Source organism: Sphaerisporangium fuscum (assembly GCF_018531465.1).
Classification (GTDB): Bacteria; Actinomycetota; Actinomycetes; order Streptosporangiales; family Streptosporangiaceae; genus Sphaerisporangium; species Sphaerisporangium fuscum.
The window spans coordinates 57,672-110,270 of the sequence record NZ_JAHDTF010000039.1 but is presented as its reverse complement, the minus strand read 5'-3'; the positions used below and the strand labels follow the sequence as shown (position 1 = coordinate 110,270).

Below are 52,599 nucleotides of genomic sequence, written 5' to 3'. Positions count from 1 at the left end.
CGTCCCCGGCTGCGCGGATCCGGTCGGTGGGTGTCCTTCGCGTCCCCGGCTGCGCGGATCCGGTCGGTGGGTGTCCTTCGCGTCCCCGGCTGCGCGGATCCGGTCGGTAGGTGTCCTTACCGGGCCGGCTGCGCGGATGGCGGTGGCGGGCCGCCCCCCTGGTTGCGGGACACCGTCGGCGGGTGCCCTTCCCGGCCCCACTGGGGTGCTGATCCCAGCGGCGCCGGGGCGGCGGGAGGTTGTACGGCGAAGCCGGCGCCGTCGTGCGGCGAGCGGCCCGGTAGGCCCCCGCTGGGCGTGGCCCGGTGGGCCCCGATGAGTGGGACGGTGGACCGGGGTGGGTCAGCCCTTGCGGGGTTCGCCGCGGTAGGTGCCGAAGGACCAGAGGTTGCCTTCGGGGTCGCGGACGGCGAATTCGCGGGAGCCGTAGTCGGTTTCGCGCGGTGCGTACACGACCTGTGCCCCCGCGGACGTGGCGCGGGCGAACAGGGCGTCGGGCTCGTCGGTGACCACATAGGCCCCCGCGCCACCCGGCTCACGGGCACAGGGGTCGTCGCGGCCGGGTTCCGGACGGGAGCCCAGCATGATGCCGCCGCCCAGCGGCCAGTCGAGCTGCGCGTGGTCGACCCGGTCTCCCTCGCCGTACACGGCGGTCTCCTCGAAGCCGAACGCGTCGACCAGGAAGGAGATGAGCGCGCGGGCGTCGTGGGCTCGCAGGGTCGGCCAGACCTGAGGTGCTGGTGTCATCGTCATGCCGTCGAGTCTCCCCGCGACGCGGGCGCGGCGGCTTGGACGAATCGGAACTCCTCCGCCAGCCACCGGCTGGGCGCGCACCCCGCGAGGTCCCGGAACTCCCGGGCCAGATGCGCCTGGTCGTAGTACCCGCACTCGGCGGCGAGATCGGCCAGCGCGGGGACGGCGGGTCGTCCGGCGTGCTCCTGCCGGGACGTGGCCGGGGGAGCGCCGCTCGTCACCCGTGGCGGCGAGTGGCGCACGCCGCCGGAGCCGGCCGAGGCGGTGAGACTCTGCAGGCGGCGGCGCGCCCGGTCGAACCTGATGACCCGCGCGGCGGCCTTCGGGGTGAGACCGATCTCGGCGGTGAAACGCGCGCGCAGGTGGCGGCTGCTCCAGCCCACGTCGCGGGCGAGTTCGGAGACCGTGAGCCCTCCGCCGGAGGATGTCAGGAGCCGCCATGCCCGCACCACCTCGGCGGGCACGGCACGTTCGAGATCGGCGTGACGAAGCAGCGACTCGTCGAGGACGGCGAAGCGCTCGGCCCAGCCGGAGGCCGAGTTGAGGCGGCCGTGCAGCTCCCGCGCGGCCGGGCCGAGGAGGTCGCCGGCGTCCACGTCGAGGTTGCGCAGCTCACCGGCGGGCACCCCGAGCAGCGCCCGCGCGCCGAGCGGGCTCAGCGCGAGCTGCACCCCCGCCTGCCGGCCCTCGTGCGTGATCAGGGCGGGCGCGGTGTGCAGGCCGCCGACCAACGCGTCGTACCGCCCCGGTGACTGGCCCGGGTCGGGATGGGCAGTGACCGTGAGGGGCTCCTCGAGGGTCACGATCAGCGTGAGGTACGGCGAGGGCAGCCCGCGGTGACGGCCCGGCGGCGCGCCGCGCTCGTGGTACCCGTGGTAGTGCGCGATCAGCGGACGCAGCCCGGGAGCCGGCGCCGCCCGCACCATCTCCATGACCGGCTCCCTTCCCCGAACCCCCGATGGCCGCACTCTAGACCAGCGGTACGACGTTCTCGGTGCCCCCGGGCCGGTCAGCCCGGGGTCTGCGCGGTTTCGAGGCGGCGGATGATCGGGTTGAGGAGGTCGTTGAGCTCGCGTACCAGGACGCTCACCGCCAGGTGGGCGGTGTCGGCCAGGCTGTCGGACGGCCCCTCAGGGGCCGGTGGGAGGCCGCCGAGCGGGATCGGGGCGTCGATCAGCAGCGTGGTGCGCAGGAACGGGGTGCGGCTCAGGTCCTGGTCGGTCGGCTCGAGGTACTGGCCGAAGGTCTGCGGCCAGTCGCGCCAGCCGCGGTCGCGCCACCACTCGCGTGAGGTGGTCAGCTGGGCGGGCAGCGGCGACACGAGCATGACGTGGGCGGTCAGCGTGCCGTCCCAGGGGTTGCGGTCGCAGGCGGCCGACAGGACGCGCCGGTGCCGGCGGACGTAGGACGGCGAGGGCGTGGTGGCCAGACGCCAGGCGGCGCAGGCGAAGGTGACCGGCGCGATGTCCCCCCACGAGCCCTCGAACGCCGCGACGTGGCGCCGTACGTATTCGGCATAGTGGCTCGTGCCGTCGGAGGCGAGCTCCCGGTCGTGGCCGTGGTCGATCCAGAAGGCGTCGTGCTCGCCCATATGCCCCTCTCGGTGGTGCGGTTCCGCCACCAGTCAACCCGACGCCACATGAGCACGTGCCTGCTGTTCTCCCAGAGCCGAGAGACACCTCCCGTGAGAAACGATCCGTGATGGTCGCCGATCGAGCCGGCCTGACGTCGATCCAGGTACACGAGGTCCGCCTGGCCCGTCCCGCCCCCGGCCCTCACCAGGAGCGGGACGCCGCCCACCACAGGGGGCGAGGATCAGCCATCACCCGCGTGTTCGCTGGGGGCCGGGCTCACGGCCTCCGGCGTCGCACCCCTACGCCGGGTTCGAGGTGCTCCCGGTCCCCGAGCTGAGCGCGGGGGCGGTGGCGCGTACGAAGTCGGTCAGCGATAGGGGTGTGACCTGCGGGTACCTGGCGTTGTCCAGGCTGTCGAACTTGGCCTTGCCGCTCACCATGCACCACTGGTACTGCAGCGCCACGTAGTCGAACGGGTTGTGGGTGAGCGCCGCCTGACGGGTGATCTCCGCGCGCAGGTCGTCGGCGGTGCCGAGGTGGCGCAGCCGCAGGGTACGGCCGGAGCCGCGCTGGACCGCGTCATGGAACCGGCGCATCGACATGACCTCACCGGCGAAGCGCAGCGTGCCGGTGGCGGCCGGGTCGAGGGCGACGGCGGCGGTGTAGGCGGCGGTGTCGGCCACCGAGGTCAGGTCGAGAGGCTGGTCGGGGTCTCCCCAATGGGACAGGGTGCCCTGTTCCCAGTCGATGAGCCCCATGAAGCCGGTCATCACCTCGTAGAAGGCCCCGTTGAGCACGGAGAGCACCTCGAGGCGGGTGCCGGCCCGCGCGGTAGCGGCCTGCCGACGCCAGTCGATCATGAAGTTGTCGCCGTCGTCCAGCTTGGTCACATCGACGGCGAAGTCGGATGGGATGAACCGCTGGGCGCCGGCCTTCTCTGCGGCGCGCACGAGGTTGGCCTGCCCGTCCACGATCACTTCGGGGCCGCCCTGGACGGCCGAGATCACGGTCGTGGCGTCACCGATGGCTTCGGCCAGTCGCTCGGCCGGATCGGTGATGTCGCCCTCGACCAGCTCCAAGCCGCCGGCCCGCAGGGCGGTCAGCGAACTCTTCTTCTCCTCGCTGGTGCCGGGCCGCACCAAGGCCCGCACGGGGGCGCCCTGGTCGAGAAGGGATCGGACGATCCGGCCGCCGAGCAGTCCGGTGGCACCGGCCACGAAGATCGTGGGGAAAGAGGACATGGTGTGTGGACTCCTTGCCAGAAACTAACTTGGACGTTCACCCGTGGGTCCCGGTGACGGGACCGGAGGGCGTTTCGGGATTCGGTCAGGGGATGAGCAGGGTCTTGCCGACGGTGCGGCGCGCCTCGATGGCGGCATGCGCGTCGGCCGCGCGCTCCAGCGGGAGGCGTTGGCCGATCACCGGCGTGAGCTGTCCGGCCGCGGCCAGTTCCAGGACCTCGGTCACCAGGTCGCGGGCGAGGGCGGGCCTGCTCCAGATGAGACCCGCGCTGAACCCGGTCAGGGTCAGGCCCCGGCCGACCAGTTCCATGGGCCCGACCCGCAGCGGCGTGCCGCTGGAGAAGCCGAACGCGATCTGGCGTCCGGTGCCCGGTGTGAGCAGCTCGAACGATTCGCGTCCGAGCGCCCCGCCGACATGGTCGAAGACCACGTCCACCGAGCCGCCCACGGCGTCACGAACCCGGTCCGTCCAGCGGGGCAGCGTGTAGTCCACCACGTGGTCGGCGCGCAGCTTGCCGAGCAGGGCGAGCTTGTGCTCCCCGCGCGCCGCCGCGACGACCGTCGCCCCGGCCCGCTTGAGCAACTGCACCAGGATCGTGCCGACGGCACCCGCGGCCGCCAGCACGAGCACCCGGTCACCGGCGGTCACGCGGGCCGCCCTGATCAGGCCCTGGGCCGTGACGCCGTACCGGTACAGGGCGACGGCCTCGGGCAGGCCGATGCCCTCGTCGACCGGGATGAGGGTGCCGGCGGGGACGACGGCGGTCTCGGCGTACCCGCCCAAGCCCGTGGTGCCGGCCAGGACCCGCGCGCCGACCAGGGCGGTGTCGACGCCGGGACCGACCTCGGCGACCAGTCCGGCGATCTCCTTGCCGAGGATCACCGGCAGAGGCGCGCCGCCGAGCGCGCCGCGCATCGTTCCCGCGCGGACCTGCGTCTCCAGGAACTGGACGCCGACCACGGCCACTTGCACCGCGACCTCGCCCTCCGCCGGCCTCGGTGTGGGCACGTCCGCGACGCGCAGTTGGGCCGGTGGCCCGAATTCGTGCAGCAGAACGGCACGCATGTGACATCACTTCCTTGGTGGAAAGCAGTGTTGGGTGCGCGCGACGACGGAAACGCGGACGGCCGCGTCTGTCCGGGCGCGCGAGAACCGGGGCCGGCGGGGACTACGGCAGCCCTGGCCCAGGTGGATGGAAGTCAGCCGCCGCGGATGGAAGTGCGGCGACATCGCGAGGACGGCAGGCGGCGTGCGGCAGCACGATGCCACGCGAGAGGGTGTGGAGCGGCGGCGGCGCCGGACTTCTACGTGGCCGCGGTCACCCGTCCCGGTACGGACGGCTACAGAACCGCGATGGGCTCATTGTCCTTTCTTGATGGCTTCGCTGAGCGCGCCGAGGCTCGCGGCGAGTCGCTCGACGTCAGCCGCCTCCCAGTCCGCCAGCAGGGCGGCGACGGCGGCCGCGCGCGCCTTCCAGAGTTCGCTGATGGCGAGCTTCCCGGCCCGTGTGACGCTCACCAGTTGTGCCCGGGCGTCGGCCGGATCGGGCCGGCGTTCGATGAATCCGCGGGACTCCAGGCGTTTGGCCGGAGGTGACAGGGTGGACTTGTCCACCTCCATCTGCTCCGCCAATACCGACAGCCGCACCGGCGCGTGCAGCGACACCTGGGCCAGCAGGGTGTAGTCCCCCAATGACAGCTCCAGGCCGGAGGAGGCCATGATCTTACGCCGCGTGGCCGGAGAGAACATCCAGTTGCCCACCGTGGCCAGCGCTGCCGCCACTCCGTCGACGGCCTCACGCCGCGGGCGAGACGGGCCGTCGTTGCCGGCCGACGCTTGTTCCATCCTCACACCGTCCCAGAATGGTTGGTTTGATAAAACCAACTATGTCGCATGACGGGGCTGGACGCAAGCGCATGCGGACCTCACAACGGCGAGATCCGGCATCTCCTTCTACGGCTGCCGACCGCCACGGTGCGGAAACCGTGGCGGTCGAGCACCTAATCGGTTGCGCTTCGGCTCCGGAGCGCGCGGCTGCTCGCCGGTGGCGTGAGTGAAGCGGTCCAGGCTCCCGGTGTGCCGGTCCGGCTCAATCCACCGGGGTTCAGTCCGTGCCGCCGGTGGTGGGCCTGCCGGCCGGAAGCAGGCGTACCAGGACGACCGCCACCGCCGCGGCGGCGAACGTGAAGATCGACGACATCGCGAACGCGTGGCCCGCCGCCGCGGCCCTGTCGGCGGCGGAGGCGCTGAGGGAGCCGAAGTACACGACCCCGATGATCGCGACGCCCAGTGCGGCGCCGATCTGCTGGGCGGTCGACAACACCCCGGAGGCGATGCCCGCGTCCTCCGGGCTGATCCTGGCCAGGACCGCGTTGAGCGACGGCGTGATGATCAGCCCGCCGCCGACGCTCTGCAGCATGAGGGTCGGGATGATGACCCCCGGCGTGAAGGGCAGGCCGCCGATGAGGGCGGCGGCGGTGGCCGCGTACCCGAGGGCGAGCACGATGGCCCCGGTCTGCAGGACGCGGCGGCCGTACCGGGGGACGAGGCGGCTCGCGACCATGCTGAAGACGAAGAACGTCACAGCCGCCGGGGTGTAGACCAGGCCCGCCCCGAGGGCCGTCATGCCGAGCCCGTCCTGCAGGGAGATCGACAGGACGAGGTAGTAGGAGGAGATCACGGTGTAGACGGTCAGGACGAGCAGGAGGCCGACGGAGAACGACCGGGTGCGGAAGAGCGAGGTCCGCACCAGCGGATCCTTCCCGCGCTCGCCTATCCTGCGCTCGACGGCCACGAAGAGCGCGAACGCGGGCACGCTCGCGGCCAGGCAGGCCCACGTCCACCAGGGCCAGCCGGCCTGCTGGCCCTGGATGAGCGGGAAGGCCAGCAGGAACAGCGCGACGCTGAGCACCGCGACACCCGGCAGGTCGAGCCGGCGGGCCAGCGCCGCCCGGGACTCGGGCAGCCACCGGGCCGCGAGCAGGATCGCGGCGACCCCGATCGGCACGTTGATCCAGAACACCGGCCGCCAGCCCGAGCCGAACAGGTCGGCGCCGATCAGCAGGCCGCCGATGAGCTGGCCGCCGATCGTGGCCAGCCCGAGGACGACCCCGAGCACCCCGAACGCGCGGTGCCGATCCCGCTCGGGCACCAGCACGGCGATGACCGCGTACACCTGAGGCAACATCAGCGCGGCGCCGAGCCCCTGGACGAGGCGGGCCACGATGAGGGGGGCCGCCGCCTGCGAGAGCGCGCACGCGACCGAGGCCAGCGTGAACAGCGCCATGCCGGTGACGAAGGCGCGCTTGCGGCCGAGCAGGTCGCCGAGGCGGCCTCCGGTGATGAGGAACACCGCGTAGGTGAGCTGGTATCCGGCCAGGATCCACTGCAGCTCACCGTCGGAGACGGCGAGGTCGGCCTGCATGGCCGGGCCCGCGACGATGACGATGAACGAGTCGAGTACGGACATGAACGCGCCGACCATGGCGACGGCGATGGCGCCCCACGGCACGGCGGCGGCACCGGCGGCACGCGGCAGGGGAGGGCTCTTGGGTGAAGTCACGAAGTTAACGTACGATCGTTCGTACTTATTGGCAAATGAGAAGATGGGGATCATGGACGAGCTAGGGCAACGGGCGGCCGCCCGCACGGACCCGGGCGCCGGAACCTCCGACCAGCGCCTCCTGCGCGGGGCGCGCAGCCGGCAGGCGATCGCCCGGCACGCGGTGGACGTGGCGTCGCTGGAGGGGCTCAACGGGCTCAGTATCGGCCGGCTGGCCACGGACCTGGGGATCAGCAAGAGCGGCGTCGCGACCCTCTTCGGGACGAAGGAGAAGCTGCAGCTCGCCGCGGTGGAGGCGGCCCGCGAGGCGTTCCATGAAGCGGTCGTGCGGCCCGCGTCCGCCGTGCCGGGCGGGGCCGGACGACTGCGCGCGCTCACGGAGCGGTGGATCGCCTACGCGGAGACGCCGCTGTTCGCGGGCGGCTGCTTCTGGGCGGCCAACCTGCCCGATTTCGACAGCCGGCCGGGGCCGGTGCGCGACGCGCTGCTGCGCCAGCACCGGGAGTGGCTCGCCCTCATCGCCACCGAGCTACGGCACGCCGCCGAGGCGGGCGAGATCGGCGAGGTGGACGCGGACCTGGGCGCGTTCCAGATCGACGCGGTCCTCACGGCCGCGAACACGGCACTACGCCTCGGGGACGGCGGGGCCGCGGACAAGGTGCGGCGTGTGGTGGCGGGCTTCCTGGCCCCCCACCGGTCCAGCGGGTGAACCGGCAGGGGCCGGGGTGTCAGGCCGCCTCGGTGCGCAGGCCGTGCGGGTCGAGCACGTACGTGCGCGCGGCTCCTCCGAGATGACGGCGAGGTGGTGGATCGGCGGGCCCGGGTAGACCCGGGCCCGCCGCCGCGGGTCGTCCCCGCGAGGGCGGGGGCGACCTCGGGGTGCCCCTGGCAGACGTCTGACGTGCGGCTCCGTGATCCGTGATCGGGCCCATCGTGAGCGGGAATCCTCTACCTCGCCCCTCGGGCCGCATGCGGGCCTGCCCCGGTCCTCCGCACGGCCGCGCGACGCTCCCAGGCGAGGGCCGGGCTCGTCGCGGCAGGTTGGGATACCGGCCCTTCGGCAGCGCGCGCCCGGCGAGACGTGCAGAATGCACATCAGGCTTATGGAATCTGCATAATTCGGGTTTCGGGTGGTTCTTGGAGAGGAGGTCGGCGTGGTCCATGAGTTCCTGCCGCCACGGCGTTTCACGGCGCTGCTCCTCGCCGGCATCGGCCTGTGGTGCGCCTACAAGGCCCTGCAGCTGATCCTCTTCCTGCCGCCCGGCCCGCCCCTCGCCCAGGAGATGCACACCCGTGAGCTGGCACTGGGAGCGCTCGCGTTCACCCTGGCCGGCGGTCTGCAGTTCGCGATCGTGCTGCGCCGCCTGCCCCGATGGGCGCGCCTGTGCGCCGTCCTGGTCCAGGTGGTGATCGCCTACGGTCTCACCTTCGTGTACGGCCCTCCCTGGGGCCCGTACGCCGCCCTTCCCACGGCCTCGATGCTGCTCATCTTCACCGGCCGGAGGTCCTGGCTCCTGGCGGGATGCGTGGCACTGGGTGAGGCCCTGACCAAGAAGGCGCTCGGTCTGAACTGGGACGACACGGCGTGGATGATCATAGCCACCAGCACCGTCGCGCTCGCCTTCTTCGCCGTCGCACGGCTGGCCCAGCTCGCCCAGGACCTCCAGCACACCCGTGCCGAGGCGGCCGAACTGGAGGTCGCCAGGGAACGGCTGCGGATCGCCCGCGGTCTGGGCGCGGCCCTGGGCGGCCGCCTCACACAGGTCCTGGTCGCGCTACGCCGGGCCGCCACGGACCTGGACCCGGCCCGCCTCGCCGACGCCACGCGCACCGCGCGTGCGGCGCTGAGCGATGTGCGCTCGGTCGCCGACGACTACCGGGACCGGTCGCTGACAGCGGAGGTCGAGGCGGCGCGGACGGTCCTGCGGGCGGCCGGAACCACGGTCACGGTCCGCGCCGTGCCGGTCACGCTCCCGGCCGCGGCCGACGCGGCGCTGGCGGCCGTACTGCGCCGCACCGTCGTCACCGTCCTGCGAGGCGGCACCCCCGAACAGTGCCGGATCCACATCGACGCTTCAGCGCGCCTGCGGGTGACCTTCACCGGGCCACCGCCCGACGAGCCCACCCAGCAGTGGACGCACGGACTGGCCGACGCGCTGCGGGAGACGGCCGTGGAGATCGCCGACCTCGGCGGGCGGCTCGACATCGGCTCGGCGGTCGAGGCGCACGTGCCGCTCGGCAGAAAGCGCGGCAGGCCATGGCCGCCCGGCCCGGTCGGCGCGGCCCCCTGGCTGGCCTTCGCCGTGCTGCTGCTGATCGAGGTCGACCACCTGGTCACCTCCGCCCTCAACGTCAGGCACAGCGCGGAGAACGGAACAGGTTTCCTGACACCCGCGCAGATGCTGGCCGCGGCCGTGCTCCTCCCGCCCATCTCCCTCCTGCAGCTCCGGCACGTCTTCCCGCGTCCGGGCGGGGAACCGCCACGGGCGTGGCAGGTGACCGTGCCGCTGCAGATCGTCCTGCTGATCCTGGCACTGATCGTCGTCGGCCCGGCCGTCCCGCCGTCCTATGCCTCGCTGGTCGGGGGCGTCGTGCTGTACCAACTGCGACCGCCCTGGTCATGGATCACCGCGGTGCTCCTTCTCCTCGGCGCGGTGGAGATCGCCTGGTCGTGGGCGACGCTGCCCCATCAGGTGAACGCCTTCATGTCCGCAGCCGCGTTCCTCGTCCCGGTCTACGCGCTGTGCGCGCTGCCCGTCGTTCTGGCACGGCTGGACGACGCGCGCCGCGAGGTGAGCCGGCTGGCGGTGGTGAAGGAGCGGCTGCGGATCGCCAGAGACGTGCACGACCTGCTGGGCTTCCAGCTGTCGGCACTGGTGCTGAAGGGCGAACTGGCCGGACGGGTGATGGCCGCCGACCCCGACGCGGGCCGAGCGCAGCTCACCGAGCTGAACGGGCTCGCCGAGCACGCCCTGGCGTCCCTGCGATCGATCACCGGGGAACGGGCCGACCTGCGCCTGGACGAGGAGGTGACCGCGGCCCGCTCGATGCTCGCCGCCGCCGGGATCGAGGCGCGCGTCGACCTCACCACGCCCGTCCCGCCCGGCCTCGGCGGCGTCCTGGCGATCGTGCTGCGTGAGGCCGTCACCAACATCGTCCGCCACTCACACGCCCGCGTCTGCACCATCGAAGCATCCGACGACGGCGACATCTACCGACTTCGGGTCGCCAACGACGGCGTCCGCCCCGTCAGCGGCGAACGCATCGGCACCGGCCTGGCCAACCTGCGCTCACGAGCCGAGGAAGCCGGCGGCCGCCTCCTCGTCCGCGACGGCCCGGACCGGTTCAGCCTCACCGCCGAGTTCCCCCAAACGCCCTCCGCCGACCGGGCCGACGCCCCCACGGCCGCCTGACCGCTCCCCTGAACCGGAGCCGGCGGTGGGTGGGGTCAGCCGGCTTGGTCCCAGATGTTGGGGGTGTCGGCCGGAGGACCTTCGCCGGGCCAGGCGAGGGCGGCCTGCGCGCTTTCGAGGTCATCGGTCGCGATGACCATCTTCACGCCGCCGAAGGTCGTGTAGGCGAGGTCGATGTCGACGTTGGCGTCGGCGAGTTGCCTCGCCACCTCGCCGAGAGTGCCGGGACGATCTTCCAGGTCGACCACCAGCACCGGTCGCTCCTCGGCCACTCCCATGCCGGCGCTCTCGAGCGCCTCCCGGCACCTGGAAGCCGCCTCGTCGTCCACCAGCAGATGGACCACTCCGCTGCCCTCACCGGTGAACGCCGCCAGACCTTTGATGTTCACGCCGCACCCGCCGGTGACCTCCCCCAGCCGGGCCAGCTCACCTGGTTGATCGCGAAGGATGACGGCTATGTCCATCGACATGACTACTCAATCTTCTCACCCCATGAAACGGGCGACAATGCGCAGGGGCTCCTGGAGCGCCCACCGCTCCGCGCGACGGCCGGGCCGGACGGCCCAGGCGGGTGAGTCGCCGCGCCCCGACGCGTCCGAGGCCGGGTGTGTGGGTGCTCACGCGCCCTGGCCCGGGGTGCGCGCGGAGTCCAGGAACGCCGAGATCTGGGCGGCGCCGGTGCGTTCCAGCCAGGTGGAGAAGTCCATCGCGGCGGGGTGGATCCGTAGGGTGGCGGCGATGTCGGCGCGGTAGCCGCGTTCGTTGAGCCATTCGTTGGCATAGGCGAAGTCCTCACTGACCTGCCGGATCGCCTCGATCGGGATCGGGACATAGGGCAGCGCCATCCCGAGCGCTTCGCCGATGGCCGCGGCGACCTGGACCGGCGTGAGCTCGTCGGCGGCCAGGGATACCGCCCGGCCGATCCACTCCTCGGGGTGGCTGAACGCCAGCTCGGTGATGAAGCCGACGTCGTCGACGGCCATGAGCTGCTGGGGGGTGTCCGGTGCGATCCCGGTGGACAGGGTGCCGTTCCGCAGCGCGTAGCCGCCGGTGAAGTTCTCCATGAACGAGACAGGCCGCAGGATCGTCGCGGGCAGGCCGAGGCGGGTGATGTGCTGCTCGATCCGCCACTTGCTGACCAGGTTCACCGGCACCTTCTCGCCGAGATGACGCTCCGCGCCGGCGACCGAGGTGAACACCAGGTGCCCGACGCCGGCGGCGTGCGCGGCCTCGGCGACGTTGACGCCCCAGCGCACCTCGTCCTCGGCGGTGAAGTCCGGTGCGGTGCCGGGCTGGCCGACCGTGGGCTGAACGCTGAACAGCCCCCAGGAACCCTCGGCTGCGGCGGTCAGGGAATCGACGTCCTCCATCCGCACCCGCGCGACCTGGGCGCCGGCCCGCGCCAGCGCCCGGGCCCGCGCCCCGTCCGGGTCGCGGGTGAGCGCACGCACCCGCCAGCCGCCTCGGAGCAGGTGGCGTGTCACGGCCCCGCCCTGCAAGCCGGTCGCTCCGACCACCACGACGGTCTTGTTCGTCGGTGTCACGGTCTCTCCCTCACGTCCATGCGGTGGAGGGGCCATCCCCTAAATGGGGTAGCCCCCCGGTTATTGCCCGCTACGATATGGAGGACCACCCCATTTATCAAGCCGCCAGGAACGCCCGCTTCTCAGATGTGTCGCGCCGTTCCGGCCTCCTGAGGCGCGCCGACACGGAAGTCCCGGCGGCCGTTCACGCGCGTGAGCACGCCGGCCGCAGAGTCGGCGAGGTGATGGACGGAGTCGCGCCTGTCGGCGGCGTGGCGCTGCGTATGGGACTAGGGCTCGAAGGCGGGTGGCGCCAAGGCCGAGATGTAGGGGGAAGTGAGGGACGTGGCCGGTCGGACCGGGATCGTCGCCCTGGGCTGACGACACCTTGACAGCGGGCCCCGAGCTGCCGATGATCGAGGCACTATACCGATTTATCTCCAACCCCTCGCACGCTTCGCTGCCAGGTGATCATCCGAACTTAAGCGCTATAGCAACCCACCCCCCAGTGATGAGGAGCCGTTCGATGAGTGCACCGCTGATGCGGAGAAGGACCCTGCTGTCGGCCCTGGCCGCGACCACCGTCGGTGTCGCGTTGCCCACCACGGCGCACGCCGAGCGCCGCGCAGGCGCCAAGGCCGGACCGATCTCGGTCGTCTACATCGAGGTCAACAGCGAGAGCATGACGAACGCCGCCAGGTACACGCTCGCCAGGGGCGGTGCGCAGGTGTTCGACATCGCGGTCATCTTCGCGGCCAACATCAACTACGACGGCACGAACGCCTACCTGTACTTCAACGAGAACGTGCAGCGGGTGCTCGACAACGTGGCGACCGAGGTCCGGCCGCTGCAGCAGAAGGGCATCAAGGTCCTGCTGTCCATCCTCGGCAACCACCAGGGCGCCGGCTTCGCGAACTTCCCCTCCCGGCAGGCCGCTGACGCCTTCGCCCAGGAGCTGGCCGACGCGGTGACGACGTACGGACTCGACGGCATCGACTTCGACGACGAGTACGCCGAGTACGGCAACAACGGCACCGGTCAGCCGAACGCCTTCTCGTTCGTCTACCTGGTCTCGGCCCTGCGCCAGAAGCTGCCGAACAAGCTCATCACGCTGTACGACATCGGTCCGGCCGCGGATCGCCTGACCTACAACGGAGTGAGCATCAACAACACCTTCGACTACGCCTGGAACCCCTGGTACGGCACCTGGTCGGTGCCGAACGGCCCGAGCTCCAAGTCCCGTCTCTCCCCGGCCGCCGTGTCGTTCACCGGGACCAGTTCGTACACCGCCGCGAACCTCGCCGCGCGCACGGTCAGAGAGGGGTACGGCGTCTTCCTCACCTACAACCTCACCGCGTCGAACACGGCCTCCTACATCTCGGCCTTCACCAACAAGCTCTACGGGAGCTCCGCCGTCTACAGCTGAGGAAGGGTTCGCCTGCCCGGTGGTCGGTGACCCTGGCAGGCCTCGACGAGGAGGAGCCTCACTCGCCGCGTCAGCGGGCGGGCGGCGGAACGCCGCTACACTCGGCCGGTGTCCAGACGACAGGAGATCGCCGACGTGGCGATCGGGCTCCTCGCCGCGAAAGGCATGCGCGGCCTGACCCACCGCGCCGTAGATCGGGCGGCAGGCCTGCCGGAAGGCTCCACGTCGTATTACTTCCGCACCCGGCAGGCACTGCTCCAGGCCGCGGTCGAACGCCTGGCCGAGCACACCGCCGCCGAGGTCGCTGCGCTGAGGCGGCGGCTGCAGGTGTCCGCGGGCGGGCGGGAAGGCCTGGTCGAGGCGGTGGCCTGGCTCGTCGGGGAGTGGCTCACGACCAGCCGCGACCGCCAGCTGGCCAGGTACGAGCTCTCGCTGGAGGCCACTCGGCGCCCGGAACTGCGCCAGGTGCTCGTGGCCAACCGCGCCCACCTGCGCGACCTGGTCACCGGGCTGCTGGACGCTTCCGGCATCCGCGATGCCGACCTGTGGGCCGGCGACCTGGTCGCCTACGCCGACGGCCTGCTTCTGGGACGCCGAGCAGCGCGATTCCGCCACCGCGCTGCGCGTCGGGTCCACCAAACAGGAGGTCACCACGGCGATGACGTCCCTGTTCGGCTACCTGTACGAGCTCGTCGGCGCCGAACGCGCCCAGCCGGCGGACGACCTGCTCAGCGGCCTGGTCGCGGACGGTGAGTTAAGCGCCGAGGAGATCACGGGCATGGCGATGCTCCTCCTGGTCGCCGGCCACGAGACCACGGCCTCCATGCTCGGACTGGGCACGTTCGCGCTGCTGGAGCACCCGAGCCAGCTCGCCGCCCTGCGCGCGGACCCGTCCCTGTGGGACGGCGCGGTCGAGGAACTGCTGCGTCACCTGTCCGTCGCCCACCTCGGGCCGCTGCGGGCCGCGCTGGAGGACGTCGAGATCACCGGGCGGACGATCAGAAAGGGCCAGGTGGTGACGCCCTCCATCCCCGCCGCCAACCGCGACCCCCGACGCTTCGACGACCCCGAGACGCTCGACGTCACCAAACCCGCCCAAGCCGGGCACCTGGCCCTCGGTCACGGCATCCACCAGTGCCTGGGCCACCAGCTCGCCAGGGTCGAGATGCGCATGGCGTACCGGGCGCTGTTCGACCGATTCCCCCACCTGCGGCTGGCCGTGCCGTCAGAGGAGGTGCCCATGCGCACGGACATGACGATCTACGGCGTGCACCGCCTGCCCGTCTCCTGGTGACCGAGGGCGAGACCTGTCACGAAGAACCGCCGCACGACCAATCGGTGAGAGATGAGGTCCCGCCCAAGCCGGGCAAGTAGCGGCGGCTTGTCATGCCCGATTCGCGGGTGACGGGCTCGGTTCGTTGGGGATCGGTATTCTGGAGGCGGTGGCGGCTCCAATCGTCACGATGTGGTCTCTATGGCGTCGTGGCGGGCCTGCTCGGCGCGGCGCCGCGGTGAGACCGGTCCCGGCTGTCGACGAGGAAGGCTCCTGGCGTGCTGCTCGCGGCTCGGTACCGGCTGGACGAGCCTCTCGGCCGCGGCGGCATGGGCGAGGTATGGCAGGCCTGGGACGAGATCCTCGACCGTCCTGTCGCGGTGAAGTTGCTGCTCGCCGGGGTGCTCGACTCCTCGGCCGCGGCGCGGTTCCGGCAGGAGGCGCAGGCCACGGCCCGGCTGAACCACGCCAACGTGGTGGCCGTCCACGACTTCGGCGAGGCCGACGGCCGCCTGTTCCTCATCATGGAGATGATCAAGGGGCAGAGCCTGGCCCATCATCTGGCCGTCACCGGGCCGCTCCCGCCCGACGAAGTGATCAACATCGGGGCCCAGACGGCCGCCGGCCTGGCCGCCGCCCACCGGCAGGGTGTGATCCACCGTGACATCAAGCCGGGCAACCTGCTGCTGACCGCCGACGGCACCGTGAAGGTCGTCGACTTCGGCATCGCCCGGCTGGCCGACCAGGCGACGGCGGCGCTCACCGGCACCGGTCTCATCGTGGGGACGAGCTCCTACCTCGCCCCCGAACGGGCCCTCGGCCGGGACGCGGGTCCCGCGTCGGACATCTACTCGCTGGGCTGCGTGCTGTACGAACTGCTCGTCGGCTGCCCGCCGTTCCAGGCCGACACCTCGGCGGCGCTGCTCTACCAGCACGTCCAGATCGCGCCGGCGCCGCCGCGCCACCTGCGCGCCGGCGTGCCGCCCGGGCTCGACGACCTCCTGATGCGCCTGCTGGCCAAGGACCCTCTCACCCGCCCGAGCGCCGAGCAGGTGGCGCAGTGGCTCCTGACGGCGTCCGTGTCCCCGGGGATGACGCCCGGCGGGGCCGACCCCCTGCCGCAGATGCCGCCCCTGCCGCGGATGCCGCCCGCGTCCGCCGCGCCGCCGATGTCCCCGGCGTCTCCGATCACGGGCACGCCCTCGATGCCTCCGATATCGGCCATGCCGCCGATGCCCTCCGTGTCGACGCCGCCGTCGACGCCGCAGAGGCCCTACGTCTCGGCGGCGCCGTCGACGCCGCAGCCGCCGTCCGGGGCGGCGGGGCCGCCGGTCGTCCCGGAAGGGCTCTACCAGGGCTGGTCGGCACCCGCGGCGGCGCGGCCCCAGGATCCGTCCGCTTCCGTGCCCGCCACGCGTCCGCCGGCGTCCGGCGCGGACCCGATATCGGCCGAGCCCTGGATGTCCATCGCATCGCCGATGTCCCAGGCCTCGCCGGCACCCTCGATCCCGCTGGTGTCGCCGCAGCCCTTCGGCGCGGACACCGGGGCGCTTCCGTCCGAGCCGGCCGGGGCGTACGTCACGTCGTCGCCGTCCAGCAGGTATCCGACGCCGTCGCGCACCTCGTCGCATCCGCACGCTTCCTGGCCGCCGCAGGGGCAGGACGGCTCGTCCGGCTTGTCGTGGCAGCCGCAGGCCACCTCACCCTCGCCCACCGGCCCCGTCACGTCGTCGCACGCCTCGCCCACGACCTTCGTCCCGCGCCCGAGCCCCGAGGGCGGGGCGGCGTCGACCCGCCTGATGCCGCAGGCAGGAGGCGCGGAGACGGCGGTGACGGCCGTGCACCGGTCGGTGATCGAGGTCTGGCTCGACCGCTTACGGACCTCGGCCCTCTGGGACCAGGTACGGAGCGGCAAGCGGCTACCTCTGCTGGCCGTGGTGGGCGTCGTCGTGGTGGCCCTCGTCGCCGCGGTCGTGACGTTCGCCGTGAGAACGATGGGTTCGGAGACCGCCGTCCCGCCCGGGCGGCCGGTGGTGGCGCCGTCGTCGTCCGCGCCGACCTCCGCACGTCCGTCGTCGCGGCCGTCGCCCACGGCCACCGCCGGCGAGCAGAGCGTCCTTTCCGACGATCCGAACGTCCTGCTCGGCCAGTTGTCCCGCGCGCTGCGACTGTCGATCACGCAGGGCCGGCTCGACCCGCGCGTCGGTGACGACGTGCAGCGCAAGATCGCCGAGGCGCGGGTGCGGCTCACGTACGGCAAGGGCGCGGGCAACGGCAAGGGGCACAAGGCGCGCAAGGACGCCACCGGGCGCATCCGTGACGTCCTGCACAAGCTCGCCGACGCCGAGCAGCACGGGCTGTTCGTCGCGACCCCCGGCGTCAGGCGGCTCATCACCCATCTCGACACGGTCACGGCGGACGGCGGCCGCGAACGGGACGAAGACGACGACTGATGGAGCCGCCGGACGGCGGCAGGGCCGGGACGGTCCGGCGTGTCGTCGCCCAGGCCGCCCTGGCTCGGGATGGATCCGTTAGATCAGCGCCATATCGCTGGGCCTGAACCCCTTGCGCAATGGTCAAGAATCGTTGACCATTGTCCGCATGCCTACCGATGATCTCCCTGAGACGTTTCATGTCACCACTGAGGAGCAGCTACGCGCCGTCTCCAATCTCACGCGCCACCGGATCATGGCCGTGCTCCGCTTCGAACCGGCGACGATCACGCAGATCGCCCAGCGGATGGGCCTCGCGAAGGGGAGTTCCAGCTATCACGTGCGACTGCTCGAGCGGGCCGGCCTGGTGAAGGTGGTGGGGACGCGGAAAGTGAGAGGGGTCACCGAGCGGTACTACGCGATGGCCGCGCGGTCGATCGAGCTGCCGGATCCAGGGCCGGGGCAGCCGGACGTGCTGCTGCGGAATGCGGTGGCGGACCTGGAGGCGTCGCCGGTGGATGGTGAGCGGCACGTACGAATGGCACATCTGCGACTCACCGAGGAGCAGTTCACGGAGCTGGGGGCGCGCCTGCAGGCACTGGCGGATGAGTACCGGGCGCTGTCCGATCCATCGCTTCCCGACGTGTCGCTGGTCTTCGCGCTGTTCCGGCCGGCTTCGCGCCAGCAGGTCGAGGAGGACGCCAGATGACATCGAATCCGATGAAGGATGTGGTGAAGCTGCCGGCCGGCTTCGGGCGGCTGTGGAGCGCGCAGACGGTGTCCTCGCTCGGTGACGGCGTGACGCATGCCGCGCTGCCGCTGCTGGCGGTGACGTTGACCCGGGATCCGATGGCGCTGGCCGTCGTCACGGCCGCCGGGACACTGCCCTGGCTGCTGTTCGGAGTGCTCGGCGGTGCGCTGGTGGACCGCTGGGACCGCCGCCGCACGATGTGGGGCACGGACGCCGCGCGTGCGGCGCTGCTCGCCGTACTCGCTGCGGCGGCGGCGCTCGACGTGCTGAGCATCCCGCTGCTGGCGGCCCTCGCGTTCCTGCTCGCCCTCGGCGGGCTGTTCTTCGACACGGCCGCCACGGCGTACCTGCCGGATCTGCTCGGCCGCGACCCCGCGCTCCTGGAGCGCGCCAACGCCCGCCTGCGCGGCGCCCAGACCGCGGCGTCCGGCTTCGCCGGGCCACCTGCGGGCAGTGCGCTGCTCGCGCTCGGACGTTCGGTTCCGCTGCTCGCCGACGCGGTGTCGTTCGCGCTGTCCGCGCTGCTCGTCCGGTCGCTGCCCGCCGTGCCGCGCCCGGCCGCAAGCGCCCGCGATTCGCTGCTCCGGCAGGCGCGGGCCGGGGCCTCCTACGTCTTCCAGGACCGGCTGCTGCTCGGGCTCGCGCTCCGTCCGGCGGTCGGGAACATCGCCTTCCTCGCCGTGGAGACCGTCCTGGCCCTGTTCGCCCGCGAACGTCTCGGCGTCGGCGCCTTCGGCTTCGGTCTGCTCCTCACCGCCGAGGCCACCGGCGGCCTGCTCGGCGCGGGCATCGCCTCCTTCCTCGGCCGGCGCCTGGGCACCGGCACCGCGCTGACCTGCACCGCCACGGTCGAGGGCCTCGCCATCCTGGGGCTGGCCTCCGCCCCGGACCCGTACGTGGCCGGGCTCGCGCTCGCCGTCTGCGGGGCGGGCATGGGCGCCACCATGGTGCTCGGCCCCTCCCTCCGGCAGGCCATCGTCCCGGCCCACCTGATGGGCCGCGTCGCCTCCACCTCCCGCATGCTCGCCATGTGCGCCGCCCCCTTCGGCGCCTTCCTCGGCGGCTGGCTGGCCACCACCTACGACCTGCGCACCCCGCTCTACGCCGCCGCCGGCCTCCTGCTCACCATGACCGCCGTCACCGCGACCATGACCGGCAATCGCCGCGTCGAGGCCGCACTGCGCAACGCGCGCCCGCAAGCCGGCCCGGCCGACCAGGACCCCGCCGGACAGATCGCTGTGCAAACCACGTCCAGCTGACGGCAGCGGGGACGACGCGCGTTCGTCAGGGTGTCTTCGAGTGCGGGTCGTCCGCCGGCCTGTCGTGCGCCATGCCGGCGGACTCGGTGTGCGAGAGCGCGGCGAGGAGCCGCAGTTTCTCGTCGCTGTCACTGTCCTTGTCGGGGTAGTAGACGACGAGGATGACATCGTCGATGGGCAGTTTGTCCCGGTGGAGGCGTAGTTCACCGACGACGGGGTGGTGGACCGTGGTCGTGCCTCCGTCGAGGCTGCGGACATCGTGGCGGGCCCAGAGGGTACGGAACCGCTGACTGGACAGTGCGAGTTCTCCGACGAGCTCGACGAACCGGGGGTCGTCGGTGTCGTCCCCGATGGTGGTGCGAAGGGCGGCGACGAAATCGGCGGTGGCTTTCGTCCAGTCCTGGTGGAAGGCTTGTTCCTCGGGATCGAGGAGGAGAGAACGCAGCCGGTTCTGGCCGGGGCGCAGGCGGGGGGAGAGCGCGACGGCCATGGGGTTGGAGGCCAGGACATCGAACGCGCGCCCTTCGACGAACGCGGGGATCTGAAGATGGGCGAGCAGCTCGTACACCCGAGCCGGTACGCGCTCGGGCCGCTTGCGGCGCGGCGACGTGGGGCGTGCCGCCGCGAGGCCGAGCAGATACGTCCGCTCGATGTCGTCGAGCTGCAGGACGCGCGCGAGTGATTCGAGGACCTGGGGCGAAGGGTTCTTGTCACGGCCCCGTTCCAGGCGCAGGTAGTAGTCGGCACTGATTCCGGCGAGCAGGGCGACTTCCTCACGGCGCAGTCCGGGCACGCGGCGGTTGCCGCCGGGCGGGAGTCCTGCTTGCGCCGGGGAGACCAGCGCACGCCGGGCACGCAGGTAGCTGCCGAGCCGGTTGCCGGATTCCTCATCCTTCATACCACCACCGTAGTGCGGTGCCCGTGTCTCAGAGGGGGCCCTGGCAGGACCAGGGAAGACGGGGGCCCTCCCACCTCCGGCGTGTGCCGTGGAGACTCCGGTAGCACTGTCTCGGACGAGACAGAGACCATCACTGTCCGCGCCGCGAGCCTGAACGCCGTCGGCGCCCTGGACCGAAGGGAAGATCCCGTGGATCTCTCAAACCGCACCGTTCTCATCGTCGGCGGAACCTCAGGTATCGGGCGAGAGCTGGCCCGGCGTTTCGCCGCGGCGGGCAGCACCGTGGCCGTCGGCGGCCGCAGCCCGGAGGCACTGACGGAACTCGCCGAAGAAGGGTTCGGCACGTTCGGTATCGACGTCACCGACGGTGCCTCCGTCGCGTCCGCCCGTGACGCCGTGCTCGCCCGGTACCCCGAGCTGGACACCGTGGTGACGATGTCGGGCGTCATGCTCCTGGAGGACCTGCGCGACCCCGCGCACTTCGAGGTGGCGGAGACGACGATCGACACCAACCTGGTCGGCACCATCCGGGTCATCGACGCCTTCACCCCGCATCTGGTCCGGCGGGGCGCCGGCACCTTCATCACCGTGACCTCCGGCATCGCCTTCCTGCCGTTCCCGCCCATGCCCACCTACGCCGCCTCGAAGGCCGCCGTGCACGCCTACAGCGAGGCGCTGCGCGCGCAGCTCGAGGGCACCGGCGTCGGCGTCGTCGAGCTCGTCCCCCCGGCCGTCGCCACAGCGGGCCAGGAAAAGGTGAACCCGCACGCGCTACCGCTCGACGACTTCGCCACCGAGGTCATGCAACTGCTCTCGGAGGACCCCACCCCTCACGAAATCCTCGTGAAGGGCGTCCACATGCACCGCTGGGCCGAGCGCGACGGCACCTACGACGAGCTTGTCGCGCAGCGCTCCCAGGCCCTGGCCATGCTCCCCAGCCGCCGGCCGCGCTGAGGTACGACCAGGTGGTGCGTGCCAATTCCTGAGCGCGTTCGAGGCTCGCTGCGAGCAAATGCCCGTTTGATCAGACGAGCCGCCGAAGAGGCGAAAGACGCCGGCACGCCGAGGGCGCGTCGCGGTACGGCGCCGGCGCGTCATGTGATGCCGTGGGCCCGATCCCAGGTTTATCCCCGATGCCGGGAAGTCAAGGATCGTGGCGGGTCGTCAAGGGATCGTGGGTTGTCGCCCGGACATGGAGAACGGAGACCAGTGAGGTGATCTCGACGACTTCTATGCTAGGAGACGGTTTTCGAAGTGGATGAGATCACCTCAATGAGCACGCCGAGAGAATGTCCGAGACATAATTGCCGCTCTCGTTGAACCATTGCTTTGTCGGGTTATTCTCCGTCTCTCGAAGCATGTACATTCCATTGAACCGGGTGAATTTTAATCCCGCCATTCAGAAAATAGGCCGGGAAGAGATTTCGGCCTGCTGAACCGATAGGCGGAAAAGATCGGGATGGCCGTCTGAGTTCTCTGCCGCTCCCGGCGGCCCCAGGACGGGCTCCGGGAGCGGCCGCACGGCACCTCACCAGCGTGCCCCGTTGCCGGTGCGGCGCACGACGCGGGGACGCGGGGCGGGACAGAGGCGGGCCAGGGGGTGGGCACGGAATCAACGCGAAGTCAAAACAGGATCAGAGATTGACAGGGCGCTCGGCGATATGCCCTCGGGGGGCGCACTGAACCGCCGGTCCGCTCACATCTTCAAGAATTGACAGAACACCTGGCGGCATGCCCCCGGGTGCGCCGGAAAATCGCCGGCCGTTACCGGCCGCCGGGGAATTGACATACGCCCGATGGTTGTCTACGGTCCGTTCGTCGGATTTTCCAAGACCGCATCCGAAGGAATTCATGACTACATCCACGTTGCCGAAGTCCAGGCAGCGGTTGGTTCTTGCCGTTCTCATGGTGTGTTCACTGCTGATCTGGCTGGACAACACCGTCCTGAGTACCACCCTGGAGACCCTCGCGGACCCGGTCCGGGGGCTGAACGCCGGCCCGGCCGAGCTGCAGTGGGCCACCGGCTCGTACACGCTGGCCTTCGCCACCTTGATGTTCACCGCGGGTGCGCTGGGCGACCGCTTCGGCCACCGGGCCGTGCTCGCGGCGGGCCTGGTGGTCTTCGCCGCGTCCTCGGTGTGGGCGGCGTACGCGGGAGACGCGGGGCAGCTCATCGCCGCGCGGGCGGCGATGGGCGTCGGCAGCGCGCTGATCATGCCGGCCAACATGGCCATCCTCATATGGACGTTCACCGGCCCGGCGCGGTCGACCGCGATCGCCATCTCCTCGACCTCCGCCGGTGTCGGCATGGCCGTGGGCCCGGTGCTCGCCGGTGTGCTGCTCGACCACTTCTGGTGGGGCTCGGTCTTCCTGGTCAACGTCCCGGTCGCGGTCCTCGCGCTGATCGGCATCGCCCTGCTGGTCCCGAACTTCCGCAGCCCCGTCGTGCGACCGCTGGACCTGGCCGGGATGCTGCTGTCCATCACCGGTCTCGCGGCGCTCGCCTACGGACTGATCCGCGCCGGTCAGGTGGCGGCCTGGGGCCGCACGGACGTCTGGGCGCCGATCGTCGTCGGGCTGATCCTGCTGACCGTGTTCGTCCGCGTCGAACTGCGCAGCAAGACGCCGAGCTTCGATCCACGGCTGCTCGCCCAGCGCGTGTTCGGCGGCGGCAACGTGGCGCTCGGCCTGCTCCTGTTCGCCGTGTCCGCCGTCACCTTCTACAACGCGTTCTACCTGCAGGGCGTGCGCGGCTACTCGCCGATCGAGGCGGGCCTGGCCGGCCTCCCGACCGCGCTCGGCGCGATCTTCGGCGCGCCCGTCGGCGCCCGCCTGGTGCACCGCTGGTCGCTGCGGCTCGTCGCCGTGCCGGCGCTGATCGTCGCGGCGCTGACCATGGGCGCGTACGAGCTCTTCGGACCGGGCACGCCCCTCGTCTGGATCGAGGCCGTGCTGCTGGTCCAGGGCCTGTCCATCGGCATGGTGCTCGGCCCGGTGACCGCGGCGCTGATCAGCACGCTGCCGCCGGAGCGGGCCGGTGCCGGGTCGGCCGTCACCAACACCGTGCGGCAGACCGGCAGTGTGATCGGTATCGCCGTCGGCGGCACGATCATGTCGATCGTGTACCGACGCGCGATCGAGCCGTCGCTGGACGGTGTCCCCGGAGCGGTACGGGAGCAGGCGCGGGTGTCCGCCGAACAGGCGCGGCACGTCGCCACCACGTCCCACCTGCCCGCGCTCGGGCACGCCGCCGACGACGCGTTCGTCCACGCCATGCATGTCGGCGCGGTGTGGATCATGTTCGCCGCGCTCTTCGGCGCGGCCGTGCTGCTGCTCGCCCTGCGCGTGGTCCGCAAGCCCGCGGCCGCCGGGGGCGAGCCGGAGCCCGCGCGGGACGGCGGCCCGACCGCGGACGAGACGGTCACCTGGGCCGGGGCCGAGGACCTGACCGCCCGCGAGGGCGCCTACGTGGGCAGCCGCTGACGCCATGGGAACCAAGCAGAAACTTCCCGAGGCGCGGCCGGACGTTCAGGCCACCTACCTGCCCGACCGGCACATGTTCGCCCTGTGGAGCTGGGCCGGCGGCGCCGTGGGGGCGGCCCCGCCGGTCGGTGACGTCGAGACCATCCCCCTGGTCGTGCCGACGCCGGACCTCGGCAGGCTCAAGGTGTCCGACGTCGATTGCGTGCTGATCGAGCCGGACCGGCTCCTGGCCGTGCCCCTCGACTCGGCCGGCCGGTCGGTGGACGTCTGGCGGTCGTGGATCGCGGGCGGCGAGCCGGCTCTGCCGATCGCCGCGCACGCGGTCCCCGACGCCACGGGTGTCGCCGTCACGACGGCGGAACACGCGAGCGGCGTCTTCCGCCGCACCACCGCGGTGGGGGCCGAGATGCGCACGGCGCTCACCGCCAAGCTGCGCCCGTACCAGGTGCGCGGGGTGAGCTGGCTGCGCGAGACCATCGAGACGCACGGCGGCGCGGTGCTGGCCGACGAGATGGGACTCGGCAAGACCCTGCAGACCATCGGCTGTGTCGCCGGACGGGCCGGGAAGGGGCCGCAACTGGTGGTCTGTCCCACGTCGTTGGTGGGGAACTGGGCACACGAGATCGCGCGGTTCGCACCTGGCCTGCGGGCGGCGACCTGGCGCGGCGGGCCGCTGCCCGAGGTGGACGACGGCACGGTGGTGCTCACCGGCTATCCCACCCTGCGTACGCACAGCCCGGCCCTGGCGGGGATCCAGTGGAGCACCGTGATCTTCGACGAGGCGCAGAACCTGAAGAACCCCGGTACGCAGGTGTCGAAGGCCGCGCGCACCATCGCGGCCGACGCGCGGATCGCCCTGACCGGGACGCCCGTCGAGAACCACCTCGACGAGCTGTGGGCCCTGCTCGATCTGGTCGCGCCGCACCTGTTCGGGAACCGGGCGCAGTTCCACCGTCGTTTCGTGCGGCCGATCGCGGACGGCTCCCAGGCCGCTTCCGCCCGGCTGCGCGGTGCCATCGAGCCGGTCGTGCTGATGCGCAAGAAGTCCCAGGTCGCGAGGTCGCTCCCGCCGAAGATCCACGCCGATCTCATCTGCGACCTCACCGAGGAGCAGGAGAGGCTGTACGACCGGCTGCTGGAGCAGGTCATCGACGACGGCTTCGGCAGTGGCGCCCAGCGGCAGACCAAGGTGCTCGCCGTCCTGACCTCGCTCAAGCAGGTCTGCAACCATCCGGGCCTGATCACCGACGACCTCGGTGAGCTGTCGGGCAGGTCGGGAAAGCTCGACCTGTGCACCGACATCGTGGCCAACAACCTGGAGAACGACTCTCCGGCCCTCGTCTTCACCCAGTACCGGCAGACCGGTGAGCTGCTGGTCCGGCACTTCGCCGAACGGTTCGGGGTGAGTACGCCGTTCTTCCACGGCGGCCTGAACCCGGAGCAACGGGCCGACATCGTCCGCCGGTTCCAGTCCGACGACGGCCCGAAGGTGCTCGTCCTCAGCCTGAAGGCCGGGGGCACCGGGCTCACGCTCACGCGCGCGGCCGACGTCATCCACTTCGACCGGTGGTGGAACCCGGCCGTGGAGGCCCAGGCGTCCGACCGGGTCCACCGGATCGGTCAGACCCGCACGGTCACCGTCACCACCCTGACCACCGGATCCACCATCGAGGAGCACATCGCGGCCATGCACGACCGCAAGTCCGCGCTGTCGGACATCGCCGACATGTCCAGCGTCGCCGAGCTGGCCCGCCTGGACGACGACCGTCTCATCGAGGTCCTGCGCAGGAAGCGAGTCAACTGACCATGGCCGACCACGACTACGGTTACACGAAGTGGGGCAAGGACTGGGTCCGGTTCGCCGAGTCGTTGCGCCAGACCCGTCCCGATCCCCAGCTGCCGAGTGCCCGGCGCATGGCGCGCGACAGGAAGGTGCAGATCACGTTCGACGGCCGGACGGTGCGCGCCGTCGTGCACCGAGGTCGCGGCACCTCGGTGGTCACGATCGAGGTCGCGCCGATGTCCGCGGGGGCGACGGCCGAGATCTCCCGTCAGCTGAGCGGCATCCAGCCCCTGCTCACCGACGATCTGTACTGCGCGATCGCCGAGGCGGGCCATCCGCTCGCGCCGGTCCTCGACAGCGTCGACTGCTCCTGCCCGGCCGCCACCCCGCGGTGCGCCCATGAGCTGGCCGTCTACTACGACATGGCGCGGCGCATCGACGACGACCCCCGCATCGCTCTCGACGTGCAGGGCTTCTTCCACGCTTCGCCGGGCGGCGGCCAGGCGCCCGCCGAAGCGACGGCGCAGCGCTGGATCGCGCTCAACTCCCTTGATCCGGCCGCCTACTTCACCGCGGCCGGGTGACACGGCCGGCGCGCTGGTCGCCCGGGGACGAGGCGCATCCGGCGGTTCCCCAAGCAGCGCGAATGCTGACAGGCTTGGCGGTATGCGGATCGACCTGCACGCCCACTCCACGGCCAGCGACGGCACCGACACCCCCGCCGAGCTCATGGGCAAGGCCGCCGGGGCGGGGCTCGACGTGGTCGCGATCACCGATCACGACACCACCGCCGGGTGGGCGGCCGCGGCGGAGGCGCTGCCGCCGGGGCTGACGCTGGTGCGCGGGGCGGAGCTGTCCGCGAGGTGGTACGGCGACGGGCCGGGCGTGGGGCTCCATCTGCTGGTCTACCTGTTCGACCCGGCCCACGAGGGGCTTTCGGCGGAGATGGCGAGGGTGCGGGAATCGCGGGAGACGCGGGCCCGGCGCATGGTCGAGCTGCTGAACGCCGACGGCATCGACGTCACCCTCGCCGAGGTCCTCGCCGACGCGCCGGGCGGAACCGTGGGACGTCCGCACATCGCGCACGCGCTCATGCGGAGAGGACTGGTGGGATCGGTCGACGAGGCCTTCGGACCGGAGTGGCTCGGCCGCCGCTACCGCCTGCCGAAGGACGACATCGACGTCTTCACGGCGGTCCGGCTGGCACGGGAGGCGGGAGGGGTCCCGGTGCTCGCGCATCCCCGGGCGGGCCGCCGGGGGCACATCGTCCCCGACTCGCTGATCGCCGAGCTGGCCGCGGCCGGGCTGTGGGGCGTCGAAGCCGGCCACGCCGACCACACGCCCGAGGATCGCGAGCATGTGCGCTCCCTCGCCCGCGACCTCGGCCTGCGCGTCACGGGGTCCAGCGACTACCACGGCCGCAACAAGACCATCACGCTGGCCGCCTTCACCACCGTCCCCGCCGTCTACGAGGACCTGGCCGCCACCGCCACCGGCACCGTCCCGCTCCGCCGCTGACGGTCCGTCGGGTGAGCCGCCGGAAAACGGCTTTCTGGGGGAAGGGCCGCGTTGCTACCGTCGCCGCATGGACGGCTCGGCGCTCGATGTGGTGATCACCTTCCGCCGGCTCGGCGAGACCGACTTCCCCCTGCTACGAGGGTGGCTGGAGCAGCCGCACGTCGCCCGCTGGTGGAACCACGAGACCTCGCCCGAGGCCGTGCGCCGCGACTTCGGTCCCGCCGCCCGCGGCGAGGAGCCGTCGGAGGACTTCCTCACGCTCCTCGACGGCCTGCCGGTGGGGCTGATCCAGCGCTGCCGGCTGGCCGACTACCCCGCCTACGCCGCCGATCTGACGCCCATCGTCGAGGTCCCGGCCGGCGCGATGAGCGTCGACTACCTCATCGGCGACCCCGGGCGCGTCGGGCGCGGCCTCGGCCCCCGCATGATCGCCTCGATGGTGACCAGGACCTGGTCCGATCATCCCGATGCCACCTGCCTGCTGGTGCCGGTGGTGGCGGCCAACCGCGCGTCGTGGCGGGCTCTGGAGAAGGCGGGCTTCCGGCGGGTGGGCGAGGGGGAGCTGGAGCCGGACAACCCGATCGACGCCCCCCTGCACTACGTGTACCGGGTGGACCGGCCGTAGCCACTACAAGGGCTCGCCCGGGAGGGCGGTGTACTCGCGGCGCAGAGTGGTGACCAGCGGATGGTCGGCGGGGAACTCCGCGGCGTCGATCGCCCGCACGGGACGTACGCCGACGGTGGCGTTGGTGACGAAGGCGGCGCTCATCGACGCGAGGTCCCCGGTGCCGACGGACGCGGTGCCGAAGGGGATGCCGGCCCTGGTCATGACGTCGTTCAGCAGGCGCATCGTGACCCCGTTGAGGTGGCCGGAGCCGGGCCAGACGACCCGCCCGTCGCGCACGAACCCGATGTTCCAGCTGGGCCCCTCGCTGAGGCACTGCCGGCCGTCGGCGAACACCACGTCGTCGGTGCCGCCGAGCTGGGCGAAACGGCGGTGCATCAGGGGGCCGAACAGCCCGCAGTGCTTCACCTCGGGCAGGTCGCGCTCGTACTCCACGACCCCGAGCGTCAACGGGGGCAGGCCGGACGGGGCGGGACGCGTGGTCACGAGGACCTCGGGGCTCGCCTTGGCCGCCGGGTGCGCCATGTCGAACTCGGGGTCGAACACCGTGACCCTGACGACGACCGGCGAGGGCGCCGAGGCGGCCCTGCGCGCCAGGTGGCGCACCCGGTCGAGGTCGAGGTCGACGCCGTGCAGGATGCGGCAGTCGCCGAGGAGCCGGTCGAGATGGCGGGAGAGGCCGCGCACCCGCCCGTGCTCCACCAGCATGGTGGTGAAGTGGCCGTAGTTGTAGAGCGCGAGCGCGCCCAGCTCCTCGGCGGTCACGGGACGTCCGTTCAGCTCCATCACGGCACCATCCTGGCACCGGCTGATCGCCTCCGTCGCCTCTCTCGCCAGGAGCGGAACGGCGGGTCCTCAGAGGTGGAGGGTGGCGTCGCTCTCGAGGATGCGCTGGTGCAGCCGCCGTACGTCCATCCCCGGCTCCAGGCCCTGGTCGCCGACGAGAAGGGCCCGCAGCTCGGCGTACACCGCGAGCGCCTCCGTCTGCCGCCCCGACCGGAACAGGGCGAGCATGAGCTGGGCGCGCGGCGTCTCGCGCAGGGGATGCCCGGCGGTGAGCTCGCGCAGGGCCGGGATCACGTCGGCGTGGCGGCCGCGCCGGAGGTCGGCCTCGATGGCGGCCTCGGTGGCCAGCAACCTCATCTCCTCCAGCCGGTGGGAGTACGCCGAGATCAGCGGCGTGGCCGGAACGTCCGCCAGCACCGGCCCCCGCCAGAGCGCCAGCGCCGACCGGAGCCGGTCGACCGCCGCCTGCAGGTGCCCGGCCAGGAGCGCCTTCCTGCCGGACCCGAGCAGCTCCTCGAACCTGACCGCGTCGATCTGGCCGGCCCCGGTGCGAAGCTCGTAGCAGTTCCCCCAGGTCAGCAGGCCGTCGCCCAGCATGCCGCGCAACCGCCAGACGTAGCCCTGCAACGTCTTGCGCGGCGACTTCGGCTCCTCGTCCTGCCAGAGCTCCTCGGCGATCCGTTCGACGGGCACCGGCCGGTTGGCGTTGACGGCCAGGACGGCGAGCAGGGTCCGGTGCTTGGCAGCCCGGACGGGGACCACCTGGCCGTCCCGCACGAGCTGGAGCGAGCCGAGCAGTCCGAACCGCGGCGAACGAGGCGACATCTGATGATCGTGGTCGTGATGGGACAGCAGAAGCATGTCAGATCACATCCTGAGCTGTTCTTTCGGTCGCCCGATAAGGCGGGACCCATTTCGATCTAGACTGCCAGCAGCCGCTTGCGCCGGGCTTGCGCCACAGCCCGGCGGCCAGGCGTGGAGGGGGAGGCTTGGATTTCCGGATCCTCGGAGCCCTGGAGGTCTGGCGGTCCGGCAGGCGGATTCCGCTCACCGCGCCCAAACAACGGGCACTCCTGGCGCTCCTGTTGATCAGGGCCGGGCAGGTCGTGCCGGCCGAGCGCCTGATCCTCGAACTGTGGGGGACGGACCCGCCGCGCAGCGTCGAGAGCACCCTGCACTCCCTGATCTCCCGGCTGCGCCGCGCGCTGCCGGGCGCGGGCGGCCCGGCTCTCGTCCGGGAGGACCCCGGATACGTGCTGCGGCCGGACGGCGCCGAGCTGGACGCCCGGGTCTTCGACGCCTCGCCGCCGAGGCGGGGGACCTGGCCGCGCGGGGGCGCCTGGAGGAGGCGGCGCGGCGGTACCGGCAGGCGGCCGGCCTGTGGCGGGGGCCGTCGCTGTCGGACGTGCCGGACTCCCCGATGATCGCGGCGGAGCGGAACAGGCTGGAGGAGCGGCGGCTGACGGTGTTCGAGGAGAGCGTCGACGTCCTGTCGCGGCTCGGCCGGCACGCGGTGGCGGCGGACGAGGCGCGGCGGGTGCTGGCGGAGAATCCGCTGCGGGAGTCCCTCTGGGCGCGGCTGGTGCTCAGCCTGCACGGGTCCGGGCAGCGGAGCGAGGCCCTGGCCGCCTACGGCGAGGCCCGCGAGATCCTCGCGGAGGAGCTCGGGCTCGATCCCGGCCCTGAACTACGGCGCGCGCACATGGTCGTCCTGGGGCACGACGATCCGTACGGCCCCGTCGTGCCCGCCCAGCTCCCGGCCGACGTCGCCGACTTCACCGGCCGGGCGGGCCCGCACGCCGCGCTCACCGAGGTGGCCGGCACCCGTCCCGGCGTCGTCGCCGTCGTCAGCGGCATGCCGGGGGTCGGCAAGTCGGCCTTCGCCGTGCACTGGGCCCACCGGATGGCCTCGCGTTTCCCCGACGGGCAGCTCTTCATGGACCTGCGGGGGCATCACCCGGGGGAGGCGCTCACCGCGCGGGAGGTGCTCGGCCGCTTCGTCCGGGCCCTCGGCACCCCCGCCGAGCAGGTGCCCGCCGAGGAGGGCGAGCTCGCCGCCGCCTACCGGTCGCTGCTCGCGCGCCGGCGCCTGCTGGTCGTCCTGGACAACGCGGCCGATCCCGAGCAGGTCCGGCCGCTGCTCCCCGGCAACCCCGACTGCTTCGTGCTGGTCACCAGCCGCAGCCGTCTCACGGGCCTGGCCCTCCACCAGGCGGTACGGGCCATCGACCTCGACGTGCTCTCCGAGGCGGAGGCCGTGACGATGCTGGCCGCGATCATCGGGGAGGCCCGGCTCCACGCCGAGCCGGACGCGGCGGCCGAGCTCGCCCGGCTGTGCGGACGGCTCCCGCTCGCGCTGCGCATCGCCGCCGCGCACCTCGCCGGCCATCCGCACCGGAGCCTGGCACGGTTCGTGGAGGACCTGACCGAACGCGGACGGCTGGGCGCGCTGCGGCTGGGCGAGCACGGGCGGGCGGCCGTCACCGCGACCTTCGACCTGTCCTACGACGCGCTCGCGCCCGCCGACCGCACCGCGTTCCGGCGGCTCGGGCTGCTGTCGGCGCGCGGCCTCACCGCCGGGGCCCTGGCCGCGATGCTCGGGGCCGGCGAGGCCGAGGCACGGGCGCGGCTCGACTCGCTCGCGGCCGCGAGCCTCATCAAGGCCCATCGGGGGCCGCGCGGCCAGGAACGGTACCGCTTCCACGACCTGCTCTTCGACTACGCCCGGCACAAGGCCGATACCGAGGACGGGCCGGAGGCCCGCGCCGAGGCGGTGGGACGGCTGCTCGACCGGTACCTGGCCATCGCCCGCTCGGCCGACCTGCTTCCCCTGGAGGAGGAAGGGGAGGCCCTGCTCGCCGCGACCCGGCACGCGGCCGACCTCGGGCTGGACTTCGCCTGGCGGGTGCCGGCGAGGCTGGCGATGTTCCTGGAGCGGCGCCAGAGCCTGCACACGGCCGTGGAACTCCACTCCCTGGCCGCCCGCGCCGCCGACCGGACCGGCGTCCCCGGCGCGGCGGCCGGCGCGCGCAACGACCTCGGCGCCGCTCTGGTGCATTTGGGACGGTACGGCGAGGCGCTCGCCGTCCACCGGGAGGCCCGGGAGATCTACCGCCGCGCCGGCGACCCGCGAGGCGTGGCGGCGGCGCTGCGCAGCATCGGGACCGTCCACTGGCAGACGGGACGGTACGTGGACGCGCGCGGCGAACTCGGCGAGGCGCTGCGCCTCCAGGAGCTCACCGGGGACCGCGCGGCCATGGGAAGGACGCTCAACCTGCTGGGCATCGTCCACCGGTCGCTCGGAAGGTACGACGTGGCGATCGCCCACTACGAGCGCGCGCTGGCCGTCCACCGGGAGACGGGCGACGTCCAGGGGGAGGGCAACGTGCTCAACAACCTGGGCGTCCTGTACGAGGAGCAGGGACGCCACGCAGAGGCGTTCGACCTGTACGTCCGGGCGCTCGCGCTGCGCCGGGCGAGCGGCAGCCGCAAGGGCGAGGGCCGGGCCCTGAACAACATCGGGCTGGTGGAGACCCACCTCGGCGAGTACGACAGCGCCGCCGCGCACCTGCTGGAGGCGCTGGCCATCCACCGGCACACCGGTGACCGCAAGGGCGAGGGGCAGGTGCTGAACGACCTGGCGGGCGTCCACCGGGGCCTCGGCGACCACGCGGAGGCCCTGGCCTGCCTGGAGCAGGCCCTCGCCATCCGCCGCGACATCGGCGACCGGCGAGGCGCGGCCGAGACCCACCGCGCCCTCGCCACCCTGCACCACACCCTCGCCACCCCGTCGGCCGCTCGCGCCCACCTCCGGGAGGCCCTGAAGATCTACACAGACCTCGGCCTCCCGGAGGCCGCCCAAGTGCAGGCACTCCTGCGGACCACCTAGCCTCCCGCCCGCCGTACCGCGGCGCCGTTGTACGGCGGGGGACTCGATGGATCAGTTGGGCACGATCAGGCCTGTGCTCAGGAGGCCGGTCAGGCCGGTGGCCAGGGGGGTGTCGGTGTCCTGGCCGGAGAGTTCGCGGTATCTCTTGCGCATGGACGGCAGGTCGTCGCCGTCGCACAGGGCGTAGATCAACCAGGCGTGATCGTTCAGCCAGCGGATGCGGGGCGGCTCCGGGACGACCACGGCCAGCCGGCCCTGCTCGGGTACCGGGCACACCATGACGGGTTCCGCCTTGCGGTAGCCGAGGTCGTTCAGCACGAGGGGGAGCGCTTCCCCGGCAGCCGAACCCGCGGCGATGTCGCCCGGGGACTCGGTGGGGATCCGGGTGGGCGGGGCGAGGTGGTGGCCCGGCGTCAGGGAGTCGAGGGCGGCCAGGAGCCAGTCGACGAAGCGCCTGCCGTCCGGCGTCAGCTGCGCCCTGTACACCTCGCCGGCCTGCCGTCCCAGGTAGGCGGCGCGTTCCAGGCCGGTGACATGGGTGCCCGCGGCGGCCGAGGCGCTGCCCGGGGTCGCGGCGTCCAGGACCTCGCTGGCGGGCGGCTCGCCGTACCGGGCACGCACCTCGGGGGAGGCGTTCGCGGCCGCCGCGCGGAACAGCACGAGGTGCACGTACACGTGCAGGGCGAACAGCACGCGGGTGAGCGTCCACGAATTGACCCGCCAGGGGATCGGCACGGTCTGGTACAGGTCGTCGGCCAGGGAACCGGTGCGGATCACGTCGAACAGCTTCAGGTGCAGCCCCTCGTGGAGCAGCGACTCCGCCGTCAGCCACGGATCGGCGAGCCGCTCGGGGGCCATGAACATGGACGAAGCGAACGGATCGCCGCCCGAGATCGACTGGACGGGCCCCTCCACCGTCTCCTCGTGCAGGAACCCCACGAGGGAGATGTGCGGCAGCACCCCGGCCCCCGCGTGCGGGAGCAGCTCGGCGAGCAGATCGGCGCCCTTGCGCAGCCGGGCCGGCATGTCGGCGCCCGGGACGCCCCTGCTTCCGTTGGTGATCCCCTCGGCCGAGATCGCGCGGGAGAACAGCTCTTCGAGCCTGCCGGTGAGGACGTCGTGGCCGAGTCCCGCGCCGGTGGACGACGCGGCGGTCCACACCCATCCGACTCCGCGTTCCGGCCATGGGCGGACGCGTGGGCTCATCGTGCGCTCGCAGGGACCGGTGCCGTCCGGGACGAGGTCGCCGAGCCGTTCGAGGCAGGAGACCAGCCTGGTCGCGTCGGCGCCCTCCTCCAGGGAGGCCAGGTCCTCCTCGAACGCGGTGCGCAGCACCGGGTCGTACATCCACGGCCGGATCTCGTCGTCACTCCAGCCGCCGAGCCGTTCGAGCGCGGCGGCGGCCCCGGGGTTCCGGTGGCCGAGGGCGGTCAGGCCCAGGCGGAAGCGTGCCAGGTTCCTGGCCTCGATGGCCTCGGCGGACCCGAACTGGGGATCGGAACCGAGAACCAGGTCGATGTGGGATACAGGGGTCAAGACGTTCACCTCGATGCGCAGTCGGCTCCGCTGTCCTCCGGGCGGGCCGGTGGCGGGCGTACCGCCACCGGCCCTTCTCAGGCGGCCGTTACTCGGCCGGGCGAGCCGCGTACGGCGGGTACCAGGAGCGCTCCTGCGAGGAGTCGGAGATGACGCTCGGCGCGCTCATCCCTTCCCGGGCGACCTTGGGGAGTTCAACGGTCTGCGTCGGCATGGCTTCCCCCAGCACATCGTCAGACGAACGGACGTGCTCGAATCTAGGTGCCGCCGGTGTCGCCCCGGTGTGGTGACGATCTCCGCTGTGTCCGATGGCCGCTGTGTCCGATGGCCTCGCTTCGCTCGGCGGGCGAGGGGCGCTCAGTAGCCCGTGGCCGGGTCGATCAGGCCGTCGAGGGGCTCCTCGGCGATCAGGTGGCGGACGTTGTGCTCGACGCGCTCGCACAGCATGCGCATGACGTAGTCCGGCGAGTCGGCGCAGTGGGAGGTGATCAGGACCCTGGGGTCGCTCCACAGCGGGTGGCCCTCGGGCAGCGGCTCGGGGTCGGTGACGTCCAGGCCGGCGGCGGAGATCGTCCCGGCGTCGAGGGCGGCGACCAGGGCGTCGGTGTCGATGTGGCCGCCCCGGGCCACGTTGACCACGACGGCGTGGGCGGGGAGCAGCGCCAGCTCGGCCGCTCCGACGATGTGCCGCGTCTCGGCGGTCAGGGCCAGGGCGAGCACCAGGACGTCGGTGTCGGGGAGCACGGTGGCCAGGGCGGACGGCGGCAGCGTCTCGTCGGCCCCGGGCAGTGGTCGTGAGCTGCGGCGCACCACCCGGACGCGGCAGCCGAACGGCTGAAGGATCCGGACGAGTTCCTCGGCGATGCCGCCGCCGCCCAGGACGGTGACACTGCGGCCGTGCAGGGAGCGCGGGGGCCGCGGCAGCCAGTGGGGCGTGCGGGCCTGACGGGCGACGTCGCGCAGGCAGGCCAGGGTCAGCATGAGGGCGTGCTCGCTCACCTGCCCGGCGTAGGAGCCCTTGGCGCAGGTGAAGACGGCGGGGTGGTCGAAGATCCCGGTGCCCGCGAACTTCTCCACGCCGGCCCACGGGAACTGCACCCAGGTGAGGCCCGGGTTGTTCTGCAGGACCTCGCGCAGCCGGCCGGGTTCTCCTGGGACGAGCCATATCAGGCCGTTGGCCTCGGTGAGCGGCACGACGGCGCCGCCGCCGCGCGCGACGGCCTTCTGGAGGTTCGCGACCAGGATGTCATCGCCTGGTTCGCCGGGGATCACTGCGATTCGGGCTTCCACAGCCCCTCATTCTGTCCTCATCCGCTCCCCCGCAGCGGGCGGGGGCGCCGTGCGGCGACCCGACGCGCAAGGTGCGGCATAAGCCGGGCGGCGCAGGGAAAGTGGCCCAACATAACGGGCCGATATTGGACCTTCTGTCTGGACATGCCTGCCTTCTACGGTTGAGATCCGGCTCGAAGGTGTCGCGCCGGAGCCCTTCACCGGGAGGAACCCGACCGATGTTCAGCCGGATCGTCCCCCAGCCGGGCCCGCCGAGGATGCTGGCTCTCGCGCAGCTGGCCAACTCCGTCGGCGACGGCGCCTACTACGTCTGCTCGGCGCTCTATTTCACCCGGGTCATCGGGCTGTCGCCGGCGCAGGTCGGGTTCGGCCTGACCCTGGGCTGGGCCGTGGGCGCGGTGGCGGGGATCCCCCTCGGCCACCTGGCCGACCGGCGCGGTCCCCGGGGGACGGCCGCGCTGCTGGCCGCCGCGACCGGCGTGGCGGTCTGCGCGTACCTGTTCGTGAGCTCGTTCGCGATGTTCCTGGTGGCGGCGTGCCTGTACGCCTGCTGCCAGTGCGGTCTGTCGGCGGTACGGCAGGCCCTCCTCGCGGGCCTGATCGAGGCGGCCAGGCGTACCGAGGTCCGGGCCCACCTGCAGTCGGCGGTCAACGCGGGGCTGGCGGCCGGCGCGGCGCTCGGCGGGCTGGCGTTGCGCTTCGACACCCGGGAGGCCTATCTGGCGGTCTTCGCCATGGACGCGGCCGGGTTCGTCATCTCGGCCCTGCTGCTGCTGAGACTGCCTGTCGTGCCGCCGTCGCCGCCCAGGGTGGGCGGGGAGCCGGTGCTCGCGGTGCTGCGCGACCGGCCGTACGCCCTGGTCAGCCTGCTGAACACGGTGATGCTGCTCTACATGCCGCTGCTCAGCCTGGTCATCCCGCTGTGGGTGGCGCAGCGCACGGAGGCGGCGAGCTGGATGGTGGCCGCGCCGCTGGTCCTCAACACGCTCGGCGTCATGCTGTTCCAGGTGCGCGTGGCCCGCCGGGTGACCGGCCTCGACGGCGCGGCCCGGTCGGTGCGCCGTTCGGGCCTGGTGATGCTGGCGGCGTGCGCGGCGTTCGCCCTGTCGGCGGCGGGGGCGTCGGCGTCGACGGCGGCGGCGGTCCTGCTCGTGGCCGCCTCGCTGCAGGTGGTCGGTGAGATGATGCTCGCCTCCGGCGCCTGGGAGATCGGCTTCGGCCTGGCCCCGCGGGACAAGCAGGGGCAGTACCAGGGGTTCTTCGGCACCGGGACGGCCGTCGCCCGGATGATCGGCCCGGTGCTCCTCACCACGTTGATCATGGACTGGGGGGTGGCGGGCTGGCTGCTGCTGGGCGGCCTGTTCGCGGTGGCGGGGTGGGCCATGGGGCCGGCGGTGGCCTGGGCGCGCCGCGCCGGTGCCGCCGCCTCGGGCGCGCCCCGGCGGGAGGACCTCGGCACCGCCGTGAACTGAGGCGCCGACCAGCGGAGATCAGTCTGGCTGCGTGGAGGTTTGGGACACCCGGTAGTGTTTCCGGCATTCTTACTGTTGTTACTTCTGGGGCGAGAGTGACTTCGGGGCAGCCTTACCGGCAACATCAGCAACCACAGCCGTGGCAGCAGCCGCAGTTCCCGGCACCGGCCCAGAACGTCCGGTACCCGCAGCAGGCGCCGTACCCGCCGCAGCAGCAGGCTCCGTACGCGCCGCCCCAGCAGCCGTTTCAGCAGCCGTTCCCGCCTCAGCCGCCGCCCCGCCGCCGCAGGACCGGGCTGTGGATCACCGTGGGGGTGCTCGCCGTGGTGGTGACCGTCGGCGTCGGCGCGGTGGTCGGCGTGACGCTCGCCGGCCGCCCCGCCCAGGGGAACGCGCAGGACGACGGCGACCCCAACACCGTGAAGGTCACCCAAGAGGAGCTCAAGCAGGCGGTCGAGGCCCACAGCAAGGCCTTCGCCGCCGGCGACCTCAAGGGATACCTGCGGATCTTCGACCAGAAGAACAGCCGGTTGATCAAGGAGCAGAGCCGGACGTTCCAGAACCTGCGCAAGATGCCGCTGGACACCGCCGACTTCGCGATCCTGGACCAGCAGGGGCTCGCGCAGAACAACTTCGGCAAGGGCGTCACCTTCTCCCTCGACGTCGCGTTCGTACACCGCTTCGCGGGCATCGACCTGAGGCCCGTCCCGGAGTGGTACCGCTGGACGGTCACCAAGGCGGGCAGGGGCGCCCCTCTGGTCGTCACCAAGGTGGGAGGCGCGCCCTCGCCGCTCGGCGACTCCAGGACCGTCTTCTACCCGGCCCCGTGGGACCTCTGGCCGGATGTCTCGGTCACCAAGACGCGGCACACGATCGTGCTCGCCGCCCCCTCCCAGGCCGCCGAGGCCCGCAAGCTGGCCGCCACCGCCGAGGAGGCCGCGGCCGGCGACCTGGACTTCTGGGCGGAGAACGGCGACAAGACCGCCGAGGTGCCGACCGGCTTCGTCGTGGCGCTGGTGCGGGGCAAGTCCCAGCTCGGGCACCTGTTCCGGACGGCGAAGGGCAAGGTCACCGAGTCGGGCATCTCGATCGGGATGCCGACCTTCCGGGGGAGCGGGGACCAGGTCAAGATCGGCGGCTCCCGGGTCGTCGTCGACACGACCTCTCAGTTCTTCGAGGACACCGCGGGCGCGAAGGAGATCTTCCGGCACGAGATCGCCCACTCGCTGGTCGCCACGCTGGACAGCGGCGACTTCGACCTGCTCGGCCAGGAGCACTGGATCGTGGAGGGCTTCGCGGAGTACGTCGCCCACCGCGGCCAGGGCGTCGAGGCCGACAGGCGCACCCCGGAGACGCGCGCGTACGTGCAGGGGCGGCTCGCGCAGAAGTTCCAGGGCAGGATCCCTGACAACCTCTCCTGGGATCTCGACGGGCTGACCAGCGTCAACTACCAGCTCGGCCACCTCGCCATCCAGATGATCGCCGAAAAGTACGGCGAGGCGAAGATGGTGGGTTTCGTGGCCGCGCACTACCGGGGCAAGAAGGCCGACGCGGCGTTCCGTGAGGTGCTCGGCGTCGGCGAGCAGGAGTTCGAGCGGAAGTGGGCGCAGTACGTCCGCGGCAAGCTCGCCTGATCGGGGGAAGCACCGAAATGACCGAACCATCGAACAACCCTTACGGCCCGGGAGACACGGGAGGCCCGCCCCATCCGGGCTCCGGGTACTCCGGCGGGCCGCCGCACCCCGGCCCCGGCGGGCCGCCGCACCCCGGGCAGGGGCGGCAGCCGTACGCGGCGCCGCAGGGGCAGCCGTACCCCGGGCAGCGGCAGGGTCCGGTGGGATACCCGGGGCAGGGGCCGGTGGGATATCCCGGACAGGCCCCCCAGCCGTACCCGGGCCACGGCCGGCCGCCCTATCCCGGCCAGGACCAGCAGCCGTACCCCGGACAGGCCCCCCAGCCGTACCCCGGGCAGAACCAGCCACCGTACGCCGGCCCTCCGCAGGCCTACCCGCCGCAGCCGCCTCCGGGCGCGCAGCAGCAGGGGTTCCCCGGCCAGGCCTACCCGGGGCCCTTCCAGGGGCGGCCCGGCGCAGGGCCGTACCCACCGCAGGAGCCTCAGCCGTACGGGTTCCAGGGGCGGCCCCCGGCGCCGAAGCGGACCGGCCGTACCGTGCTGTTCGTGGCCCTGGGGCTCGTCGGGCTGCTGATCCTCGGCGGCGGGACGGCCTGGTTCGTGGCGGGCCGGGCGGGCGGCGGCACCGTCGCGGGCGGCGGGGCCGCGACGTGGAAGATCCCGTTCGCCCAGACGGACACCTCGGACTTCGACGGCGAGCTGATGTTCGGCGCGTGGCTGACCGGCGACGCGGTGGTCCGGGTCCAGCGGGACGGCGTGCTCGCCTACTCCCTCAAGGACGGCAAGCGCGCCTGGGGCACCCCCGCGCCCTCCGGCAGCCTGTGCGGCGCCACGCTCACGACGGCGGGCGGCAAGGGTGTCATCGCCTACGGCGGTGAGGACGCCTGCGACCACCTCGCGCTCATCGACACGGCCTCAGGCAAGCTGCTGTGGAAGGTGAGGATCCCGGCCGAGAAGCGGCGGGAGGGGTCCAAGTCGGTGGAGGTGCCCCAGCTGGCGATGGCCGGCGACGCCGTGATCGCGATGCCGAAGTCGGGGCTGCGGGCGTTCCGCCTGTCCGACGGGAAGGCGCTGTGGAGCGGCAGGCCGGCGGACGGCTGCCGCTCGACGGGCCTCGCGGCGTCCGCCCAGGTCGTGGTGGTCGGCCTGAACTGCTTCCCCAAGGGGGCCACCTACGGATTCGACCCGGCGACCGGGAAGATCAAGTGGAAGTCCCAGGCCCCGGACGAGGGGCCGGACAAGGTGCTGTCGGCCGACCCGCCGGTGCTGATGACGGAGGGGTCCGACCAGCGGTTCACCGTCCTGGACGCCGCCGGCAAGCAGGTCTCCGACTTCTCCGCGCAGGAACACGTCGACATGCTCGGGATGAGCCACGCGATCGCCTTCGACGGCGGCAACGAGACCCTGCGGGTGGCGGTGCACGGCGAGGTGCTGTATCTGGCCACCTTCCCCGAGAACGTCCCGGGCAAGCTGCGCGAGCGGGACTATGCCCTGGCCTTCGACATGCGTACCGGGAAACGGTTGTGGAAGTCGTCCGGTGGCGCCGACTGCAAGCTCAACTTCGTGCGTGCCGACGACAAGGGGGTGCTCGCCCTGGAGTCCGGCGACCGGCGTGACCTGGCCCCCCGGTTGGTGCGCATCGACGCGGCGACCGGCAAGACCACCGCGGTGGCCGGGCTGCCGCAGGAGTACGGCTTCGAGGGGGCCGACGCCGTGGTGTACGAACGCGACGGCACGGTGGTCATCGTGCCGTGGCAGGCGGTGGTGGCGAAGAACGCCATCAGTGTGGTGGGGGCGTCCCTCTCCTGACACCCCCGCAAGCCCTTACGGGGCCGGCCGCGCTCCCGCGGCCGGCCTTTCCCTTTCCCGGAGGTCTCGTGGTCTATACCAATAAGCTCGCGGAAATGGTCTAAACCACCGCTCCGGTGAATCGCCGCTGAATGCCCATGAATGATCCAAGAATTGGTATATACCAGCCGGCCGGGCCTCGGGAATCGGTTCCGGATTCGAATGGATTAGACCGCTATATTGGGGTCTAGCAGCACAAACATCCTCTTTGGCGGTGAGTGACGTTTCTTAGTGGGAATCGTAGGTAGAGTCCCCGGCACGAGGCGGAATCGTACGCCGACGAAGTCGTTGAAGGAGCTCGCGTGCCCAAGTATGTATACGACTTCACCGAGGGCAACAAGGATCTCAAGGATCTCCTCGGTGGCAAGGGTGCCAATCTCGCGGAGATGACGAACCTGGGGCTCCCCGTGCCACCGGGGTTCACGATCACCACGGACGCCTGCCGTAGCTACCTCGCCGACGGCGGCTTCCCCGAAGGGCTCGCCGAGGAGGTCGACACCCACCTCGCGGCGCTGGAGAAGGGGATGGGCAAGCGCCTCGGCGACATCGACGACCCCCTGCTCGTCAGCGTGCGCTCCGGCGCCAAGTTCTCCATGCCCGGCATGATGGAGACCGTCCTCAACATCGGGCTCAACGACGAGTCGGTGGTGGGCCTCGCCAAGCAGTCCGGCAACGAGCGCTTCGCCTGGGACTCCTACCGCAGGCTCATCCAGATGTTCGGCAAGACCGTGCTCGGCATCGACGGCGAGCTGTTCGAGGACGCCATCGACGAGGCCAAGCGGCACAAGGGCGTGACCAACGACCTCGACCTCGACGCCTCCGACTTCCGGCACCTCGTCGAGGTCTACAAGGGCATCGTCAGGGAGCACACCGGCGGCGACTTCCCCGACGACCCGCGCGAGCAGATGCTGCTGGCCGTCAGGGCGGTCTTCGACTCCTGGAACGCCCCGCGCGCCATCGTGTACCGCCGCCAGGAACGCATCCCGGCCGACCTCGGCACGGCGGTCAACATCGTCGCCATGGTCTTCGGCAACCTCGGCATGGACTCCGGCACCGGCGTGGCGTTCACCCGCGACCCCGGCTCGGGCCAGCAGGGCGTGTACGGCGACTACCTGCAGAACGCCCAGGGCGAGGACGTCGTGGCGGGCATCCGCAACACCGTCCCCCTGCAGGAGCTGGAGAAGATCGACGCCGCCTCCTACCGTCAGCTCCTCGACATCATGAAGACCCTGGAGGACCACTACCGCGACCTGTGCGACATCGAGTTCACGATCGAGCGCGGGAAGCTGTGGATGCTGCAGACCCGCGTCGGCAAGCGGACGGCGGCGGCGGCCTTCTGCATCGCCACCCAGCTCGTCGACCAGGGCATGATCGACCTCGACGAGGCCGTCACCCGCGTGACCGGCGACCAGCTCGCCCAGCTCATGTTCCCCCGCTTCGACACCGGCGCCGACCGCAGGCTCGTCGCCAAGGGCATGAACGCCTCGCCGGGCGCGGCCGTGGGCAAGGCCGTCTTCTCCTCCGAACGGGCCAAGGAGATGGCCGACGCGGGTGAGGACGTCATCCTGGTCCGCCGCGAGACCAACCCGGACGACCTCGTCGGCATGATCGCCGCGCGCGGCGTGCTCACGAGCCGGGGCGGCAAGACCTCGCACGCGGCCGTGGTGGCCCGCGGGATGGGCAAGACGTGCGTGTGCGGCGCCGAGGAGCTCCAGGTCGACCCGCAGGCCAGGCGGTTCACCGCCCCCGGCGGCGTGACCGTCGAGGAGGGCGACGTGATCTCCATCGACGGCAGCACCGGCGAGGTCTTCCTCGGCGAGGTGCCGGTCGTGGCGTCCCCCGTCGTGGAGTACTTCGAGGGCACCGGCGGCCATGACGACGACCTGGTCAAGGCCGTCCACCGGATCATGAGCCACGCCGACGAGCGGCGGCGCCTGGCCGTCCGCGCCAACGCCGACACCCCCGAGGACGCCGCGCGGGCCCGCCGGTTCGGCGCGCAGGGCATCGGCCTGTGCCGCACCGAGCACATGTTCCTCGGAGACCGGCGGCAGCTCGTCGAGGACCTCATCCTCTCCGAGTCGGACCGGGAGCGCGATGCGGCGCTGGACGCGCTCGAACCCCTCCAGAAGGCCGACTTCACCGGCATCCTCGAGGCGATGGACGGGCTGCCGGTCACCATCAGGCTCATCGACCCGCCGCTGCACGAGTTCCTGCCCGACCTCACCGCCCTGTCGGTGCGGGTCGCGCTCGCCGGCGACGACGCCGGCGAGAGGGACCGCAGGCTCCTCGCCGCCGTCAAGCGGCTGCACGAGCAGAACCCCATGCTCGGCCTGCGCGGCGTCCGGCTCGGCCTGGTGATCCCCGGGCTGTTCGAGATGCAGGTGCGGGCCATCGCGCAGGCGGCGGCCGAGCGGCGCGCCGCCGGGGGAGACCCCCGGGCCGAGATCATGATCCCGCTCGTCGCCGCGGTGCAGGAGCTGGAGGGCGTACGCGAGGAGGCCGAGCGGATCCTGGACGAGGCCGGGGTCGAGGCCCTGATCGGCACGATGATCGAGGTGCCGCGAGCGGCCCTGACCGCCGGGCAGATCGCCGAGGCCGCGCAGTTCTTCTCCTTCGGCACCAACGACCTGACCCAGCTGACCTGGGGATTCTCGCGGGACGACGTCGAGGCGGCGTTCTTCTCCCGCTACCTCGACCTCGGGATCTTCGGAGTGTCGCCGTTCGAGACGCTCGACCAGACCGGTGTCGGACGGCTGATGAAGATCGCGGTGGAGGAGGGGCGGGCGACCCGTCCGGACATCAAGCTCGGCATCTGCGGCGAGCACGGCGGCGACCCGGAGTCGGTCCACTTCTGCCACGACATCGGCCTCGACTACGTCTCCTGCTCGCCGTTCCGGGTACCGGTGGCCCGGCTCGAAGCGGGCAGGGCGGCCCTGACCGGCACCGGATCGGACTCCCGCTGAGCCCGGAGACCGGCTGACCTCTCTTTCCCGGGGACGTGGTCCGCGGGCCGGGCGCCAACGGCGTCGTCCGGCCCGCGGACCCGCATGTCGGCACAGGAAGCGGCTGACGTGCGGAAAGTCACTCAATGAGCCGGACATCGTGAGTTTCCAGCATGTTTGTGATGCGATACCCCTCCGCCGGGTAGCATCCGGCTACCGATGAGAGGTTACGACGAGTTCGATCAGGCCAGATGGGTGCCGGAAGCCCCCGGCAACCCCGAGAGAAGCGCGTTCGAGCGCGACCGGGCGCGCGTCCTGCACAGTGCCGCGCTGCGCCGGCTGGCCGCCAAGACTCAGGTGGTCGGGCCGGGCGAGTTCCCCGATCACGGCCGCCACATCCCGCGCACCCGGCTGACCCATTCCCTCGAATGCGCCCAGATCGGCAGGGAGATGGGCAAGGCCCTCGGCTGTCATCCCGACCTGGTGGAGACCGCCTGCCTGGCCCACGACCTCGGCCACCCGCCGTTCGGGCACAACGGCGAGAACGCGCTCAACGAGCTGGCCGCGCGGTGCGGCGGCTTCGAGGGCAACGCGCAGAGCCTGCGGCTGCTGACCCGGCTGGAGGTCAAGGTCCTCACCGAGGACGGCCGCAGCGCAGGGCTGAACCTCACCCGCGCGACCCTCGACGCCTCACTGAAATACCCCTGGACCTCCGCCCACGGTGCGAAGTTCGGGGTCTACGACGACGACCTGCCGGTGTTCGAGTGGGCCAGGAGGGGCGTCCCGGCCGGGCGCGTCAGCTTCGAGGCCCAGGTGATGGACTGGGCCGACGACGTGGCGTACTCCGTGCACGACCTGGAGGACGCCCTGCACTTCGGGCACGTCACGCCCGCGATGCTCCGCGACCGCGCCGAGCGGCGCGAGGTGTGCGAGCGAACGCTCAAGTGGTACGCCGGGGACGCCTGCCTCACCGAGCTGGAGGATACCCTCGAACGCCTGATCGCCGAGCCGCTGTGGCCCTCGCGCTTCGAGGGCACGATGGCCGACCTGGTGGCGCTCAAGTCGTTCACCAGCGCGCTGATCGGGCGCTTCTGCCTGTCCGCGCAGGCCGCCACCCTGGCGGCCTTCGGCCCGGGGCGCACCCGGCACGGCGCGGACCTGATCGTCCCGAGGGGCACCCGGCTGGAATGCGCCCTGCTCAAGGGGGTGACCGCGCACTACGTGATGTCGCGGGACGACCACCACGCCACCCAGGCCCGCCAGCGTGAGCTGATCGCCGAACTCGCCTCGATGATCATGCTGGGCGCCCCCGGCACGCTGGAGCCCGCGCTGCGGGCGGCGTTCAGGGGAGCGGACGACGACGCGGCCCGCCTGCGCGTGGTGATCGACCAGGTCGCCTCACTCACCGACGTCTCCGCCGTGGCCCTCCACCGCAGCCTCGGCTCCAGCCGCGCCTGACTCAGTTCGCCGCGAGGCCGCCCGTGGTGACCTCGCCTCGGGTGACGCCGTCGGGGTCGGAGGTCTGGGACGGGGTCGGGTGGTGGGTGGGCTGCTTGCCGGGCTTGGAGGCGCACAGCGTGTGGCAGGACGGTGTGGCGCCGAGCCGGGCTCGGGCGGCCGCCACCTGCGGGGCGGGGGAGAGGGTGGGGTTGCCGTTCAGCCAGGCGTCCAGGAAGTTCCACGGGTCGACCATGCCGCGCCGCACCCACCAGTACTTCGACGCCACCGGCCAGGAGACCGCGAAGTAGAGGTTGGTGCCGCCGCCCTTGGCGTTCCCCGAGTCGCCGACCTTGCCGAGCGCCTGCCCGGCCGCGACGCGGACCCCAGGGCGGATGCCGCTCTCGATCGAGTCGAGATGGCCGCCGAGGTAGACCACGCCGTCGTCCCCGAGCACCGAGACGAAGCGGCCCTCGCGGTCGGCCCCCTTGTCGGTGGAGGCCTTCCAGCGGTTGAGAGGGTTGGCCTCGCGCACGACGCCGCTCACGGGGGAGACGAAGGGGCAGCCCCTTCCGGTCCACATGGTGGCCTTCGGCAGGACCAGCTCCTTGCGGGCGTAGCTGACCCTGCACCCGCGCACCGGGAAGACGTACGAGAACCGCGACACCCTCGGCGGCGGCACCCGGACGGGCTCCTCGCCGCGAGGCGGGGTGATGGCCTGCGGACCCCAGCCGGACGGCCCGGTGGACGCGTCGGGGGCGGCCGTCGCCGCGCTGACCCCTCCCCGGCCACCACTGGGCGAGACGGAGGGCACCGCGCCCTCGCTGGAGACGTCGGCGGCCTCCAGCGCGACACCGGTGGCCGAGAGATCCGGTGCCGCCGCGGGCGGCGTCGTGCTGATGCCCGCCACACCGCCCGGGGCGGCGCAGGCGGCGGTGACCAGCACCGACGCGGCAATGGCGGCGAGTCGCCCCGATCGCATGATCTCCACCCGCTTGACGTTACCGAAAATGAGCGTTTCCTTTGTAACCGACCGGCTTGGGTATCACGACCGATTCGCGGAAAATCACCCACCCTGGGCGGCCCGACCCTCAGGTTGTCGGCCGTGAGCCGTAGACTCGCGGCGTGGCAGGGCGGATCAGTGACGAGGACATCGCGCTCGTGAGGGAGCGCTCATCGATCGCCGACGTCGTGGGCGAGCATATCCAGCTGCGCAACGCGGGCGGCGGCAACCTCAAAGGCCTGTGCCCCTTCCACGAGGAGAAGACCCCCTCGTTCAACGTCACCCCCTCCCGCGGCTACTGGTACTGCTTCGGCTGCGCCGAGGGCGGCGACGTCATCACCTTCGTCCGCAAACTGGAGCACCTGTCGTTCGCCGAGGCGATCGAGCGGCTCGCGCAGCGCGCCGGCATCCAGCTGCGCTACGAGCAGGGCGGGTACGTCCCGGGGCGCGAGCACGGCGAGCGGAGCCGGCTGATCGAGGCCCACAAGGCCGCCGCCGAGTTCTACGCCGCGCAGCTGGCCGAGGCGGAGGCCGCGCCGGGCCGCAGGTTCCTGGCCGAGCGGGGTTTCGAGCGCGTCGACGCCGAGCACTTCGGCGTGGGGTACGCCCCGGCCGACTGGGACCGCCTGGCCCGCCACCTGCTGGGCCGCGGCTTCACCACGGCCGAGCTGATCAAGGGCGGCCTCGCCAGAGAGGGGCGCCGCGGGCCGGTCGACCGGTTCCGGGGGCGGCTGGTGTGGCCGATCCGCGACATCACGGGCGAGGTCATCGGGTTCGGCGCCCGCAAGCTCCTCGACGGCGACGACGGCCCCAAGTACCTCAACACGCCCGAGACCCCGATCTACAAGAAGAGCACCGTCCTGTACGGCATCGACCTGGCCAAGCGCGAGATCTCCAAGCGCTCCCAGGCGGTCGTCGTCGAGGGCTACACCGACGTGATGGCCTGCCACCTGGCGGGCGTGCCCACCGCGGTCGCCACCTGCGGCACCTCCTTCGGCGAGGAGCACATCAAGGTCCTGCGGCGCCTGCTGCTCGACCAGGACGAGTTCCGCGGCGAGGTCGTCTTCACCTTCGACGGCGACTCCGCCGGGCAGAAGGCCGCCCTGCGCGCCTTCGCCGACGAGCAGAAGTTCGTCACCCAGACCTTCGTCGCCGTCCAGGGCGACGGCCTCGACCCGTGCGATCTGCGCATGAAGCACGGCGACGCCGCCGTGCGCGACCTGATCGCGAGCCGCGAGCCGCTGTTCGCCTTCGCGATCCGCAGCGTCATCTCCCGCTACGAGCTCGACACCAACGAGGGCCGCCTGGCCGCCCTCGACGCCGCCGCGCCGCTCGTCGCCGGCATCAAGGACCGCGCCCTGCGCGACAGGTACGCCGTCGACCTCGACCGCTGGCTGGGCTTCGTCGACGAGCAACTGGTGCGCAGGCGTGTGGCGGAGGTCGCCGGGCGGGGCCAGGCGGGGCGCGGCGGGCCCGGGGGAGCACCCGAGCGGCCCCAGAGGGGGGCTGCGGCGCGCCCCGCGGCCGATCCGTCCGATCCCGGGGTGCGCATCGAGATCGAGGCGCTGAAGTTGGCCGTGCAGCGTCCCGCGCTGATGGGGCCGGAGTTCGACGCCCTCGGCGCGCAGGTGTTCACCGTCCCCGAGCACGCCGCCCTGTACGAGCTGGTCATGGCGGCGGGAGGCACCGTGGCCGGCGGTCCCGGCGGGCGCGAGTGGGTCGACCTGCTTCTCCAGGCCACCCAGGACGACGCCCTGCGCGCGCTGGCGACCCGGTTCGCGGTCGAGCCCGTGCGCACCGACCTCGCCACCGAGGAGCGGTACGCCCCGGCCGTGCTCGCCCGGCTGGCCGAGGTGGCGGTGACCCGCGCCCTGGTGCAGATCAAGGCGAAGATGGAGCGGCTCAACCCGGTTGAGCAGCAGCAGGAGTACAACCGACTCTTCGGGGAACTGGTCGCGCTCGAACAACAACGGCGCGTTCTAAGAGAACGCGCCGTCGGAGCGTAATTATCCTTACTTTCCGCTGGTCGCGGCGCCCAAACATTTATTTGATATCGATTCGGTAATGGCTTTGGCCTTACCTTCGGTGACAAAAATAGGCCTGCCGTTTTACCACCCCTATAGCGCAGACTATGACCCGTGGGTGCATCGGTACTGCCAAGTGGACCGCCCTCGGTAGACCAGGTGGCGGATCTAGTGGCGAGAGGAAGGGAGCGCGGGAGCGTCACCGTCGACGACGTGGCCGCCGCGCTTGACCGCTCCGAGTTGCCGGCCGACGCGCTGGAGCGCGTCGTGCGGATGCTCGCCGAAAAAGGTGTGGAGGTGCTCGAGCCCCAGGGCGACGACGACACCATCCGCCCCGATGAGGAGGATGTCGGCAAGCGCGCGCCGACCAGCGACCTCGTCCGTATCTACCTGCGGGAGATCGGCAGGGTGCCGCTGCTGACGGCCGAGGAGGAGGTGGAACTCGCCAAGGCGATCGAGGCCGGCCTGTTCGCCGAGGACAAATTATGCGATATCGGTGTAAGGCTCGCTCGACCCGAGTTCGAGGAGCTCGTCTGGGAGGGAGTACGCGCCAAGCAACGGCTCATCGAGGCCAACCTCCGTCTGGTGGTGTCGATCGCCAAACGCTATGTCGGGCGCGGAATGCTCTTCCTCGATCTGATCCAGGAGGGCAACCTGGGTCTCATCCGGGCGGTCGAGAAATTCGACTACACCAAGGGATATAAGTTCTCGACGTATGCGACATGGTGGATTCGTCAGGCCATCACCCGGGCGATCGCCGACCAGGCGCGAACCATTCGAATTCCCGTCCACATGGTCGAGACGATCAACAAGTTGGTGAGGGTGCAGCGGCAGCTCCACCAGGACCTCGGCCGCGAGCCCGCCCCCGAGGAGATCGCGCTCGAGATGGATCTGCCCATCGACCGCGTGATCGAGATCCAGCGCATCGCCCAGGAGCCGGTCTCGCTCCAGTCGCCGATCGGTGAGGAGGACTCCGACCTCGGCGACTTCATCGAGGACGCCGACGCGGTGGTGCCCATCGAGGCCGCCGCGTTCATCATGCTGCAGGACCAGCTCGACGACATCCTCGCCACCCTCTCCGACCGGGAGCAGCGCATCATCCAGCTCCGCTTCGGACTGGCCGACGGCCACCCGAGGACGCTCGAGGAGGTCGGCAGGGAGTTCGGCGTGACCCGCGAGCGCATCCGGCAGATCGAGTCCAAGACGCTGGCCAAGCTGCGCCACCCCACCCGCGCGCAGATGCTCCGCGACTACCTCGACTGACTCCAGAGGCGGGCCGGGTCGGTGACCCCGGATGCCTCCGGATCACCGGCCCGGTCCGCCGCGCCTGTACGGCTCACCGTTCGCGGCCGCCCACCCGGCGGTGACCCCGGATGCCTCTGGATCACCGGCCCGGTCCGCCGCGCCTGTACGGCTCACCGTCCGCGGCCGCCCACCCGGCGGTGAGGTAGGAGCCCGGAAGGCCGGGCCGGCGCCGGGAGCGTGCCGTCACGGGCGAGCAGGCCGCCACCCGGCCCGCCGAGGTCCGCCTCCGTGCCCTGCGGACCGGCGACCCCACCCAGATGCGTCCGCGTCCGGCGCGGCGCATGTCGCCGTGGCCGCCGGGTGGTGTGCCGCTGTTCCGGCCGGAGCGCACCGCCGCCCCGTCCGCCCGTCGGCACCCGGTCAGGCGCTGCGCGGTGACCGCCCGGCGGTGGACTGTCGTGCCGGGGACCCCGTGTACCTCGGAGGCCGGCGACCCCCACCTTCGTACCTTGTCGTGGCCGTCAGGAGTGGAACCTCGGTGAAACGATTACCTGCCGGTTGAACACCGCTCTCTCCTCGTTACATTTGGTGGAACGGTAATCGGCCGAGAGGGGAGGAAGGCAGGGACGTATTTTCCCTCGAGGACCGCCGTCCCTGCCGACGACGTGATGGACGTCCGGTCCGGGCTCGACGACGACGCCACGCTTGAGCGGGCGGCCCTCGACGTGCTCGACGCGAACTGGACGGGGTCGGCGACCGTCCCCGCGGTCGGGCGCTATCCCCACCAGTGGAGCTGGGACTCCGCCTTCGTCGCGATCGGCCTCGCCCGCCGCCGCTGGTCCCGCGCCTGCGCCGAACTGCTCAGCCTCTTCGCGGGCCAGTGGAGCACCGGCATGCTCCCGCACATCGTCTTCGACCGGGCCACCGGCGAGTCCTACTACCCCGGCCCGTCCCTGTGGCGGTCGGCCGCCTGCGCCGCCGCCCCGCGCCGGGTGGTCACCTCCGGGCTCACCCAGCCGCCCATGCAGGCCTGCGCCGTGTGGTGGATCTGGCGGTACGCCCCCGACCGCGACGAGGCCCTGGGGTTCGTACGGCGCGCCTGGCCGAGCCTGATCGCCCAGCACCACTACCTCGCCTCCGCCCGCGACCTCGGCGGCGCGGGGCTCGCCGCGATCATCCATCCCTGGGAGTCCGGCCTGGACGACAGCCCCGCCTGGGACGCCCCGCTCGCCGCGCTCCCACTCGTCCGCTACGCCTACGCCCTGGAGGCCTGGCAGACCGACAGCAACCACGACCGCTACGTCTGGCTCGCCATGCGCTACCGCGACGCCGGGTACGACCCGGGCTACCTGCGCGACGAGCACCCCTTCGCCGTCGAGGACCCGCTGTTCAACGGCATCTGGCTGTCGTCCTGCATGGCGCTCGCCGAGCTCGCCGGCGCGATCGGCGCCGACCCCGCGCCCTTCGAGGAGGCCGCCGACCGGATCCGCGCCGCGCTGCTCGGCCGGCTGTGGAACGGCGCCTTCTACGCCCGCGACCTGCGCGCCGGGTCCCTCATCCCGGTCTGCACGGTGGGCGGGTTCGGGCCGCTGCTGGACCCGGGGATGCCCGGCCAGGTCGTCGACGTCCTGGTCCAGCTGCTGGAGTCACGCTTCCTCGGGCCGAGCGGCTATCCGGTGCCGAGCTGCGAGGTCCGGGCGCTGGAGTTCGACCGGTCGACGTACTGGCGCGGGCCGTCCTGGGTGAACACCAACTGGCTGCTCTGGCAGGCGGCGGAGGTGCACGGGCTCGACGCGCTGCGCAGCCTGCTGGCCGCAAGCACCCTGCGGCTGGTACGTCAGGCGGGGTTCCGCGAGTGCTTCGACCCCTTCGACGGAATGGGCCGCGGCTGCCGCGACTTCTCCTGGTCCGCCGCCCTGACCCTCGACCTCCTCGCCAGATAAAACTCCCCCGGCCCGACCGTGCCCTAACCATCCACTTTCACCGACCTCCACACGACGCTTCCGTCGCCGGGCCGGGTCTTTCTCTCTGCCGGCTGGGTGGGCCGCTCGGACCCTCGGCCTGCCTGCCGGGTAGTTTGCACCCATGCGACTTCCCTGGCGCGCGAGGAGCCTCCCCGACGACTCAGGCGTCACCCTGGAGAGCGGTGAGCGCGTGCTCGTCCACGCCCACGTCCCCGGCGGTGGATACGCCGTGGCGACCGACCGGGCGCTGCACCTGCCCGGCGAGAAGCCACTGCCGTGGCACCGCATCGACAGGGCGATGTGGGACGAGGAGGGACTGCTGGTCGTCACCACCGACGGTGCCGAGCGGCGCGTGCCCCTGCCCGACCCCGGGCGCCTGCCCGAGGCCGTACGCGAGCGGGTCACCTCGTCGATCCTGGTCAATCGGCACTTCCGCCTGGGCGAGAACGGCGGCGTGCGCCTGGTCGCACGCCGGATCCCGGGGCAGGACACCGCCGAGTGGGAGTTCGTGTTCGACCCCGGCCTGGACCCCACCGACCCAGGCCTCCGCGCCGCCGCCGAACAGCTCCTGGAAGGCCTCCGCCGCAACCTGGGCATCTGACCCACCGCCTCCCTTCAGCACCCGCGATGCGCTGAAAGTGGCCGTGGTGGCGCAAGGTGGAGGGAGCTCGCGGGCCGGATCCCTTGCCTGACTGCCGTATCCCGTTGGCGTCTGTGATGCGGTGGAGGCGGTCGTGGTCGCGTGAAGGGGTGGGGCCGCGAGCCGGGTCGCTTGTTTGGGTTTGTTTTTCGACGGCGCCGCGGCGGTGGGATGTTGTGCGGCGAAGTCGGCGCCGCCGTACGGTGCCCGGCCCTACACGGGGGCTACGCCAGGCGAAAGGAGGCGGCCCGCGTGCCGGGGTCGCACGCGGGCCGCCTCCTTCGGATACCGTCCGGCCGAGTGGATCAGACCCGGTCCATGCGGGTCTCCGGCCAGCCTGTGCCCGTGGCGTCCCTGTCGGCCTCCCAGCCGTTCTTGTGCAGGAACGGCACCTTGTCGCCCAGCACGTCGCCCAGCTTGTGTTTGGTGATCTCGGCGGCCTTGGACGCCTGTGCTCCCGCCACCCCGGCGGCCTGCTGCACCATAGGGCTGTCAGCCACTCGCTGCGCCACTCGCTTGATCTGCTCGTACCGCTCGCGACCGGCCCGGCTGCCAAGGACGTAGCCGATGGCCAGGCCCACGGTGAACGTCAATCGATATCGCATCTTCTCCTACCTCCGCGTGGTGCTGGCATCCCCGCTCTCGACCTCCCCTACCCCTACTCTGCGCGGTTATCGCCTTCGCGCGAAGGTCGGGGGCATCGCGGGACCCGGTCGTTCTGCCGGGAACGCGGCCGATGCGGCCTCGGTGCGGCGCCTGGGGATCTGGGTGGGACACACACCCCTCGGAATGCGCTAATCTAGTTCCGCGCCGCAAGAAAGGGCCAAGGCCCCGAAGGCGACGTACACGATCCCGTGTAGCTCAATCGGCAGAGCAGCCGGCTGTTAACCGGCAGGTTATAGGTTCGAGTCCTATCGCGGGAGCCACACTCACAGCCCCAGGAGATCATCCTGGGGCTGTCGCCGTTTCCGGGGCCTTTCCCGTCGGCCCCATCCCGGACGACACACGCCCCCGTCCCCTCCGAGCCGGTTGGACGCCGTACGGCGGCGCCGATTTGGCCGTACTCCTTCTCGCCGTCGCGGCGCCGTCGAGGAGCAGACGGTGGAAGGGGGGAGGGGCTCGAGAATCAGGCGCGGCCTCCCGGCCCGCCCCTCGTGCCGCCAGGACTGCTGCCGTCGCTGCTCGTTGAGGGGGCGGACGCCGGGGGTGGGTGAGGGGCAGGGTGTTTGTCGTCGGTTGTCGTTGCTGGGCGCTGAGGCGCTTTCGGGGGGCGCTGGGCTGTTGTCGTCTGGAAGTGTCGGAGGGTGGTTTCTTTACCGCTTCTTGCGAACTGGGCGACAAGCCGGGCGTGATCCCGCAAACTATGGCTCTGCCG

At 71.8% G+C, this 52,599-nt stretch carries 42 protein-coding genes and 1 tRNA gene; 26 read left to right on the top strand and 17 right to left on the bottom strand.

Annotation, left to right across the window (positions count from 1 at the left end):
- Positions 1-342 precede the first annotated feature (342 nt).
- The 7 genes from KIK05_RS39475 to KIK05_RS39445 form a co-directional block, all read right to left on the bottom strand.
- A complete protein-coding gene (locus KIK05_RS39475) occupies positions 343-753 on the bottom strand; it encodes a VOC family protein (protein ID WP_214415995.1) in 411 nt (136 codons plus the stop codon).
- Positions 750-1,685 (bottom strand): helix-turn-helix domain-containing protein, encoded by a 936-nt coding sequence (locus KIK05_RS39470; protein ID WP_214415994.1) that lies wholly within the window; start codon positions 1,683-1,685, stop codon positions 750-752. The genes KIK05_RS39475 and KIK05_RS39470 overlap by 4 nt, the downstream gene beginning before the upstream one ends.
- A gap of 77 nt (positions 1,686-1,762) precedes the next feature.
- Entirely contained in the window at positions 1,763-2,344 is a 582-nt protein-coding gene (locus KIK05_RS39465; RefSeq protein WP_214415993.1) for a hypothetical protein, read from the bottom strand.
- 282 nt (positions 2,345-2,626) lie between these two features.
- On the bottom strand, positions 2,627-3,568 hold the full coding sequence (locus tag KIK05_RS39460; protein WP_214415992.1) for an NmrA family NAD(P)-binding protein: 942 nt from the start codon (positions 3,566-3,568) through the stop codon (positions 2,627-2,629).
- A gap of 85 nt (positions 3,569-3,653) precedes the next feature.
- Positions 3,654-4,634 (bottom strand): zinc-binding dehydrogenase, encoded by a 981-nt coding sequence (locus KIK05_RS39455; protein ID WP_214415991.1) that lies wholly within the window; start codon positions 4,632-4,634, stop codon positions 3,654-3,656.
- 294 nt (positions 4,635-4,928) lie between these two features.
- A complete protein-coding gene (locus tag KIK05_RS39450) occupies positions 4,929-5,414 on the bottom strand; it encodes a MarR family winged helix-turn-helix transcriptional regulator (protein WP_214415990.1) in 486 nt (161 codons plus the stop codon).
- A 259-nt stretch (positions 5,415-5,673) separates the two neighbouring features.
- Positions 5,674-7,131, bottom strand: a complete 1,458-nt coding sequence (locus tag KIK05_RS39445; protein ID WP_214415989.1) for an MFS transporter — start codon at positions 7,129-7,131, stop codon at positions 5,674-5,676.
- A 52-nt stretch (positions 7,132-7,183) separates the two neighbouring features.
- On the opposite strand from KIK05_RS39445, the gene KIK05_RS39440 reads away from it, so the two are divergent.
- Entirely contained in the window at positions 7,184-7,840 is a 657-nt protein-coding gene (locus KIK05_RS39440) for a TetR/AcrR family transcriptional regulator (protein ID WP_214415988.1), read from the top strand.
- Between the two features lie 445 nt (positions 7,841-8,285).
- Complete coding sequence (locus KIK05_RS49210) at positions 8,286-10,544, top strand: sensor histidine kinase (RefSeq protein ID WP_214415987.1); 2,259 nt, start codon at positions 8,286-8,288, stop codon at positions 10,542-10,544.
- Between the two features lie 35 nt (positions 10,545-10,579).
- Here KIK05_RS49210 and KIK05_RS39430 read toward each other — a convergent pair whose 3' ends face one another.
- Positions 10,580-11,014: a hypothetical protein gene (locus KIK05_RS39430; protein ID WP_214415986.1), complete on the bottom strand. Its 435-nt coding sequence runs from the start codon at positions 11,012-11,014 to the stop codon at positions 10,580-10,582.
- A gap of 147 nt (positions 11,015-11,161) precedes the next feature.
- Positions 11,162-12,088, bottom strand: coding sequence for an NmrA/HSCARG family protein (locus tag KIK05_RS39425; protein ID WP_214415985.1), 927 nt, complete (start codon positions 12,086-12,088; stop codon positions 11,162-11,164).
- A 505-nt stretch (positions 12,089-12,593) separates the two neighbouring features.
- Between KIK05_RS39425 and KIK05_RS39420 the strand changes: the two genes are divergently transcribed.
- The 6 genes from KIK05_RS39420 (at position 12,594) to KIK05_RS39395 (ending at position 19,208) form a co-directional block, all read left to right on the top strand.
- Complete coding sequence (locus tag KIK05_RS39420) at positions 12,594-13,493, top strand: endo-beta-N-acetylglucosaminidase H (RefSeq protein WP_214415984.1); 900 nt, start codon at positions 12,594-12,596, stop codon at positions 13,491-13,493.
- Between the two features lie 135 nt (positions 13,494-13,628).
- Entirely contained in the window at positions 13,629-14,246 is a 618-nt protein-coding gene (locus KIK05_RS47625) for a TetR/AcrR family transcriptional regulator (RefSeq protein WP_308250309.1), read from the top strand.
- A complete protein-coding gene (locus KIK05_RS39410; protein ID WP_250564198.1) occupies positions 14,152-14,787 on the top strand; it encodes a cytochrome P450 in 636 nt (211 codons plus the stop codon). Before KIK05_RS47625 ends, KIK05_RS39410 begins: the two co-directional genes overlap by 95 nt.
- 257 nt (positions 14,788-15,044) lie before the next feature.
- Positions 15,045-17,219, top strand: coding sequence for a serine/threonine-protein kinase (locus KIK05_RS39405; RefSeq protein ID WP_214415982.1), 2,175 nt, complete (start codon positions 15,045-15,047; stop codon positions 17,217-17,219).
- A gap of 133 nt (positions 17,220-17,352) precedes the next feature.
- Positions 17,353-17,907: an ArsR/SmtB family transcription factor gene (locus KIK05_RS39400; protein ID WP_214415981.1), complete on the top strand. Its 555-nt coding sequence runs from the start codon at positions 17,353-17,355 to the stop codon at positions 17,905-17,907.
- Positions 17,904-19,208, top strand: coding sequence for an MFS transporter (locus KIK05_RS39395; protein WP_214415980.1), 1,305 nt, complete (start codon positions 17,904-17,906; stop codon positions 19,206-19,208). The genes KIK05_RS39400 and KIK05_RS39395 overlap by 4 nt, the downstream gene beginning before the upstream one ends.
- Before the next feature lie 25 nt (positions 19,209-19,233).
- Here KIK05_RS39395 and KIK05_RS39390 read toward each other — a convergent pair whose 3' ends face one another.
- Positions 19,234-20,106 (bottom strand): helix-turn-helix domain-containing protein, encoded by an 873-nt coding sequence (locus KIK05_RS39390; protein WP_214415979.1) that lies wholly within the window; start codon positions 20,104-20,106, stop codon positions 19,234-19,236.
- A 189-nt stretch (positions 20,107-20,295) separates the two neighbouring features.
- Here KIK05_RS39390 and KIK05_RS39385 point away from each other — a divergent pair, with 189 nt between their 5' ends.
- The 6 genes from KIK05_RS39385 (at position 20,296) to KIK05_RS39360 (ending at position 27,515) form a co-directional block, all read left to right on the top strand.
- Positions 20,296-21,060: an SDR family oxidoreductase gene (locus tag KIK05_RS39385; RefSeq protein ID WP_214415978.1), complete on the top strand. Its 765-nt coding sequence runs from the start codon at positions 20,296-20,298 to the stop codon at positions 21,058-21,060.
- A gap of 897 nt (positions 21,061-21,957) precedes the next feature.
- On the top strand, positions 21,958-23,589 hold the full coding sequence (locus KIK05_RS39380) for an MFS transporter (protein WP_214415977.1): 1,632 nt from the start codon (positions 21,958-21,960) through the stop codon (positions 23,587-23,589).
- 4 nt (positions 23,590-23,593) lie between these two features.
- Positions 23,594-25,393: a DEAD/DEAH box helicase gene (locus KIK05_RS39375; RefSeq protein WP_250564196.1), complete on the top strand. Its 1,800-nt coding sequence runs from the start codon at positions 23,594-23,596 to the stop codon at positions 25,391-25,393.
- 2 nt (positions 25,394-25,395) lie between these two features.
- Positions 25,396-25,956, top strand: coding sequence for a hypothetical protein (locus KIK05_RS39370; protein WP_214415976.1), 561 nt, complete (start codon positions 25,396-25,398; stop codon positions 25,954-25,956).
- Between the two features lie 82 nt (positions 25,957-26,038).
- A complete protein-coding gene (locus KIK05_RS39365; RefSeq protein WP_214415975.1) occupies positions 26,039-26,890 on the top strand; it encodes a PHP domain-containing protein in 852 nt (283 codons plus the stop codon).
- Positions 26,891-26,957: 67 nt separating this feature from the next.
- Complete coding sequence (locus KIK05_RS39360) at positions 26,958-27,515, top strand: GNAT family N-acetyltransferase (RefSeq protein ID WP_214415974.1); 558 nt, start codon at positions 26,958-26,960, stop codon at positions 27,513-27,515.
- Positions 27,516-27,518: 3 nt separating this feature from the next.
- Here the strand turns inward: KIK05_RS39360 and KIK05_RS39355 are convergent, their stop codons facing one another.
- Entirely contained in the window at positions 27,519-28,301 is a 783-nt protein-coding gene (locus tag KIK05_RS39355; RefSeq protein ID WP_214415973.1) for an aminotransferase class IV family protein, read from the bottom strand.
- Positions 28,302-28,370: 69 nt separating this feature from the next.
- Entirely contained in the window at positions 28,371-29,126 is a 756-nt protein-coding gene (locus KIK05_RS39350; protein ID WP_214415972.1) for an AfsR/SARP family transcriptional regulator, read from the bottom strand.
- Between the two features lie 164 nt (positions 29,127-29,290).
- Here KIK05_RS39350 and KIK05_RS47620 point away from each other — a divergent pair, with 164 nt between their 5' ends.
- Both KIK05_RS47620 and KIK05_RS39345 read left to right on the top strand, forming a co-directional pair.
- Positions 29,291-29,725: an AfsR/SARP family transcriptional regulator gene (locus tag KIK05_RS47620; protein ID WP_250564195.1), complete on the top strand. Its 435-nt coding sequence runs from the start codon at positions 29,291-29,293 to the stop codon at positions 29,723-29,725.
- Positions 29,623-32,190, top strand: a complete 2,568-nt coding sequence (locus tag KIK05_RS39345; RefSeq protein ID WP_250564210.1) for an ATP-binding protein — start codon at positions 29,623-29,625, stop codon at positions 32,188-32,190. The genes KIK05_RS47620 and KIK05_RS39345 overlap by 103 nt, the downstream gene beginning before the upstream one ends.
- Positions 32,191-32,241: 51 nt before the next feature.
- Here the strand turns inward: KIK05_RS39345 and KIK05_RS39340 are convergent, their stop codons facing one another.
- The 3 genes from KIK05_RS39340 to KIK05_RS39335 all read right to left on the bottom strand — a co-directional run bounded on the left by KIK05_RS39340 (position 32,242) and on the right by KIK05_RS39335 (position 35,016).
- The gene (locus tag KIK05_RS39340) at positions 32,242-33,726 is read right to left on the bottom strand and encodes an aKG-HExxH-type peptide beta-hydroxylase (RefSeq protein ID WP_214415970.1); all 1,485 of its coding nucleotides are present in this window, start codon (positions 33,724-33,726) and stop codon (positions 32,242-32,244) included.
- Positions 33,727-33,814: 88 nt separating this feature from the next.
- Complete coding sequence (locus tag KIK05_RS48500) at positions 33,815-33,940, bottom strand: hypothetical protein (protein WP_284681559.1); 126 nt, start codon at positions 33,938-33,940, stop codon at positions 33,815-33,817.
- A 143-nt stretch (positions 33,941-34,083) separates the two neighbouring features.
- Positions 34,084-35,016: a D-isomer specific 2-hydroxyacid dehydrogenase family protein gene (locus KIK05_RS39335; RefSeq protein ID WP_214415969.1), complete on the bottom strand. Its 933-nt coding sequence runs from the start codon at positions 35,014-35,016 to the stop codon at positions 34,084-34,086.
- 218 nt (positions 35,017-35,234) lie between these two features.
- Between KIK05_RS39335 and KIK05_RS39330 the strand changes: the two genes are divergently transcribed.
- The 5 genes from KIK05_RS39330 (at position 35,235) to KIK05_RS39310 (ending at position 44,369) form a co-directional block, all read left to right on the top strand.
- A complete protein-coding gene (locus KIK05_RS39330) occupies positions 35,235-36,488 on the top strand; it encodes an MFS transporter (protein WP_214415968.1) in 1,254 nt (417 codons plus the stop codon).
- Positions 36,489-36,583: 95 nt separating this feature from the next.
- The gene (locus KIK05_RS39325) at positions 36,584-38,122 is read left to right on the top strand and encodes a gluzincin family metallopeptidase (RefSeq protein WP_214415967.1); all 1,539 of its coding nucleotides are present in this window, start codon (positions 36,584-36,586) and stop codon (positions 38,120-38,122) included.
- 17 nt (positions 38,123-38,139) lie between these two features.
- Positions 38,140-39,930, top strand: a complete 1,791-nt coding sequence (locus KIK05_RS39320) for an outer membrane protein assembly factor BamB family protein (RefSeq protein WP_214415966.1) — start codon at positions 38,140-38,142, stop codon at positions 39,928-39,930.
- 341 nt (positions 39,931-40,271) lie between these two features.
- Positions 40,272-42,932: a pyruvate, phosphate dikinase gene (ppdK, locus tag KIK05_RS39315; protein ID WP_214415965.1), complete on the top strand. Its 2,661-nt coding sequence runs from the start codon at positions 40,272-40,274 to the stop codon at positions 42,930-42,932.
- A gap of 198 nt (positions 42,933-43,130) precedes the next feature.
- Positions 43,131-44,369, top strand: coding sequence for a deoxyguanosinetriphosphate triphosphohydrolase (locus KIK05_RS39310; RefSeq protein WP_214415964.1), 1,239 nt, complete (start codon positions 43,131-43,133; stop codon positions 44,367-44,369).
- A 1-nt stretch (position 44,370) separates the two neighbouring features.
- Here the strand turns inward: KIK05_RS39310 and KIK05_RS39305 are convergent, their stop codons facing one another.
- Positions 44,371-45,330, bottom strand: a complete 960-nt coding sequence (locus KIK05_RS39305) for a M23 family metallopeptidase (RefSeq protein WP_214416003.1) — start codon at positions 45,328-45,330, stop codon at positions 44,371-44,373.
- Positions 45,331-45,473: 143 nt separating this feature from the next.
- Here KIK05_RS39305 and dnaG point away from each other — a divergent pair, with 143 nt between their 5' ends.
- The 4 genes from dnaG to KIK05_RS39285 all read left to right on the top strand — a co-directional run bounded on the left by dnaG (position 45,474) and on the right by KIK05_RS39285 (position 51,185).
- The gene (gene dnaG / locus KIK05_RS39300; RefSeq protein WP_214415963.1) at positions 45,474-47,357 is read left to right on the top strand and encodes a DNA primase; all 1,884 of its coding nucleotides are present in this window, start codon (positions 45,474-45,476) and stop codon (positions 47,355-47,357) included.
- Between the two features lie 177 nt (positions 47,358-47,534).
- Complete coding sequence (gene rpoD / locus KIK05_RS39295; RefSeq protein ID WP_214415962.1) at positions 47,535-48,638, top strand: RNA polymerase sigma factor RpoD; 1,104 nt, start codon at positions 47,535-47,537, stop codon at positions 48,636-48,638.
- Between the two features lie 650 nt (positions 48,639-49,288).
- Entirely contained in the window at positions 49,289-50,563 is a 1,275-nt protein-coding gene (locus tag KIK05_RS39290) for an MGH1-like glycoside hydrolase domain-containing protein (protein ID WP_214415961.1), read from the top strand.
- Positions 50,564-50,705: 142 nt separating this feature from the next.
- Positions 50,706-51,185 (top strand): hypothetical protein, encoded by a 480-nt coding sequence (locus KIK05_RS39285; RefSeq protein WP_214415960.1) that lies wholly within the window; start codon positions 50,706-50,708, stop codon positions 51,183-51,185.
- 344 nt (positions 51,186-51,529) lie between these two features.
- Here the strand turns inward: KIK05_RS39285 and KIK05_RS39280 are convergent, their stop codons facing one another.
- Positions 51,530-51,829 carry a YtxH domain-containing protein gene (locus KIK05_RS39280; RefSeq protein WP_214415959.1) on the bottom strand — a complete coding sequence of 100 codons (300 nt, stop codon included), beginning with the start codon at positions 51,827-51,829 and terminating at the stop codon, positions 51,530-51,532.
- Between the two features lie 245 nt (positions 51,830-52,074).
- Between KIK05_RS39280 and KIK05_RS39275 the strand changes: the two genes are divergently transcribed.
- Positions 52,075-52,150 (top strand) — tRNA-Asn (locus tag KIK05_RS39275).
- Positions 52,151-52,599: the final 449 nt, after the last annotated feature.

Bases quoted from the DNA above. Each gene is read 5' to 3' on its own strand.
- KIK05_RS39475 (WP_214415995.1), bottom strand. From the start codon at position 753: ATGACGATGACACCAGCACCTCAGGTCTGGCCGACCCTGCGAGCCCAC.
- KIK05_RS39470 (WP_214415994.1), bottom strand. From the start codon at position 1,685: ATGGAGATGGTGCGGGCGGCGCCGGCTCCCGGGCTGCGTCCGCTGATC.
- KIK05_RS39465 (WP_214415993.1), bottom strand. From the start codon at position 2,344: ATGGGCGAGCACGACGCCTTCTGGATCGACCACGGCCACGACCGGGAG.
- KIK05_RS39460 (WP_214415992.1), bottom strand. From the start codon at position 3,568: ATGTCCTCTTTCCCCACGATCTTCGTGGCCGGTGCCACCGGACTGCTC.
- KIK05_RS39455 (WP_214415991.1), bottom strand. From the start codon at position 4,634: ATGCGTGCCGTTCTGCTGCACGAATTCGGGCCACCGGCCCAACTGCGC.
- KIK05_RS39450 (WP_214415990.1), bottom strand. From the start codon at position 5,414: ATGGAACAAGCGTCGGCCGGCAACGACGGCCCGTCTCGCCCGCGGCGT.
- KIK05_RS39440 (WP_214415988.1), top strand. From the start codon at position 7,184: ATGGACGAGCTAGGGCAACGGGCGGCCGCCCGCACGGACCCGGGCGCC.
- KIK05_RS39430 (WP_214415986.1), bottom strand. From the start codon at position 11,014: ATGTCGATGGACATAGCCGTCATCCTTCGCGATCAACCAGGTGAGCTG.
- KIK05_RS39420 (WP_214415984.1), top strand. From the start codon at position 12,594: ATGAGTGCACCGCTGATGCGGAGAAGGACCCTGCTGTCGGCCCTGGCC.
- KIK05_RS39410 (WP_250564198.1), top strand. From the start codon at position 14,152: ATGACGTCCCTGTTCGGCTACCTGTACGAGCTCGTCGGCGCCGAACGC.
- KIK05_RS39395 (WP_214415980.1), top strand. From the start codon at position 17,904: ATGACATCGAATCCGATGAAGGATGTGGTGAAGCTGCCGGCCGGCTTC.
- KIK05_RS39390 (WP_214415979.1), bottom strand. From the start codon at position 20,106: ATGAAGGATGAGGAATCCGGCAACCGGCTCGGCAGCTACCTGCGTGCC.
- KIK05_RS39380 (WP_214415977.1), top strand. From the start codon at position 21,958: ATGACTACATCCACGTTGCCGAAGTCCAGGCAGCGGTTGGTTCTTGCC.
- KIK05_RS39375 (WP_250564196.1), top strand. From the start codon at position 23,594: ATGGGAACCAAGCAGAAACTTCCCGAGGCGCGGCCGGACGTTCAGGCC.
- KIK05_RS39370 (WP_214415976.1), top strand. From the start codon at position 25,396: ATGGCCGACCACGACTACGGTTACACGAAGTGGGGCAAGGACTGGGTC.
- KIK05_RS39365 (WP_214415975.1), top strand. From the start codon at position 26,039: ATGCGGATCGACCTGCACGCCCACTCCACGGCCAGCGACGGCACCGAC.
- KIK05_RS39360 (WP_214415974.1), top strand. From the start codon at position 26,958: ATGGACGGCTCGGCGCTCGATGTGGTGATCACCTTCCGCCGGCTCGGC.
- KIK05_RS39355 (WP_214415973.1), bottom strand. From the start codon at position 28,301: ATGGAGCTGAACGGACGTCCCGTGACCGCCGAGGAGCTGGGCGCGCTC.
- KIK05_RS39350 (WP_214415972.1), bottom strand. From the start codon at position 29,126: ATGTCGCCTCGTTCGCCGCGGTTCGGACTGCTCGGCTCGCTCCAGCTC.
- KIK05_RS48500 (WP_284681559.1), bottom strand. From the start codon at position 33,940: ATGCCGACGCAGACCGTTGAACTCCCCAAGGTCGCCCGGGAAGGGATG.
- KIK05_RS39330 (WP_214415968.1), top strand. From the start codon at position 35,235: ATGTTCAGCCGGATCGTCCCCCAGCCGGGCCCGCCGAGGATGCTGGCT.
- KIK05_RS39320 (WP_214415966.1), top strand. From the start codon at position 38,140: ATGACCGAACCATCGAACAACCCTTACGGCCCGGGAGACACGGGAGGC.
- KIK05_RS39310 (WP_214415964.1), top strand. From the start codon at position 43,131: ATGAGAGGTTACGACGAGTTCGATCAGGCCAGATGGGTGCCGGAAGCC.
- KIK05_RS39305 (WP_214416003.1), bottom strand. From the start codon at position 45,330: ATGCGATCGGGGCGACTCGCCGCCATTGCCGCGTCGGTGCTGGTCACC.
- KIK05_RS39290 (WP_214415961.1), top strand. From the start codon at position 49,289: ATGGACGTCCGGTCCGGGCTCGACGACGACGCCACGCTTGAGCGGGCG.
- KIK05_RS39285 (WP_214415960.1), top strand. From the start codon at position 50,706: ATGCGACTTCCCTGGCGCGCGAGGAGCCTCCCCGACGACTCAGGCGTC.
- KIK05_RS39280 (WP_214415959.1), bottom strand. From the start codon at position 51,829: ATGCGATATCGATTGACGTTCACCGTGGGCCTGGCCATCGGCTACGTC.